At 40.6% G+C, this 57,671-nt stretch carries 53 protein-coding genes and 2 pseudogenes (1 of these 55 running past the window's edge); 30 read left to right on the plus strand and 25 right to left on the minus strand.

Features of this window, described 5'->3' with window-relative positions:
- Window positions 1-163: 163 nt before the first annotated feature.
- On the minus strand, window positions 164-2,026 hold the full coding sequence (locus ABMY35_RS19055) for a S8 family peptidase (RefSeq protein WP_349287664.1): 1,863 nt from the start codon (window positions 2,024-2,026) through the stop codon (window positions 164-166).
- 228 nt (window positions 2,027-2,254) lie between these two features.
- Window positions 2,255-2,485: pseudogene (locus ABMY35_RS19060) on the minus strand (hydrolase); the annotation flags it as partial.
- Between the two features lie 249 nt (window positions 2,486-2,734).
- Here ABMY35_RS19060 and ABMY35_RS19065 point away from each other — a divergent pair.
- Window positions 2,735-3,223 (plus strand): GNAT family N-acetyltransferase, encoded by a 489-nt coding sequence (locus ABMY35_RS19065; protein ID WP_349287665.1) that lies wholly within the window; start codon window positions 2,735-2,737, stop codon window positions 3,221-3,223.
- Between the two features lie 191 nt (window positions 3,224-3,414).
- Here ABMY35_RS19065 and ABMY35_RS19070 read toward each other — a convergent pair.
- Window positions 3,415-6,636, minus strand: a pseudogene (locus ABMY35_RS19070) (S41 family peptidase).
- Window positions 6,637-6,926: 290 nt separating this feature from the next.
- Between ABMY35_RS19070 and ABMY35_RS19075 the strand changes: the two are divergent.
- Complete coding sequence (locus ABMY35_RS19075; RefSeq protein ID WP_349287666.1) at window positions 6,927-7,907, plus strand: ABC transporter substrate-binding protein; 981 nt, start codon at window positions 6,927-6,929, stop codon at window positions 7,905-7,907.
- A 17-nt stretch (window positions 7,908-7,924) separates the two neighbouring features.
- Here the strand turns inward: ABMY35_RS19075 and rraA are convergent, their stop codons facing one another.
- From rraA to ABMY35_RS19090, 3 genes are all read right to left on the minus strand, one after another.
- Window positions 7,925-8,404 carry a ribonuclease E activity regulator RraA gene (rraA, locus tag ABMY35_RS19080; RefSeq protein ID WP_349287667.1) on the minus strand — a complete coding sequence of 160 codons (480 nt, stop codon included), beginning with the start codon at window positions 8,402-8,404 and terminating at the stop codon, window positions 7,925-7,927.
- Between the two features lie 102 nt (window positions 8,405-8,506).
- Window positions 8,507-9,310 (minus strand): transporter substrate-binding domain-containing protein, encoded by an 804-nt coding sequence (locus ABMY35_RS19085; RefSeq protein WP_349287668.1) that lies wholly within the window; start codon window positions 9,308-9,310, stop codon window positions 8,507-8,509.
- Between the two features lie 167 nt (window positions 9,311-9,477).
- Window positions 9,478-10,152 carry a TorF family putative porin gene (locus ABMY35_RS19090; RefSeq protein ID WP_349287669.1) on the minus strand — a complete coding sequence of 225 codons (675 nt, stop codon included), beginning with the start codon at window positions 10,150-10,152 and terminating at the stop codon, window positions 9,478-9,480.
- Between the two features lie 427 nt (window positions 10,153-10,579).
- On the opposite strand from ABMY35_RS19090, the gene ABMY35_RS19095 reads away from it, so the two are divergent.
- From ABMY35_RS19095 to ABMY35_RS19115, 5 genes are all read left to right on the plus strand, one after another.
- Window positions 10,580-11,530: a helix-turn-helix domain-containing protein gene (locus tag ABMY35_RS19095; protein ID WP_349287670.1), complete on the plus strand. Its 951-nt coding sequence runs from the start codon at window positions 10,580-10,582 to the stop codon at window positions 11,528-11,530.
- Entirely contained in the window at window positions 11,527-12,762 is a 1,236-nt protein-coding gene (locus tag ABMY35_RS19100) for a S41 family peptidase (RefSeq protein ID WP_349287671.1), read from the plus strand. Before ABMY35_RS19095 ends, ABMY35_RS19100 begins: the two co-directional genes overlap by 4 nt.
- Window positions 12,763-12,772: 10 nt before the next feature.
- A complete protein-coding gene (locus tag ABMY35_RS19105) occupies window positions 12,773-12,961 on the plus strand; it encodes a DUF1272 domain-containing protein (protein WP_138566358.1) in 189 nt (62 codons plus the stop codon).
- Between the two features lie 157 nt (window positions 12,962-13,118).
- The gene (locus ABMY35_RS19110; RefSeq protein WP_349287672.1) at window positions 13,119-14,423 is read left to right on the plus strand and encodes a DUF2252 family protein; all 1,305 of its coding nucleotides are present in this window, start codon (window positions 13,119-13,121) and stop codon (window positions 14,421-14,423) included.
- Window positions 14,424-14,602: 179 nt separating this feature from the next.
- Entirely contained in the window at window positions 14,603-15,028 is a 426-nt protein-coding gene (locus tag ABMY35_RS19115) for a BLUF domain-containing protein (RefSeq protein ID WP_349287673.1), read from the plus strand.
- Window positions 15,029-15,121: 93 nt separating this feature from the next.
- On the opposite strand, the gene ABMY35_RS19120 is transcribed toward ABMY35_RS19115, so the two are convergent.
- Complete coding sequence (locus ABMY35_RS19120) at window positions 15,122-15,895, minus strand: transporter substrate-binding domain-containing protein (protein WP_349287674.1); 774 nt, start codon at window positions 15,893-15,895, stop codon at window positions 15,122-15,124.
- Between the two features lie 576 nt (window positions 15,896-16,471).
- Between ABMY35_RS19120 and ABMY35_RS19125 the strand changes: the two genes are divergently transcribed.
- From ABMY35_RS19125 to ABMY35_RS19160, 8 genes are all read left to right on the plus strand, one after another.
- The gene (locus tag ABMY35_RS19125; RefSeq protein ID WP_349287675.1) at window positions 16,472-16,951 is read left to right on the plus strand and encodes a hypothetical protein; all 480 of its coding nucleotides are present in this window, start codon (window positions 16,472-16,474) and stop codon (window positions 16,949-16,951) included.
- A 224-nt stretch (window positions 16,952-17,175) separates the two neighbouring features.
- On the plus strand, window positions 17,176-18,303 hold the full coding sequence (locus ABMY35_RS19130; RefSeq protein ID WP_349287676.1) for a serine hydrolase domain-containing protein: 1,128 nt from the start codon (window positions 17,176-17,178) through the stop codon (window positions 18,301-18,303).
- A 333-nt stretch (window positions 18,304-18,636) separates the two neighbouring features.
- Window positions 18,637-19,221 (plus strand): DUF6151 family protein, encoded by a 585-nt coding sequence (locus tag ABMY35_RS19135; protein WP_349287677.1) that lies wholly within the window; start codon window positions 18,637-18,639, stop codon window positions 19,219-19,221.
- An 80-nt stretch (window positions 19,222-19,301) separates the two neighbouring features.
- Window positions 19,302-19,895: a Crp/Fnr family transcriptional regulator gene (locus ABMY35_RS19140; protein ID WP_349287678.1), complete on the plus strand. Its 594-nt coding sequence runs from the start codon at window positions 19,302-19,304 to the stop codon at window positions 19,893-19,895.
- Between the two features lie 171 nt (window positions 19,896-20,066).
- Complete coding sequence (locus tag ABMY35_RS19145) at window positions 20,067-20,504, plus strand: hydrogenase (RefSeq protein ID WP_349287679.1); 438 nt, start codon at window positions 20,067-20,069, stop codon at window positions 20,502-20,504.
- Window positions 20,505-21,093: 589 nt separating this feature from the next.
- Window positions 21,094-21,819 (plus strand): TetR/AcrR family transcriptional regulator, encoded by a 726-nt coding sequence (locus tag ABMY35_RS19150; RefSeq protein ID WP_349287680.1) that lies wholly within the window; start codon window positions 21,094-21,096, stop codon window positions 21,817-21,819.
- A 12-nt stretch (window positions 21,820-21,831) separates the two neighbouring features.
- Window positions 21,832-22,947, plus strand: a complete 1,116-nt coding sequence (locus tag ABMY35_RS19155) for an efflux RND transporter periplasmic adaptor subunit (protein ID WP_349287681.1) — start codon at window positions 21,832-21,834, stop codon at window positions 22,945-22,947.
- Window positions 22,947-26,045: an efflux RND transporter permease subunit gene (locus ABMY35_RS19160; RefSeq protein WP_349287682.1), complete on the plus strand. Its 3,099-nt coding sequence runs from the start codon at window positions 22,947-22,949 to the stop codon at window positions 26,043-26,045. The genes ABMY35_RS19155 and ABMY35_RS19160 overlap by 1 nt, the downstream gene beginning before the upstream one ends.
- A 521-nt stretch (window positions 26,046-26,566) precedes the next feature.
- Here the strand turns inward: ABMY35_RS19160 and ABMY35_RS19165 are convergent.
- From ABMY35_RS19165 to ABMY35_RS19185, 5 genes are all read right to left on the minus strand, one after another.
- A complete protein-coding gene (locus tag ABMY35_RS19165; RefSeq protein ID WP_349287683.1) occupies window positions 26,567-27,283 on the minus strand; it encodes an SIMPL domain-containing protein in 717 nt (238 codons plus the stop codon).
- A 103-nt stretch (window positions 27,284-27,386) separates the two neighbouring features.
- On the minus strand, window positions 27,387-28,256 hold the full coding sequence (locus ABMY35_RS19170; protein WP_349287684.1) for an NAD(P)-dependent oxidoreductase: 870 nt from the start codon (window positions 28,254-28,256) through the stop codon (window positions 27,387-27,389).
- Between the two features lie 26 nt (window positions 28,257-28,282).
- Window positions 28,283-28,852 (minus strand): hypothetical protein, encoded by a 570-nt coding sequence (locus ABMY35_RS19175; protein ID WP_349287685.1) that lies wholly within the window; start codon window positions 28,850-28,852, stop codon window positions 28,283-28,285.
- A 33-nt stretch (window positions 28,853-28,885) separates the two neighbouring features.
- Entirely contained in the window at window positions 28,886-29,581 is a 696-nt protein-coding gene (locus tag ABMY35_RS19180) for a LytTR family DNA-binding domain-containing protein (RefSeq protein WP_349287686.1), read from the minus strand.
- The gene (locus tag ABMY35_RS19185; protein WP_349287687.1) at window positions 29,578-31,206 is read right to left on the minus strand and encodes a histidine kinase; all 1,629 of its coding nucleotides are present in this window, start codon (window positions 31,204-31,206) and stop codon (window positions 29,578-29,580) included. The genes ABMY35_RS19180 and ABMY35_RS19185 overlap by 4 nt, the downstream gene beginning before the upstream one ends.
- A 171-nt stretch (window positions 31,207-31,377) precedes the next feature.
- Between ABMY35_RS19185 and ABMY35_RS19190 the strand changes: the two genes are divergently transcribed.
- Window positions 31,378-32,820 carry an alpha/beta fold hydrolase gene (locus tag ABMY35_RS19190; protein ID WP_349287688.1) on the plus strand — a complete coding sequence of 481 codons (1,443 nt, stop codon included), beginning with the start codon at window positions 31,378-31,380 and terminating at the stop codon, window positions 32,818-32,820.
- A 73-nt stretch (window positions 32,821-32,893) separates the two neighbouring features.
- On the opposite strand, the gene ABMY35_RS19195 is transcribed toward ABMY35_RS19190, so the two are convergent.
- The 7 genes from ABMY35_RS19195 to ABMY35_RS19225 all read right to left on the minus strand — a co-directional run bounded on the left by ABMY35_RS19195 (window position 32,894) and on the right by ABMY35_RS19225 (window position 38,400).
- Window positions 32,894-33,532, minus strand: coding sequence for an acyl-homoserine-lactone synthase (locus ABMY35_RS19195; protein ID WP_349287689.1), 639 nt, complete (start codon window positions 33,530-33,532; stop codon window positions 32,894-32,896).
- A 353-nt stretch (window positions 33,533-33,885) separates the two neighbouring features.
- Entirely contained in the window at window positions 33,886-35,598 is a 1,713-nt protein-coding gene (locus ABMY35_RS19200) for an amidohydrolase (protein ID WP_349287690.1), read from the minus strand.
- 94 nt (window positions 35,599-35,692) lie between these two features.
- On the minus strand, window positions 35,693-36,391 hold the full coding sequence (locus ABMY35_RS19205; protein ID WP_349287691.1) for an aspartate/glutamate racemase family protein: 699 nt from the start codon (window positions 36,389-36,391) through the stop codon (window positions 35,693-35,695).
- 123 nt (window positions 36,392-36,514) lie between these two features.
- Window positions 36,515-37,111, minus strand: a complete 597-nt coding sequence (locus ABMY35_RS19210; RefSeq protein WP_349287692.1) for a class I SAM-dependent methyltransferase — start codon at window positions 37,109-37,111, stop codon at window positions 36,515-36,517.
- A gap of 9 nt (window positions 37,112-37,120) precedes the next feature.
- On the minus strand, window positions 37,121-37,519 hold the full coding sequence (locus ABMY35_RS19215; RefSeq protein ID WP_349287693.1) for an ACT domain-containing protein: 399 nt from the start codon (window positions 37,517-37,519) through the stop codon (window positions 37,121-37,123).
- 61 nt (window positions 37,520-37,580) lie between these two features.
- A complete protein-coding gene (locus tag ABMY35_RS19220) occupies window positions 37,581-37,997 on the minus strand; it encodes a GNAT family N-acetyltransferase (protein WP_349287694.1) in 417 nt (138 codons plus the stop codon).
- A gap of 10 nt (window positions 37,998-38,007) precedes the next feature.
- A complete protein-coding gene (locus tag ABMY35_RS19225) occupies window positions 38,008-38,400 on the minus strand; it encodes an aldehyde-activating protein (protein WP_349287695.1) in 393 nt (130 codons plus the stop codon).
- Window positions 38,401-38,525: 125 nt separating this feature from the next.
- On the opposite strand from ABMY35_RS19225, the gene ABMY35_RS19230 reads away from it, so the two are divergent.
- The gene (locus ABMY35_RS19230) at window positions 38,526-39,203 is read left to right on the plus strand and encodes a tRNA (adenine(22)-N(1))-methyltransferase TrmK (protein ID WP_349287696.1); all 678 of its coding nucleotides are present in this window, start codon (window positions 38,526-38,528) and stop codon (window positions 39,201-39,203) included.
- A gap of 25 nt (window positions 39,204-39,228) precedes the next feature.
- Here the strand turns inward: ABMY35_RS19230 and ABMY35_RS19235 are convergent, their stop codons facing one another.
- Complete coding sequence (locus ABMY35_RS19235) at window positions 39,229-39,849, minus strand: hypothetical protein (protein WP_349287697.1); 621 nt, start codon at window positions 39,847-39,849, stop codon at window positions 39,229-39,231.
- Between the two features lie 12 nt (window positions 39,850-39,861).
- On the minus strand, window positions 39,862-41,262 hold the full coding sequence (locus ABMY35_RS19240; protein ID WP_349287698.1) for a DUF1566 domain-containing protein: 1,401 nt from the start codon (window positions 41,260-41,262) through the stop codon (window positions 39,862-39,864).
- Between the two features lie 202 nt (window positions 41,263-41,464).
- Between ABMY35_RS19240 and ABMY35_RS19245 the strand changes: the two genes are divergently transcribed.
- From ABMY35_RS19245 to ABMY35_RS19275, 7 genes are all read left to right on the plus strand, one after another.
- Window positions 41,465-42,190 (plus strand): DUF4956 domain-containing protein, encoded by a 726-nt coding sequence (locus ABMY35_RS19245; RefSeq protein ID WP_349287699.1) that lies wholly within the window; start codon window positions 41,465-41,467, stop codon window positions 42,188-42,190.
- Window positions 42,191-42,192: 2 nt separating this feature from the next.
- Window positions 42,193-44,829 carry a hypothetical protein gene (locus ABMY35_RS19250; protein WP_349287700.1) on the plus strand — a complete coding sequence of 879 codons (2,637 nt, stop codon included), beginning with the start codon at window positions 42,193-42,195 and terminating at the stop codon, window positions 44,827-44,829.
- The gene (locus tag ABMY35_RS19255; protein ID WP_349287701.1) at window positions 44,826-45,518 is read left to right on the plus strand and encodes a polyphosphate polymerase domain-containing protein; all 693 of its coding nucleotides are present in this window, start codon (window positions 44,826-44,828) and stop codon (window positions 45,516-45,518) included. Before ABMY35_RS19250 ends, ABMY35_RS19255 begins: the two co-directional genes overlap by 4 nt.
- Before the next feature lie 146 nt (window positions 45,519-45,664).
- Window positions 45,665-46,021: a hypothetical protein gene (locus ABMY35_RS19260; protein WP_349287702.1), complete on the plus strand. Its 357-nt coding sequence runs from the start codon at window positions 45,665-45,667 to the stop codon at window positions 46,019-46,021.
- 196 nt (window positions 46,022-46,217) lie between these two features.
- Window positions 46,218-46,475 (plus strand): hypothetical protein, encoded by a 258-nt coding sequence (locus ABMY35_RS19265; protein ID WP_349287703.1) that lies wholly within the window; start codon window positions 46,218-46,220, stop codon window positions 46,473-46,475.
- A 115-nt stretch (window positions 46,476-46,590) separates the two neighbouring features.
- Window positions 46,591-46,797 (plus strand): hypothetical protein, encoded by a 207-nt coding sequence (locus ABMY35_RS19270; RefSeq protein ID WP_349287704.1) that lies wholly within the window; start codon window positions 46,591-46,593, stop codon window positions 46,795-46,797.
- Between the two features lie 146 nt (window positions 46,798-46,943).
- Window positions 46,944-47,357 carry a Fis family transcriptional regulator gene (locus tag ABMY35_RS19275; protein ID WP_349287705.1) on the plus strand — a complete coding sequence of 138 codons (414 nt, stop codon included), beginning with the start codon at window positions 46,944-46,946 and terminating at the stop codon, window positions 47,355-47,357.
- A gap of 63 nt (window positions 47,358-47,420) precedes the next feature.
- Here ABMY35_RS19275 and ABMY35_RS19280 read toward each other — a convergent pair whose 3' ends face one another.
- Entirely contained in the window at window positions 47,421-48,104 is a 684-nt protein-coding gene (locus ABMY35_RS19280) for an NAD(P)H-dependent oxidoreductase (RefSeq protein WP_349287706.1), read from the minus strand.
- Window positions 48,105-48,234: 130 nt separating this feature from the next.
- Between ABMY35_RS19280 and ABMY35_RS19285 the strand changes: the two genes are divergently transcribed.
- The 6 genes from ABMY35_RS19285 (at window position 48,235) to ABMY35_RS19310 (ending at window position 53,555) form a co-directional block, all read left to right on the plus strand.
- Entirely contained in the window at window positions 48,235-49,083 is an 849-nt protein-coding gene (locus ABMY35_RS19285) for a LysR family transcriptional regulator (RefSeq protein WP_349287707.1), read from the plus strand.
- Window positions 49,084-49,130: 47 nt separating this feature from the next.
- Entirely contained in the window at window positions 49,131-49,739 is a 609-nt protein-coding gene (locus ABMY35_RS19290) for a DUF998 domain-containing protein (RefSeq protein ID WP_349287708.1), read from the plus strand.
- Window positions 49,740-49,748: 9 nt separating this feature from the next.
- Window positions 49,749-49,958: a hypothetical protein gene (locus ABMY35_RS19295; protein ID WP_349287709.1), complete on the plus strand. Its 210-nt coding sequence runs from the start codon at window positions 49,749-49,751 to the stop codon at window positions 49,956-49,958.
- 6 nt (window positions 49,959-49,964) lie between these two features.
- The gene (locus tag ABMY35_RS19300) at window positions 49,965-50,576 is read left to right on the plus strand and encodes an HAD-IB family hydrolase (protein WP_349287710.1); all 612 of its coding nucleotides are present in this window, start codon (window positions 49,965-49,967) and stop codon (window positions 50,574-50,576) included.
- Between the two features lie 82 nt (window positions 50,577-50,658).
- Window positions 50,659-51,666 (plus strand): prolyl oligopeptidase family serine peptidase, encoded by a 1,008-nt coding sequence (locus ABMY35_RS19305; protein ID WP_349287711.1) that lies wholly within the window; start codon window positions 50,659-50,661, stop codon window positions 51,664-51,666.
- 257 nt (window positions 51,667-51,923) lie between these two features.
- The gene (locus ABMY35_RS19310; protein WP_349287712.1) at window positions 51,924-53,555 is read left to right on the plus strand and encodes a methyl-accepting chemotaxis protein; all 1,632 of its coding nucleotides are present in this window, start codon (window positions 51,924-51,926) and stop codon (window positions 53,553-53,555) included.
- Between the two features lie 1,159 nt (window positions 53,556-54,714).
- On the opposite strand, the gene ABMY35_RS19315 is transcribed toward ABMY35_RS19310, so the two are convergent.
- The 3 genes in view from ABMY35_RS19315 to ABMY35_RS19325 are tightly spaced (each overlapping or abutting the next) and all read right to left on the minus strand, a layout consistent with a single transcriptional unit that may run on beyond the window.
- On the minus strand, window positions 54,715-55,950 hold the full coding sequence (locus tag ABMY35_RS19315; protein ID WP_138566325.1) for an ABC transporter permease: 1,236 nt from the start codon (window positions 55,948-55,950) through the stop codon (window positions 54,715-54,717).
- Complete coding sequence (locus ABMY35_RS19320) at window positions 55,947-57,137, minus strand: efflux RND transporter periplasmic adaptor subunit (protein WP_349287713.1); 1,191 nt, start codon at window positions 57,135-57,137, stop codon at window positions 55,947-55,949. Before ABMY35_RS19320 ends, ABMY35_RS19315 begins: the two co-directional genes overlap by 4 nt.
- Window positions 57,134-57,671, minus strand: the end of a protein-coding gene (locus tag ABMY35_RS19325) for an HlyD family efflux transporter periplasmic adaptor subunit (protein ID WP_138479115.1). It continues 644 nt past the right edge of the window; only the last 538 of its 1,182 coding nucleotides appear in the window; its start codon lies off the right edge, out of view; the stop codon is at window positions 57,134-57,136. Before ABMY35_RS19325 ends, ABMY35_RS19320 begins: the two co-directional genes overlap by 4 nt.

The raw sequence follows: 57,671 nt of genomic DNA on the forward strand, positions 1-57,671 counted from the left end.
AAACAATACATATTGTTAACATTTTAACTAAAACAGAGAAATAATTTGAGTTTTGCGCAGACTTTTATATGAAAGGATTATCAAAAATAAAAAGCGCATAAAGCAAACTGCTTAATGCGCTTTTACTTAACGACTTAATTAATTGGATTTAAAACGTTCAGACTTAGTAGCTAGCTTGTAGCGTCAAACCATTATAAGCGCTATAGCCACGAAGCATGATGTAGTAAGTACCGCCAGTGCCAGAACTCAAGCTGCAGCTCTCATTGTTACCACTTCGGTAAGGACGACAATCATACGTACCTGTTGTTGGTGCAGCTCCTTTACGAACATAAAGGTCTGCATCACCAGAGCCGCCTGATGTATTTACATTTAGTGTTACACCCGCTGGTACATCAATAGTGTAAACAACCTCAGAATTACGTGTTCCAGAAAGGCTCGTTACTGGTACACCATTATCTAGGCAATTCGCACCGCAACCGCCACCTGATGATGTTTGGGCTTTCAGTGACACACCTGAATAAGCACTGTAGCCTCGAACCATTACATGCCAAGTGCCAGCAGTTGGGTTATTGAAAGTACAGGTTTCTTCATTGCCATTTTTGTATGGGCGACAGCTATATGAAGATTGTGTTGGTTTAGTACCTTGTTGAACATAGATATCAGCATCACCAGAACCACCAGTCATACTGAAAGCCACATTTGAAGTACCAGCAGGTACTTCAAATGTGAAGAAACTTTCAGAGCCTCTAGCACCAGAGATGTTCACAGCAACACCATCTTCAAGTGCTGGATCCGGGTCAACTGGGTCAACTGGACCACCATCACCAACTAGGCTATATAAAAGTTCATTTGGTGAACCCGATTTCGCATCATTAATTTTGTTTTTAGAACTGCGGTTACTTAAAAGTGAATCAATTTGAGCTGGAGAGCGCGAGCTGTCTTCATCTAGATAAAGCGCAGCAACACCTGCAACATGAGGAGCAGCCATTGATGTACCACTGATCGTATTCGTAGATGTATTAGAGTTATACCAAGCTGACTTGATGCTTGAACCCGGTGCGTAAATATCTAAACAGCTACCATAGTTAGAGAAGCTTGAACGGCTATCACTGCTCGTTGTAGAGCCTACCGTGATTGCATCTGCCGCACGTGCTGGTGAGTAGTTACACGCATTTGAGTTGTCATTACCCGCAGCAACAACAAACGTGACACCAGAAGCAACCGCTGCGTTAACGGCGTCATCAAGTGCTTGTGATCTTCCACCACCCAAACTCATGTTTGCAACAGAAGGGCCAGATGCATTGTTCTTAACCCAATCGACGCCTGCAATAACACCAGAGTTAGTACCTGAGCCAGAACAACCTAGTACTTTAATACCTACAATATTAACGTTTTTTGCGACACCGTACTGGCTACCGCCAATTGTACCCGCTACGTGAGTACCATGACCATTACAGTCTGTTGCATCTGCATCGTTATCTACGAAATCGTAACCATGTGAAGCTCGGCCACCGAACTCGTTGTGCGAAATAAGTACACCAGTATCGATAACGTAGGCCGTTACGCCTGCACCATCATAGTCATAGTGGTAGTTAGAATTTAGCGGACGATCACGTTGGTCAATACGGTCTAGACCCCAAATTGCATTGCTTTGATCAGCATTTGTAGCTGCTAGAGGAGACACACTCACAATCTGATCTTGCTCGATATAGTCAACATCAGGGTTGTTTAGTAAGTCTTGAACTTGGTTTGCAGATGCATTCACAACCACACCATTTAAAGAACCAGCAAACTTGCGTGATACATCTACGTTATAGCTATTTACGAGTTTTTGGCTGGCCTGCTCAGCATAACTTGCTACTGCATCAGCGCTTTGAATATTTAAAACTGAAGGGGTTTTAAATACTACAATGTATTGATTTGGAATGGCTTTGCTTTCAGAAACTTGTTTTAGTTCCGCTTGAGCTAAAGCTTGACCTGATACAATTGCACCGATAGCAAATGCTAGAGTCGATAATTTACGCATAATGATTCCTTTTACTTTGTTGTTTGATTAAAAATCACTCAAACCATAGCGCAAGGAACCATAAAGATCACATTTTATTTACATAAATTTAAACTTTTTCATCTTTAAATTTGTACCTTTAACTTTACAATTAAACTATTTTCTATTTTAAATCAGTTGCTTAATTTAATAAATTTGACACAATTTAACTTTGTTAAATTTTAGTTACGAGTTAGATGAAAGAGACTTTCACCAAAGTGTTTGCATAAATTGCTTCTCTGAATTGAAAATTTCTCCAATTATTGGTGTTCTAATCACAGCATTATGCTCATCTGCCGCTTTTGACACTCGCTCTAACGGCTCAAACCATGCATGAAATGATAAATCAAAGGTACCGTTATGTACTGGCACCATCACTTTCCCTTGTAAATCAAGGTGTGCTTGTAAGCTTTGCTCTGGTGTCATATGGATATCGGCCCAGCCTTTATAATATGTGTCTTGTATATACTATAACCATCTTAAAATGAATGTTTCATAACCCTAAGTAAAAGAACGCATAGTATTAAAAATGCACTTTCCTAGATCCTTGACGCTGAAATGGAACTAAAGACACTTACTCATTTTTAAAGAAATAAAGCTCATTCCAAACCATTTACTAATTTCCATAATCTATCAGAGAGAATAAACTTAGCTTAATCGCAGGACTAAACAGCAATACAAGGACAAAACATGATCAGAGCAATGAGGCATGACGACTTTATGAACTTTTGGCCGACTTTTCGGTATATTATTCAAGCACAAGAGACTTATGCATTTGATCCAGACATGAACGAGTCGAGCGCATATGCTCTATGGTGTGAAGCGCCGTTAAAATCTTTCGTTTACGAAGAAAATGGACAAGTGCTGGCCAGTTATTACTTAAAAGCCAATGCCATGGGACCAAGCTCACACATTTGTAACTGCGGCTATATGGTCTCGCCTTTAGCAGCAGGAAAAGGTATTGCCAGACAACTTTGTGAGCACTCTCAGCTTATCGCCCTAGAGCTTGGTTTTAAGGCCATGCAGTTTAATTCTGTGGTCTCGAGTAATACCGTTGCTGTATCGCTTTGGCAAAAGCTTGGATATGAAATTATCGGCAAAATTCCAAAAGCCTATAACCACCCGAAGTTAGGTTATGTTGATAGTCTCATTATGTATAAATGGCTCTGCGACGAATAAACCGCGTGTTTTTTTTAAGTAATAAATTTATTTAACAAGCTTTGTTGCGACTTCACATCACTTAGCAGTCGTTCATTTGCAATTACCTGTAAACGCACAAAGCCTGTCAGCTAGTTTGCTGTATGGTACCTTTATTCGCTTAGTTCTAAGATTAAAAAGGGGCTACTCGCCCCTTACAAGCATAATGATTTTTAGTCTCTAAAGTTACTCGGCGCAGGTGGCACAACAAGCGGCTTTTTAGGGTTAGCTTCTAATTCTTCAAGAAGCTCTTTAACTGCGCGCTCGACCGATGGGTCCTTTCCTGCATGAATAAGCTCTGGACGATCAACCACTTCGATATCTGGTGTTACACCTTCATTCTCTATGATCCAGTTGCCATCATTATCAAGAATACGGAAAGTCGCAGCTATTACTTGCCCGCCATCAACAAGGTATGGGTTGCCAGAAATACCAATCAAGCCACCCCAAGTTCGTGTGCCAATTAACTTACCAAGACCAGCTTGACGGAAATAGTAAGGTAATGCATCACCACCAGAACTCGAATAACCGTTAATTAGCATAGCTTTAGGGCCATCATGAGCAAACGCTGGCGTTTTAGTTGGCTCAACACCACGACGTTTCCAGTAATTTAATGGCTTGCGAGATAACCAAGTAATTAGATGTTCAGGAATAAAACCACCACCGTTGTAACGATCGTCTATGATCATGGCCTCTTTTGTCGTCTGTGGCATAAAGTTCTTGAATAAAGAACGATTACCTTCGTAGTGTGTATTTGGTAAATGCACATAGCCAATCTTGCCATTTGACAACTTGTTGACGTATTCAGCTCGGCTGTTCACCTACTCTAAGTAACGCAGACCCTGCTCACTGGCTACGGGTTTAACTGTCACCTTCCAAGCTGCTTCAAAACTAGGCGAATCAGACAGCATTAGCTCTACAGGCTCGCCCTGAGTATTTTCAAGCAACTCAAAGAAGTTACTCACTTGATCTACGGCTTGGCCATTCACCGATAGAATGAAGTTACCTACTGAGGCATTAATGCCAGTTTGACCCAATGGCGAACGGAAATCTTCATGCCAATCTTCGCCTTGATAAATCTTGTTTATCTTCACAAAGCCAGACGGGTGACTTTCTACTTCAGCACCTAATAAACCATGCTTTTTACGTTCAGCGGTTGGCGCATCGCCCGATTGAACATAAATATGACCCGCATTAATTTCACCCGCGATTTCACTGAGCACATAATCTAAATCAGTTCTGTGTGCTACTGCATCTGCCATTGGTTGATAACGTTTTAAAATTGCATCCCAATCTTGGCCATGGTGATTTTCATCATAGAACCAATCACGCAATGTACGCCACCCCTCAACATACATTTGTTGCCACTCGACCTTAGGATCAATTTTTAAATTCATCTTCGAGAGATCGAGCTGATTCGCTTTAAGGTCTTGTTTTGCTTTAGGCTTAATAACACTGATGTTTTTACCTAAGCGAGCAATGATGTGTTTACCATTCGTAGACACTTTATACTGACTCACGCCAGAAGCGACTGTAGCCATTTTGCCATCAGGCTTGTTCGAAATAAGCTTAAGGGCACCACCAGATAGCGTTAAAACCCCACCTTCTACACCCGTTAAGCCACGATAATTTCCTGCTGGTGCATTTGTAGCGACGACACGCTTCATAAAACCTTGAGGCTCAAGCGCATTCGTGTTTTCTTGTTTAGATTTATCTTCAGTCTTTTCAGTAACAATGCCCGCTTCATCAGAGCTTAATGCGTTAATGGGTGTGATTTGATTATTCACAGCAACCGCATAAACTCGCGTGGCACGATTAAACATATAATCAAACTCATACGAGCTGAACGTTAAGTTGTAATCACGTTCAGAGCTGAAATACAGATACTCACCGTCAGGAGAAAAAGTCGGGTTACTTTCAGATGTCATCTCATCTGTTAAGCGTGTTACCTTCTGTGACTCAATATTGAAATGAAATAACGATGAGTAGCGGTTTTCGTTATTTTTTACATACACAATATCGTTTGAATTTGGCGACCAAACATATTGAGTAAGACCATTTTCATCAAACTTTGCCACATCTATTTTTGTTTGTTTGCCAGATGCAGTATCAAGTAACCAAAGCGTATGGTTTTTATCTGCAAAAAGTAGTTTGCTGTTATCAGGTGACCACTTAGGCGTAAAACGCCAAATTGTGCCATTACTTGTTAACTGCTTAACTTCATTATTGTTAGCGCGATCTTTAATATAAATCTCGTACTCGCCTGTCACATCGCTCATATAAGCGATATATCGACCATTTGGCGACCAACTTGCCTCTATCTCACGGCCTTCAGGCGTGTAGCTTAAGTTACGAGTCGGACCTTGTTTTACAGGTACTGTGAAAATTTCACCTCGGGCTGTAAACACCGCGCGATTACCATCATGAGAGATGTCCATTGAGTCAATAAAGTCACTCACATTTTTGCTATAAGGCAATGTGTGCTCTCTGATCCCCTCTACATTTATCGTTAGTTTCTCAGAAGACTTTGTAGCTTCATCGAAACGGTATAGATACCCCCCGTTTTCATAAACAATCGCATCAGGACCCGCAGAAGGCCACAATACATCGAAGTCATCATGCGTTGTCATTCGAACAGGCGCTTTACCTTCACGGTATTTATATAAATTAAGTGTGTAATCTCTATCTGAAACAAAATAAATACTGTCATTTATCCAGGTAGGCTGTTGATCTGTAGCGCGATGAGACGTTAACTGTTTTGAAGTATTATTTTCTAAATCATACACCCACACATCTTGAGCACGACCACCACGTGAACGCTTCCACGTTCTAAACTCTCTGTCTATTGGGGTATAAACGTACTTGCTACCATCTGGAGAAAGCATACCGCCGCCCGTTTCAGGTATTGCCATCGGTTGCTCTAAGCCCCCTTCTGCTGGCACCATGTATGGACGACCCATTCGCTTGCCCCAAGGCGTTCTGTTTGCTCTAAATACGATATTTTTTCCGTCTGGCGTCCAGTCCAGAACACGATAATCATAGCCGCCACGAGGTGGCATAGGACCAACGTCATTGTAGTAAGTTAATTGTTTCAAACCTGAGCCATCGCGGTTTATGACATAAACTTGTCGACTACCGTTGTACTGTGCTGAGAATGCAATTTGACTTCCGTCTGGAGAAAACTTAGGAAAAGTTTCGAACCCCTCATGATGTGTCAAACGCTGGCTTTTTCCAGTCTTAGTGTTAGCAACGTAAATGTCACCCGCATAAACAAATGTGACATGCTCTTTATGAATATCAGGGAATCGTAAGATACGGGTATCTTGCGTTTGAAACGCAGAAGCCAAAGGCGCAACGACAGCAGCCATGGCCAAAACAAGATTTTTAATTTTCATTCTTCGCTCGTTTTTATAATGACTAATGTTACATAATAACATTTAAGTCTGCTGTGAAAGCTTTTTGAGATAAGTTGGTTGTGACAAAATGTAACGACTAAAAATGAGTTGATGCCCCATACTTTTTGCTCATGTAAAAAACTCAACAGTAAAATTTGCTTAACTGACTATGATTAGTAATATGGCAAAAAAGATATATCTTGTGAGTAATCATGATTCGGTTTTTTGTTTTTTTCATTCTATTTTGTTTTTTGCCCAGTTTCTTCGTTCAGGCAAATCAACTTAATGTTATGTTTTTGAACCCGGGTCACCCATCAAATAATCCAACCGGGCATTTTTGGCCGAATGTAAATTACTTCATGCAAGAAGCTGCTGATGACTTAAACATCAACCTCACTACCATTTATGCCAACCGTAATCATATTCTCATGAAATCTTTTGCCAAAGATGTCATCGAAAATAAACCTGACTTTGCAGTTATCGTAAACGAAAAAGGGGTGGCGACTAGCCTAGTCAATAAAATTACAGCACAAAAAATCAAAGTATTCATGTTGCTAAATGATCTCACTAATGAAGAGCTTAACGCACTAACTCCTGAGCAAAGAGAATATTATGCAGGTAGTCTTATCCCAAATAACTTTGATGCTGGTTTTACACTTGCCGAGCAACTTCATCAATCGATTAATTTTAGTAACTCAGACTCTCAGTCAAAAGTGAATATATTGGCCTTGCATGGTGATGAAACCTCCCCTGCCTCCATAGCCAGAGCCGAGGGATTACAAAGCTTTATCACTGATAACCGCAACATCAATTTAATTGATAGTACGGTTGCTAATTGGTCAAAACAACAGGCCTACGAAAAAGTCTCTGGTATTTTAAAGCATCAAAAAATAGATATTATCTGGGCAGCCAATGATGCGATGGCATGTGGTGCGACATCTGCAGTCATCAATGCAGGTAAAGCTGACTCAATGCTAATTGGCGGTATTAATTGGGATGATGATATACCGCTAGGTAGATTATCAGTATCAGTCGGAGGTCATGTGACACTCGGTGCATACGCGATGGTATTACTGAAAGAGCAATGGCTTGGGGTTAGTAAAGCTAAAAGGGTTAAACACTCTATTTTCCAACATAGTAATGTTGAAGCTTATGAGACTTTTATGACTGCCTTAAAGCAAAAGCGCTTTCACCGATGTGACTTTACTCAATTTCTTAGTAATCATACAAAAGCACAGACATTCTCTATCGAAAACCTTATTTGTCATTAAACTGCTTGCAGCTCAATTTATAATTTGACAGAGCTAATAACAATGCCATTTTCATCTGCATATAGCCAATCATTCTTAGAAATCTTTGCGCCTAGTAAGTTTATCTGCTCTAAATATTGCCCTTTTCCTTGCTTCTGTGTTTTTCGTGGAGTGTGGCCTAATGCCATCACACAAAATGGTAACCCTTTTAAAATTTCAACATCTCTAACACAGCCATTTATCACTACACCAGCCCACTGATTTTCAATACCAAAAAAAGCTAAGTTATCACCTAAAAAAGCAAACGTTTTAGAATCAAGCGCATCGACAACCAATATTTTGTTATCTCCTTCCTGCTTTAAAGACTCTGCTACAAGACTGTTATCATCTGGGCACTGAACAATCACAACTTGCCCTTTCATATGCTTTTTTAGACCGAAATGCATTAATCCATGATGCATCACTTGTAATGCTTCGCCATGCTCATCATATAAATCGGGTGTAGAAAAATCAGACATAAGTTACTCTCAGTAAGCTTAAATTATTAAACCTTAGTTAAGCGTCTAAATCTGATATATGACAATCTTTTCGAGAAATGTCAGTCATTCATAAAAAGCATATTATTGATGCAAACAACGAGTTTCTAGAGTGAGATCTTGCTCTAATATTTGCTCTGTCGTGTCTAAATACAGTTGCTTAATTGGAATGTGTTTGGCCTTAGCATAAATCTTATCTACCGCGTTTTGCAGCTTTTGAACAACTTCTGGATTTATCGTTTTATTTAAGGCCAAGTAATTTCCTCCTAGTCGAGGATCATCTATAAAATAAGCTGGCACAACTTGCTCTGGTCGAAGTCGGTAATTCTGAATATGGAATTTCAAACTATTTGCAGAGGCAATAAATAAATCAAGTTTACCTTCGGTAAAGGCTCTTATTTCGGCAAATTTTTCAGAGAATGGAATGTAGTTGATATGCTCTTTAAATCCCCAGTGCCTTAAAATCTGCTCATAAACATCACCTTTATGCAAACCAACAGTGTAATTCGCCAATTCCTCTTTATTGGAAATGTGAATATCATCTCGTTCAATAAGTTTATAAAAACATGCCGGGCTAGAAATAAGTGGCCCTACCCATTGATACTTTTGCTCTCGACTTGGCAAACGAGAGGTTGAAACCAAGCCCCCTTTTGGATCTTTAAGACTTAATGTCATTGCTCGCTTCCAAGGGTAAAGGGCAAAAGTACATTTTATTTTTGCCATCTCACAAGCCATAGCAACTATGTCTGCGTTGACACCAACAACTTTGCCTTTTTGTAGAAAGTTATAGGGAGGGAACTCTTCTGTATATATGGTCAGTGCCGTTTCTGATGAGAAGCAACTTGCTGAAAAGATCAATATCACAAACAACAAACTTCTTATTCTCATCAAACAACACCTTAAAAAGCGCTTATTGTAAAAACCATATATTTCAAAAACATGTCTAACTTCATGTTTATTGAATACATACTTAAGCATAGGAAGGAAACAAAGAATTGCCATTTTCAAAACTAATTTTGAAAATGGCTTAGCAAGTTAGATAAGATATATTGAGTTTAAAAGCTGAAGGTTCTAGCGGCCGTGAATAAAATTGTTGAATCTCCGTAAGTATCTAGGTTGGTGTCTTCATATCCCAATGATAAATCCCACCCACTGATAGAATAGTTTCCAGTAATGCGCCAATGCATATAGCCATCATCTCCTTCTTCCCACGTCCATTTATCATCATCCATACTCATTGAATAATCGACCCCTACATCAACCGAAAATGCCTCATTAATTGGGAAGTTATGAGTCAGCATCACTATGCTGTGGCCCGCACCTGTGCCAAAATAGTCCCATGCATACCAAAAATTAAGGTTAGTGTTACCGTAATTAAACTTTGCATAGGCTTCTGCGTAGTTATAACTGGAGCTCACATCAGCGCCGTGATAGGTGTACTGCGCAATACCAACATCTAAATTAACAACATCATTCAGAGCTGTGTAGTAACCTACATAACCATCAAACTCGATGTTGGTATCTTCGCCAAAATCGACATTTGAGCCCCAGACTCCTGCATACAACCCGTTATCTCCCGCCCAATCAAAGCTTGCCTGAATGGCAGGGTCTTCTTGAGTTTGACTTACCCCATTAAATAAATAATCAGACACACCCGTCACTGTAATTGAGGTATCAGCCAAAGTCGGAAAAGCGCATAAACACAGTGTATATAAAATCGATTTTTTCATTATTGAACTCTGAAATAATTTTCCTTTATGAAATGAGAGTAGTACAAAAATGACTTCTGTAAACAAATGAACAGACTATTTCTAAAACAGAAATACTTTACCTTTAAGTAACATTAAGCAATTCCTTGTTGCTAATACCAAAATATCTAAACTTTTATTATTAGCCATACTTAACCCTGTTTTTAAGGTATTTAACATAACAGCACCTGAAAATTTAGGGTTATAGACTAATATAAACTTATAACTTCCCCAATAGCCCCGCTCGTCGGGGCACTTTTTTGAGCTAAGAAATATTTCACCCAGACTTATCATCTTTGTATATAAAAAATAAATATGTCTCTTTATGTCGTTTTTATGTTTTATCCGACACCCCTCGTCGCGTTAATATAGGTTTATTCACAGAGTAAAATCTCAAAGAACAACTCATATGACCATCAAACAAGTCTATTTCATCGCTGATGGCTTTCAAGCCCTTGACCTATTTGGTCCACTTGATGCCTTTATGGAAACTAACAGCATTCAAAACAATGCCTACCAGTGCAAACTGTTAGGGATCAGCAAACAGCCTGTACAAACCGCTTATGGACAAAGTGTGTCTGTCGATTACTGTCTGAGTGATAAGTTTGACTATGACGATTTGATCATTTGCGGGGGCACAGGCATGCGTACTCTGCAACTAACTACTAAGCAGCTCAATGCGCTTTCTGACATAGCTAAAAAAGCAAAACGTGTCTTTAGTATTTGCACAGGGGCGTTTATTCTGGCCAAACTCTTTGATGATAAAGCCCTTACGATTACAACACATTGGCGCCATTGTGAGAGCCTAGCTAAGCAGAACCCAAATAAAACCGTCACGCCTGATCCACTCTTTATTCGTGATGAAAACATATGGTCATCAGCCGGTGTGCTGTCGGGTGTTGATTTAGCTCTGGCAATTATTCGCGAAGACTATGGTAATAGCGTGGCAGCAAAAGTAGCTAAAGAGTTGGTAGTGTACCTACAACGAGCAGGAAAGCAGCGGCAATATTCTGATATTTTAGAGCTTCAATCCGGTGAAAGTTTGAAGCTCTCGCCACTGATTGATTGGTTAAGTACGCAATTAGACAAATCAGTTACAGTCACCAGCATGGCTGAATTTTGTCACTTGAGCGAGCGACAACTCACACGGTTATTTAAACAGCACCTTAACTGTACACCTAGTCATTATTTTCGAGTACTCAAGCTTAATCATGCCAGAGATTTACTATGTGAGGAAAACATCAGTCTACAGCTTATCTCGAAAAAATTTGGCTTTAATAATTACGACAGTTTTCGTCGTGCTTTTATTAAGCAATTTGGCCTATCACCTTCACACTATGCTAAGGGCACAGACCTATGAAATTAACGTTTAAATTACTCGTTCTCGCTTTGTTTAGCTTTATCTCATATGCAGACACGCTATCAGTAAAACAACAGCAGGCTTGGCTAGAGGACATTAACTTTTATGAAAACCAAATCAGAACCAAGCATATTGAACCATTTCATACGCTTGCTGAAAATGACTTTGCCAGACTCTTGAAAGAACTAAAACAAGACTTACCGCTACTCAGTGAGCCTCAAGTAGAAGCGCGACTAATGGCAATAACTGGTACCATTGGCGACGGACACACTAACTATTTTATGATGTCTGGGCCTCACCAACACTTTCCGCTCAGGTATAAGTTCTTTAACAATAAATTACGCGTCATTGATACAACTAAGCAATATCAGCACCTTATCGGCGCTGAGCTAAAAACCATCAATGGCTTAACCGTTGAAGCACTGTTTGAGTTAATCACACCTATGCTGCCTGGGGTAGACAACCAATTTAGCGCCAAAGCGCGTTTTGAGTTTTATTTAACCCTGCACAAGTTGTTATTAGGTCTGGGCCATGTAAAAGAGAGTGCTGCGGCACAGTTTGAGTTTGAACTTGGTGGTAATACGCTTAACGAACAAATAGCGCCTATTGAGATGAGCGAATTTGCCAAACTCAGTTCCGCTTTTAAAAGTCACTCAGATAAATTAAATATGCTTGATATTGGCATGCCAGGTATAAGCCTAGGCTTGTTAAAAGATAAAAAAATCGCTTACTTTAATTTTAACGCCTACCCCAGTTTTGAGCAGGTAATTTCAGAGTGCCAAGCACTGCAAAAGCAATTAAAAACGGTTAAATCAAAGTATCTGATTATCGATTTCAGAGGCAATGGCGGCGGCAGTTTTTACACAGGTTTAGCTTTTTCATCTTGTCTGTTACCTCTAGACCAATTTGATTGGAAAACAGGTGTATTTGCTCTCACTGATGAACACACTTTCTCTGCGGCAATGAGTAACACCGTACAGTTCAAACAAATTCTCAATGCGCGTATTTTCGGCACACCAACAGGTGGTGATCCCAACCAGTTCTCCGAAAGCTATCGCTTTGCTTTACCTAACTCGAAAAGAAAGTTAAGTGTATCAAAACGCTATTACCCGTTTCTTTTTGACAATACAGATGCTGTCTACCCTGATGAGTTGATTGAAACTTCATGGCTAGATTATCAACAAGGAAACGACCCTGTGCTATCAGCGGTACTGGCTGAAATTGAAAAATAGAGAACAACACATGCTCCAATTAAAACCCAATTGCGAATGCTGTAATAAGGCTTTACCTTCAAATTCTCATGAGGCAATGATCTGCAGTTATGAATGCACTTTTTGTAGACACTGCGTAGAAAAAGAATTACTTAATGTGTGCCCAAACTGCGGTGGTAATTTTGAAACAAGGCCTATACGTCCTTTAGAAGTTCGCTAAGAAAACAAAATTAGCACGAGCACAATGTTATATTTTCACTGCAACACGCTGAGCTGATTTCTAATATTGCGAGCTATGTATTTATAGTTACAATGACAATAAATACATTGCTCGCAAAGTCATGAACTGTGAGTAAAAGTTTATCAAAGGATTACTCGTGGAAAGACAAGAAACGCTGGTTCAATATTTCAAAGAGCATGATGGGTGCGAACCATCACTTGATTTAACAAAACACAAAAAAATGGTGAACAGCCCATTTCAGTTTTTGCGCGGCTCAGCGCCGCTTATGTATCGAGACTTGGCAAGCCACTTAATCACTTTGCCTGAGTCTTTACTGAATATTCCTCTTACTACAATTATGGGTGACTGCCACACGAGTAACTTTGGCTTTTTAAGTGAAGAAGGCTCTCATGGTGAAACCGTGGTTTTTTCGCCTAATGACTTTGATGATGCCTGTTTTGGTCATGCCAGTTGGGATCTATTCAGGTTTTTAGTCAGTCTACCACTTGCACATACCGAGGCTGCTCAAATTCAGGCAGAGTCTGAATGTGAAAAACTCAAAGCAAAACCCCTTGCAAATGAACAGCAAATACATTCAGCGCAACAAGCTTTTCTAAAAGCCTATATAGAAACTTGTGAGCGCTCATTACAAAAGAAAAACGACAGTCAAACCGCACTCACTGAGTTCTCAAAAGGTCATATTTTGTATAAGCGCTGGCAGAAGGCACTCACTAGAGTAGTCGGTGGCGAAGCCTTTATGACTAAAAGCACCTTGGCTAAAGAGGTCGATTTAGTGCAATGGCGATTTAAACAAAACCCTGACAAGTTTATTCCTCTGCCTGATGACATCTATGAAAACCTGTACATGCAATTCAGGCCTTTTATGGACGATGAAATTCTCGATATCGTCATGCGCCATAACGCTGGTACAGGCTCAAATAATTTAGGTCGCTATTACGTTTTAGTAGGCCCGAGCCAGCCTTATGATGCTGCTAAAACACATATCGTAGAAATAAAACAGCAAAGAGAAGCGGCCCCCATAAAATACTTTCCTAAGTTGTCTGTAAACAACAGTCTCTCTGCGGCGCATTTAACGGTAAATTGTCAAAGAAAAATGCAGCGCCGACCCGACTTAATTCTCGATGATGCCATTTGGCAAGATCAACATTGGTTACTTCGCTCTCGCCATCATGCTCGTGTTGGCATTGACTCTGAGCATTTTATGTTAGGAAGAAGAGCGGCCGAAAAAGGCGGCGTTATTCAATATGCACTGAGTTGTGGAGAAGCATTGGCACTTGCGCATATGCGAGGCGACCGCCGCTCAGTAGATTTTCAAAAAGCCATTGTTGCTATTTTGCCGCAACAGCAAAGAGGGTTAATAAACGCAGCCAACAAGTATGTGCGACAAGTTAAAAGCGACTGCTTAACAACAAAAAGTCTTATTGAAAGTCCTCTAAAGTAATCGTGATGCAGATGAAGCACCTTTGCTTTGTCTGCCCTCTGTAAAAGAGGTTTGTAATCATTTCTTGTTCCTTGAGTATAAGCTCACACTCTTATCTTATGCTCACTTAAATTGAGCTTCAATATTTTTACTTTTACTGTTTTAGCACTATGCTTTTTGTAAAGTTTCTTGATTTTAATATGAGCATGTTAGTTGAATTTATTTATACAAGTACGGCGACAGCGCCCTTACAATGGACTGAGTTAGAAGTGCTAAGACACGAATGTGAACGTCGTAATCAGCTTGAAAAAATCACAGGCATGTTGCTGTATGATGGCAAACACTTCATGCAGGTACTCGAAGGTGAAGAGAAAAAAATATTAGCACTTTTTAATTGGATAAAATCAGATCCTAGGCACAAAAATGTAGAAGCTATCATAAACAACCCTATCGATAAGCGTAACTTTACTGACTGGGCTATGGGTCTTATTACCTGTGATGAAAAAACTCAGTTGCAAACGGTGACAGAACTTAAAGGCAAACGAAAAAAGCCGCTCAGTTATGAATTACTTTATGCTTTTGCTCATCATGAAATCGAAATTGATGATATGTTAGACGCCGATTAGTGCTCGAAGAATATATTCTTATATGAGCTGTAAAGCCACTTTACAGCTTGGTATTTGACTTTAGATTACTACTGGTAGCTACTCTAATAATAGTTACTTCAAAAAAATATGCTCAGCAGACGGTGATTTAACCGCGCCGACTGAGTTTAATATTGTTTGATACTTACCTGACTCTTTAATGGCTGTTAAGCCCAAATTAAAAGTCTCAAGTAACTGCTTAGACTCTTTGGATTGTTTTAAAAATAGTAAATGACTGCTTTCAATCATTAAAGGTTTTGGGTGGAAATCAATTTGCTCAATTTCTTGCGCTGAAAAATGCTCTTTCAGAAGATGCTTAGCAGGAATAGTTGCCATAGGAAATAAATCGATCCTATCTTTGAGTAACTTCTTAAAGTTTTGCAAATCTGTCGTGACAGTATCAACGTTTAAAACGCCACGTTGAGCAAGCTGCCAAAACTCTTCGCTATAGCTATAACCCGTCGTTGCACCTATATTAAAATTACTCAGCTCTAACAAACTTTGCCAATCGTGTAATGGCTTTCTCTTATGAAAATAGAAATGAATCGCTTCGTAATGAAGAGGGTCTGAACAATAAAAATCTTTCTGCCTTTCAGGCGCACAAAACCAAAAAGCCGCTGCGTCATAGTTGCCTTTTAAAGAAGATGCAAAACTTCTTCCCCATGGCATAAATTCAAATTGAACAGTGTGTCCTTGTGTTTCAAAAGCTGCGCGAATAACTTGCGGCACAATACCTTGTTGTTGCGCATCTTGACTAGCAAAAGGGGGATATTCTCCTATTGAGATTTTCAGTTGCTTGGATTGAGCAAAAGTACTCAGTAGCAAACAGAGCAATAAAGCAACACGCACACTTTCTTCCTTAAAATGATTACCAAATAAGTTTAGAACAAAAAAACAGACTATGAACATAGCAAAAAAAGGTGAAATTAATTACCGACACCAATAATTTGCAAATTACTAATGCAATAACCAAATAATAAGAAGTACTTTCGCGTCTTTTTACTCACCTCGCTATTACCGAAATACCTTATCTATATGCTTGGTTTTCTGCATGTCAGATGATAAGTACAAAGTTTCGTTTTTTTGTTCTGGATTTTTGCGTGTAATTAAAAAAATCTATAAGCATCTCCTATATTGACGCTCTCAAGGGGCGGAGATAAATCATCAGGAAAGATCAATACATACACTATCAGGCAGCACTTGCTCGATAACATCGACCTATAAAATGATTAAAAAATTAAAAAACATTAAGTGTTCTAAAACAACAAGCTTTAGTTGATAGCTAAAACGCTCACTGCACACCAAAGTCTGCTAGATGCTGACTTTATCATCGATTTAACCTGTCACGTCACTTTGCATAAGATGCTAGACAATTTAGCTAGAACAACTAAAAATAATATGCATAACTTTATAAGGTACCTCACTATGCATCTGTTAAAAAAAATCGCTGTTCTATCTACTCTTTTACTGACATTTGCCGTCTCTGCGAACGTTAAAGTGTTATCTGTTGGTGATAGCATTAAACTCCCAGCCCTGAATGACCAATTCGATAAACCACATTCATTTAAACCAAGTACCCAATGGCTGGTACTTGCCCATGATATGGACAGCAGCCGTGTAACGCGCGATGCGTTTGCAGGTCAAACTAACGAAACGCTTCAACAAGCCAATATTCAATACTACGCAGACATCAGTGGAATGCCGGGGCTAATTAGCAGCTACATAGCTATTCCTAAGATGCAAAAGCAAAAGTACAACATCGTACTAGCCAAAGAAGATGATGAACTGGCATTTTTGCCAAGCGAAGACGACAAAGTGAGTATTTTCAAAATCGAAAATGGCAAAATCGTTGAGTTTATTACTACTGATAGTGCTGAAGTGTTAAAGAAAACCGTACTTAAATAATCGAATAAGAACACTCTACTCGCTCTTAATCGATACCTAATGCAATAAGGCAAATCTGCTCAGCCTTATTGCATACTTTTCGTATAATATCTATCTAGCATTCTTTGAACGCAAACCCTAGCCCTGCGCTGGCTTTCTTAAGCATCTAAATTAATTCAACATTTAAACCTTTTACTCATTCTTATCGTCTAATGAGTGATTATAATGATTGTAAAAGGAAAACAATGAACCACTTACTAACCCGCACAATACCGTCTATATTGGTGGCTTTATTATTCTCAGTGTTGGCTGCGTGTAAAAGTCATGATGCAATAAATTTTGAAGCAAACACGAAAGAGGAGCTTGGTGAATTTATTGATGGAAATGCTGGGCAGGTCGTCTCTATTTCTGTTGTAGATGCAGACAAAACGTACCAATATCACTTAGGAACCTTAAGTAATGGTGATACGCCTAACAACCAAACACTTTACGAAATTGGCTCAATCACCAAAACGTATACAGGATTAGTTGTTGCGAAAGCCATTCAGGACGGCAAAGTTGAGCTTGATAAAGATATCCGCCAATACCTTAAAAATTTCGAATACAAAAATTTAGAACTTTCCAACCAATATATTACTTTGCGACACCTTTTAACCCACACCAGTGGGCTACCATATAGTTTTGCTGTCAGTCGCGAAGATATAGAGCAAGGCAGATATTTTGACAAAATATCAAAATACACCAGAGCCGATTACTTTAACGACCTTAAAGCAGTGACGCTTAGCTCTATACCTGGCGAGGACTATGTCTATTCAAGCGTGGGGACTAATTTAGCGGCTTATATTGTTGAATCAGTATATCAAAAACCCTTTGAAACACTTCTTACTGACATAATCACCAGCAAATCTGGAGAGCTGAATACTAAATTCAGACGCGCACACTCTGAGGTGAGTAAAGTTACAATCGGTTCAGATGGAAACGGTAATCAGATGCCCTTGGCGAGTGCATATTGGTATGCAGGCGGCGGGTTAACTTCAGACCTTGAGTCCATGACACATTATATGCGCCATCAATTATCTTCAGAGCCTGAAGTAGCTATTTCTCATCAACTTTTGGAACAAAATTGGATGGGTCATGGCTCAGCGTTTTATTGGAACACAACTCAAGACAATTCAAATGACATCATGCTATATCAAAGTGGCGGATCAATGGGCACGTCTAGTTGGCTAGCTATTTATCCGAAGCAAAATATTGGTATTTTCATCGTCACAAACTTAGCAAAAGGCGATACTCAAGAAGCGCTAGAAGCCATTTCAGAGCAGGTTTTTGACCATTTAATCGCGTACAAAGAAGCCATAGAGCCAAATTCATAAATTTGGCTTTTTCCTTCTCTCTACGAATATTAACTTGCAACAATGCCGCAATCTTTTATATCACTGTAAACTACGTGGATTTAGTTGAAGAATATCCTCTTATACTTAGCGTTAGCAGACGTTAATCTGCGCCAAGATACATGATGCAACCTTCAATAATTGTAAGAGTAGGCTTGGGATAAGGCTAAAGTATTCAATGACAGTTCAATTCGTTTGAAGTGCTCGAATACTTTTCAAAAGGTACATAATATATTGATTTTAAATAACTAAAAATATAATGTTAATTGCTTATTAGGAGTAATGTCATTCAGTCCTGCATAAAAAGGAGTTCAAGTGGAAGATTTAAAATTAGAGTGTAAATGTGGGGAAGTAACAGGTGTCGTTAGTAATGTAAAACCAGGGTGCGGTAATCGATTGGTTTGCTACTGCGAGGATTGCCGAAACTTTGCCAAACAGTTCAATAAGACTGACGATATTTTAAATGAATTTGGTGGTACAGAGATATTCCAAATCGACCCTTCTCGGATAACAATTAATCATGATTTAGAAAATATTTCCTGCCTTAAGCTTAGTGACAAAGGTTTATATCGTTGGTATGCATCATGCTGCCAAACGCCAATAGGAAATACCGTTGGGTTAAATTTACCTTTTGTGGGGTTGATACATTCTTTTATCGCATCAGATCAAAATATCGACTTGAAAATAGGCCCTATCATTGGCTCTGTATATACAGAGCATGCCACAGGAAACCCGTCAGACGAACTTAAAGCTGGTAAATCAAAGACTCGCCTTTTGTTTACGATCTTGAGAAAGCTATTTGTCTGGAAAATCTTTGGAAAAGGCAACCCTAATCCATTTTTTCATAAAGACGGTAAACCAATTGTCGAACCTAGCTTAGTTAGTCGAAATAAAATCTAAAATACCGATGCATTTAAACGACAAGATGCCTTCCCCACTTTAGTGGCAGCTTTATATTAAAAACCAACAGATGTAATTCTATGAAATATTTTAGAAAGCTGATTGAGCACTATATTCCTATCAATGATGATGAGTGGGCTGATGCTTGCGAAATATTTGACATAAGATATGTAGAAAAAGGAACAATAGTACATCATGCAGGTGACGTATTTAGTGAAATATGGTTTATTAAAAGTGGCTTAGCTCGATCATATTTTATTGATATAAATGGCAAAGAGCATACTTGGCAGCTATATTTTCGCGGAAAAAGTAAGCATGGCTTAAATCACTTTATGGACGACAGTGTAAGCTTTTCTGAAAAAACTGGGTCAATGCTGAATTTTGAAATTATAGAAGATTCGGTTTTTTATGTTGCGTCTCTAGAAGCGATTAACAAGCTCATATCACAAGATAAAAAATGGGAGCGCTTAGCGAGAATATGGATACATGACACCTACTATTCTGCTACATACAAACGTGTTCTTTCTCTTATGTCAGAGACTGCTGCCCAGAGGTATGCCCGTTTACTTGACGAGTATCCTTTTATATTTAAACAAGTTAAGTCGTATCATATAGCCTCATATCTTGGTATTGCGCCACAGACACTAAGTAAATTAAAAAATGAATCTAGGTGAATGAATTTTAGTATTCCGTTTTTTACCATGTATTTTTTTATGGAGATTAACAATGAATGCCTTTCAAAAATTTAAAAACCAATACCAGCAAAGTCCTCCGCTAAACACTGATCACGTCAGCAATGTAAATATTACTTCTTAACCTAGTTTTATGCATATATAAGGAACGTCATGATAGAACTTACACAAATAGGTACACAACTAATCTTTATTGGAATTGTTTTTTTCCTTATCGGTTTAATACAAGGTGCCTTGATACCAGCGGTAAAAAACTCCCGTATGGCTCTTTCTGGTCACTTGACTGCGGTTCAGTGCGCAATGGCTTTAGCGATCTTTGGAGTTATCTGGTCTTTGGTTGAGCTGCCTTTGTTTTGGGAAACTGTAGCAGCTTATGGTTCTGTATTTGGATTCATACTTATTTGGTTAGGAATAACCATTGCATCTATAACTGGTGCAAGTAAAGCGCTCCCAATTGCTGGCGCGGGGTTTTCAGCAAACTTTAATGCCGAATTTACAGTTAAAGTGATGGTACGAACTGGGTCTCTATTATCACTGTTCGCCTGTACTTTGCTGGCTTTTGGATTATTACCAATATTGGGGCAATCGTAAGCAATATATAACAAACACTTCAAAAGTGTCTTGGTTTAGGTCAAAAGCTTTAAAAAGCAGTAAGTAGTCAGCTTGCTTAAAGATACTGGCTTTTCATATGGGGTGAAATGAATCCAGCGGTTTCAATGAGCATCTCGGTTTCAAGAAGGTTGGGCTTTTTTATCGTCGAATTTGTAATTACAACGACAGATAATAATGTGTGCCAATCAGTGCACATATAAAGCCTAAGCCTCACCTCACACTGAACCGGTATAAAAAGGTGAAAAAGCAAGACCAGCTCTCGCGAACGCCTTTTTATACCTCCATTTATTACAAGAACCCATATAGCTATTCCTTAAAGCAGCATTTTTAAAGCATTCTTAAAAACTTTCAAATAAGTCCTTGACCTTAGCCTTACTCGAGGTTTTAAAGTGCGTCACTCAATCGCTTTAAGCTAACTCTCTGAGTTTATTTAATAAGCAATTTTTAAAATCAAATAAGTGGGTTTTCTAACCTGTCATTGGTTGACAAAACCTCAAAGAAAACTAGAATAACCACATTCGAATACCATTCGAATGTGGTTATTCTAAATATTTATGAGATAAAAAGTATGGCGCCAGCACCAAAATTCAGCCCCGAACAGCAACAAGAAATGATCCTTGATGCGGCTGTTCAGTGTATTCAAGAGTCCTCAATTACCGATTTTACTATGGCAAAAATTGCCCGCCTTGCAGGCTTGTCGATGGGTTCTGTGTATAAGTTTGTTCAAAGTAAAGAGGACATCGTACTCGCGCTTGCTTTTCAATCATTTAGACATGCCTCATCGGTATTCGAACGTGTTTTAAAACTTCCTCTTTCTACCCCAGAGAAAATGTTGGCAGTTACCCTGATTGCCCCTAAAAAGCTGCAGTGTTTTGAGTTTGATTATGAGTTGCAGTCCTACGCAACCAACGAAGCGGTGATCAAACGTGCCTCGTCATTATGGTCCAGCAAAACAATTGAAGCCTGCAACCTTTGCGAGCAAGGGTTCAAGCTCGCCATCATGGATGGGATCAACGCCGGCGAGCTCAAAGAAGTGCCCAATTTAAGTGAAGTCATTGAAGAAATTATCGTCAGCGGCTGGGCACTAACTGTGGGTTACGAGCAAGTTTTACGCGTTAAACAACAGCAACAAATTATTGAGGGTACAGCTTCTCTACTAGAGCCTTTAGCCTTCAACGCACCAATTATTCGCAGCACAATTCGCCTTCTCAATAGTTACCCTTGGCAGTCTCCAATCACGCCAGATTCTCTTGAGCGAATTGAGCAAGCACTTATTAATTTAGAATTACGTTAAGGGAGCAACACTATGAATATTAAACGCTGGATTGTCAGCATTGTCATTATCTTTACGGTTATAGGCGGTCTAGGACTTACTAAATTTAACCAAATTCAGGCTATGATCGCCTTTGGCGAATCTTTCCCAGAGCCTTCTGCATCAGTGACTAGCGTTTACGCTGAAACGATTGAGTATACGCAAACGAGCAAGGTGATCGGCCAGTTAAAAGCACCGAGCATTATTGATATTAGTAATGAGTATCCGGGCCCTATCACTTATGTTGGCTTTAAACCTGGTGACATTGTTGAAAAAGACCAAGTGTTACTGCGCTTAGATACCAGTGTCGAAAAAGCTAAGCTTGCTGCTGCAAAAGCGCGTGTTACTTTGGCTGAATCAACCTATGCACGAGTAACTAAACTTCTACAACAAAAGCGTATTAGCCCAGATGAAGTCGACAAAGCCCGCGCTGACGTAGCCGTTGCTAAAGCCGAAGTAGAAAACCTCAATGCCGTTATTAACAAAAAAACCGTTACCGCTCCTTTCAAAGGCCAAGTTGGCCTAAGCCAATATCAAGTTGGTCAACTTATCGATGCAAATATTCAAATCACCACGTTAGTAGGCCTGAACGACACTATTTGGGTCGATTTCTCAGTGCCGCAAACACTTAGCCAGCCTAAAATCGGTGAAGAAATGAAAGTCGCACTGGTTAATCAAAAAACATCAGAAGTTGCAGCAAAAGTCATCGCTAAAATGCCGATGCTAGATGCCAACTCTCGACAGCAAAGCTATAGAGCCGAAATCGCGAATCTAGATGGCGCGCTCAGTCACAACCAAATTGTCAGTGTGCGTGTGCCGTTATACACAACCAATGCGGTTGTCGTGCCAACCGCTGCCATCACTCGCAGTCACTTTGGTGAGTTTGTCTATGCACTTGAAAAAGATGAGCAACAAAACTGGCGCGCTAAACCGATTAAAGTGACATTAGGTGAAAAGTTGGGTGACCAACAAGTGGTGTTATCTGGTCTAAATGGCGGTGAGTTTATTGCTGGCGAAGGCGCATTTAAATTAAGAGAAGGTATTTTGGTTTATACCGCGCCATTCGATGAGCAATTAGCCTCGACGGACGACAACACCGGAGGTCATTAATGAGTGCATTACATGAAAACAAACCTTCTTTTATGGACATTTTTGTCAATCGCCCCGTACTTGCGATTGTATTATCGGTATTGATCATCTTGGCAGGCTTAAACGCCGCGCAAAAGATTTCAGTACAGCAATACCCTAAGATTGAAAGTGCGTCACTGGTTATCAATACGGTGTATACCGGTGCATCTGCTGATGTCGTCAAAGGCTATGTGACAGAGCCGATTGAACGCGTAACCTCAACCGTACCCGGCGTTGATTATGTTGATTCAGTCACCACTGCCGGCTTTAGTAAAGTCACAGCTTGGCTTGAGCTAAACCATAGCACCACAGATGCACTTGCCGAGTTAACCACTAAGCTCAACCAAATTAAGTTTGAGTTACCAACTGGAGCTGAAGACCCAGCTATCCAAATTGTGCGTGCCGATAGCCCCTATGCTGTGTTCTATTTAGATGTGGAGTCGCAAGGCTTACCGCGTAGCGAAGTCAGTGATTATCTTATTCGCAATGTTGTGCCAAGCATGAGCGACATTGAGGGCGTGCAAAAAGTCACTCTTGAAGGTGGCCGCGACCCTGCAATGCGTATTTGGTTAGACGCAGATAAACTCGCTATTTATAACTTAAGCGCCAGTGATGTGTTTGCTGCACTTCAAGCAAACAACACCATTGCGACATTAGGTTACAGTGAAAACAACCGTCAACGCATCGATTTAATGGCCAATACCAGCCTGAAAAGTGTGCCTGAATTTGAAAACCTAATCATCAAAGAGCAAGACGGCTCGCAACTTCGCCTTGGTACGGTTGCCGACATCGAAATCGGCGAAGCCGAAGGTATGGTTACTGCGCGTTTAGATTCTCATGATTCAATTTTTCTGGCTATCTGGGCGCTGCCTGGTGCGAATGAAATCGACATTGGTGACGCGCTTTATGCGAAGTTACCACAGATCAACGAGGGTCTACCGAATGGTATGAATATCGAAATTGGTTACGATGGTACGCTATACATGCGTGATTCAATTAAAGAGATCTTCACGACGCTTGCCGAAACAGTGCTACTTGTAGGTATTGTGATCGTTGCCATGATGGGCTCTATCAGAACGGCGCTTGTGCCATTGGTGACCATTCCAATCTCGATTTTAGGTGCCATCGCAGTCATTTCGATGATGGGCTTTTCTTTGAACCTATTAACCATTCTAGCTATTGTATTATCGGTTGGTTTAGTGGTTGATGATGCCATCGTGGTGGTTGAAAACGTAGCGCGCCACATGCGTGAAGGCAAACCTAGATTGCAAGCTGCGCTTATCAGCTCACGTCAGTTATTAGTGCCCGTGATTGCCATGACCTTAACCCTTGCTGCGGTATACGCCCCAATTGGCTTCTTAACTGGTTTAACTGGTTTCTTATTCCGTGAGTTTGCGTTTACTTTGGCTATCGCGGTCCTGATTTCAGGTCTTGTGGCTATTACACTGTCTCCTATCATGAGTGCTTATGTGAACCCTGAAGGGGGTAAAGAAGGCAAACTAACACGCAAAGTGAATTGCTATTTCGACAAGCTACAAAACTTATACTCCAAGTCATTAGATAAGTTGTTTGCATGGCGTCCACAAGTGTTCTTTATTGCAATTGTGTTCGCTTTGTTGTCTGCACCTTTTTATTTACTGTCGCAAAAAGAACTTGCGCCAGTTGAAGATCAAAGCAGTATTCAAGTCGTGGTTGAAGCGCCACCTGAGTCTTCTCAGGCTTATACTTCAAGTCGAATGAATGACACAGCAAAGGTCATGAATGAAACTGAAGGTGCAAAATTCACTTGGCAAATTATCACTGCAGCCGCAGGTTTCGGAGGGGTTCAGTTAGCACCTTATGAAGAACGTGAAAACTCGGTTCACGACTTATACTTCGACCTATTTGCGCGCCTTGGTAGTGTAAATGGCTTGAGTTTGTTCCCTATTTTGCCAGCTTCTTTACCGACTGCGGGCCAGTTCGATATCGAAATGGTAGTCAGAGCCAATGACGACCCTGTAGCAATGAAGAAATATGCTGACGAGATCATCGCGAAAGCGAATGCCAGTGGTAACTTCTTGTTCGTGAATACCGATTTAAAAATCGATTTACCACAAGCAGAACTAGAAATTGACCGCGAATTGATAGCTGATTTAGGTCTAAACCTTCAATCAGTGAACGAGCAGCTTAGCATTTTAATGTCGAACAATTTTGTGAATTACTTCAACAAAGACGGTAAAGCGTATCGTGTTATTCCAGCTGTTGATAACGGTGACCGTTACAACCCTGAAAATATCTTAGATATGAAGATCCGCACAGACTCTGGTGAGCTTATTCCTGTATCAGCATTTGCGAGCTTAAGAACCTTCACAAGCCCGCGCGTATTGGGGTCTTTTAATCAGCAAAGTTCATTTAGGATCTTAGCGGGTGTTTTGCCACACGTAACCAAAGAGCAAGGTTTAACGGCCGTTGAAGAGATTGCAGCAGAAGTATTGCCTGCAAGCTACTCAATCGATCATGCCGGTGAATCGCGCCAGTTACGTAAAGAAGGCAATACCATGGTCGGCGTACTGTTAGTGTCTATGATTGTGGTGTATTTCTTACTGACGATTCAGTTTAACAGCTTCCGCGACCCACTTGTGGTGTTACTTGGCTGTGCGCCATTAGCGCTTGCAGGTGCTCTGATGCTACCGTTTTTACAGCTAACGACGATTAATATTTATAGCCAAATTGGTCTTATTACTTTAATTGGTCTGATTGCTAAGAATGGTATTTTAATCGTAGAGTTTGCCAACCACCTTCAACTTGAAGGTAAATCGAAACTTGAAGCGGTTAAAGGCGCTGCAGCGACACGTTTACGTCCAATATTAATGACAACAGGTGCAACGGTACTTGGTCACTTCCCACTAGTATTAGTAACCGGCGCTGGCGCAGAAGCACGAAACAGTATTGGTATTATCTTAGTAGCAGGCATGTTGATTGGTACCTTCTTCACGCTGATTGTATTACCGCTACTTTACCAAATGTTGGCAAAAGACCACCGTGGTGAAATGGAAACTGAAGCCTCATTAACTGAGACTAAGTTTGCTAATTCATTGTGATCATGGTGTTGCGTGGGTTTAACCCACGCAACACCATTCAAAAAACGCGATGTAAAATCGCGCCTACAGCAATCACCTGCCTAGTTTTAGGATGTAGGCTGTCGTTTACAGCGACAAAATTTTAAGCTCCGGTAGCACCGGCTTTATGTCGGGTATTTTATTTGGCCATGGTTTGAATATTTTGTCGGGCTGAAGCCCGACCTACAACATGAATAGTTTTACTTATGTAGGTTGTCGTTTACTGCGACAAAGTATTTATGCTTCGGTAGCACCGACTTTATGTCGGGTAATTTATATCGGCTTGGTTTAAACATTTTGTCGGGCTAAAGCCAGACCTACAGCATGAGTAGTTTTACTTATGTAGGTCGTCGTTTACGGCGGCAAAGTATCTATGCTCCGGTAGCACCGACTTTATGTCGGGTATTTTATTTCGACATGGTTTAAACATTTTGTCGGGCTGAAGCCCGACCTACAACATGGATTTACCCCACGCAACCACATTCAAAAAAGCGCGTATAAAATCAATCGGACAAATAATACTCAACCGTTGATACAACCCGAACTTTCTTAATATGCGGGTTGTTTCTGTCTCGTGCCGAAATACTAAATTGACCTTGTGAAGCACGTTTAATCTTACCTAACTTACTACCTGAATCTTCGGCAAATTTAGTCGCCACTTTACGGGCGTTTTTTGTCGCTTCTTCGATCATATCAGGCTTGAGTTCATTCAAGCTTGAGTAAATATATTCAGTTTGAAACTGATAGCTACCCGAGGTAAACACGATACCTTGTTTACCCAATTCAGACAGCTTGCCCATAACATTTCTTACCGCATCTAAATCTTGCGAATAGACGGTAACGTTTTGCTGCGCCGTGTAACGAAACTCAGCGCGAGCATTATCACCCCATTGCTGCGCCGATTTGTCAGTCACAGAAGGAGAGGTAAAAGAAATATCTTCAGACTTGATGCCATTCTTTTCTAAAAAGTCTTTGATATGCGCAGTTTTCTCATCAAGTGATTCATACAAAGCTTTTAAATCATTTTCAGCAGCACTAAATTGAATTGGCCATATCACCACATCAGACAGTACTTCACGCTCAGACAAGCCTTTTACGGTCACGGTGCGCTCATATTCTTTAATTGAAATGGCCGCATTCGATGCAATAACCGCAAATAATGTCAAGCCTAAAAAGATCCCCGCAGCCAATAGCAGATTGTTGTTTGCTTTAGATTGCATCACACATCCTTAAATTTTTGTTATTTCTATTTCAACAGGCTAAATCATAGCTCAGCTAACTTAACCAAATATGAGCAATGAAGACTAAGTACTTAAAAATAAATTAAATAGGTAAAACTTCAGCCAGCTCTGCATCCAACATATCGATTACCGACTCGAAGCCATATTTTGGCAGCCATCCCAATTTTTGCTGTGCAGCAGAAGAATCATAAACTCGGTCTAGTTGATTGGGTAACTTCCACCCCCGCTCTATAAACATCTCAGCCAGTTCTGGGGCTTGTTCTTTTATTAAACCTGCGGCGTCATTGAATAAACGCGGGCAATCTGATGCTTTAAACGGGGTTTTTCCTGAGACAATAAAACGATTAAACCCAGTAAGGCGCGTGTCTAACGCGGCTAAATGCGCACTTGCCACATCACGTGCATCAATGCCGCGAGTGAGTCGATATACTGCCATTAAGTCGGCTGGCTCAGGAAAACAGCGAGACATTTGTAATACGGTCACAGGCAGTTTAAATACATCAGAAATTGATTTCAGCTTGTCTTCAGCTGCGATTTTACTGCGGTGATACACTGTTTTTGGCTGTGGGGTAATTTGCTCATTCACCCAGCCTGTAGTGTGTTCGGGAGTCGATGCATAACCATACAGTGCTGTTGTACTGGTGAAAATAAACTGCTTTACTCCTAGCTTGATGCCCTCAAGAGCTAATTGCTCTGTGGCATCCACATTAATAGATTGAAACTCATCGTCAGATAATAATCCAACATGGGGCGCATGTAAGGCTGCGGTATGAATAATGACATCAACCCCTTCTAGAGCTTGCTGGATCAGCGTTTTATCGCGAATATCACCAATGTAATCGGCGGTAGAGCAAGGTATTTTATCTAAGCCTACAACTTGATGGGTGCGCATTAACTTAATATAAATTGCACGCCCGACTCTGCCCGCAGAGCCCGTCACTAACACTTTCATGGCTATCTCTTATTTTAAAATGACGATCACTTGCCGTTGTCATGCAACCAATCGCTTATTGTGCTTTGTATGGACGCAATTGTACCAACATTTGTGATGATAAGGTCACTCGATTGACGAACATGATTGGCTGCGGCTATATAAACATCTCGCAAATGGTCGTCATATTTTCGCAAATAGTTACTTAGGGTTGTAGACGGGTCATTGCTGTGTTTGAGATGGCGCTTGACCACTCTTGATAAACACACTTCAATAGGCATATCGAGCATGATCACATAATCAATTAAATGAGCGATTTCAGCCCTCTCTCGCCCAAAGGGTTCTTCAATGAAAATCATCTGCGAATCACTATGTACCTTTAATTCACTGAGCGTTTTTAATTCACTGAGCGCTTTGGTAAATCTGGGTGACTGTATTTGCGAAACATTTGCACCTTGATGCAGCCATGCCTTCATATCTATAGGGTAAGTGTTCGGCTCAACAAAATCGTCGAACAATAAGGTTGGGCTATTAAACTCTTCAGAAAGACGTTTAATGACTGAGGTCTTCCCTGCCCCCGATACTCCGCTTAGAGCGATAACACGTGTTCGTTGCATTCCTTTCATCCATTGATTGCTTGTTTTGTTTATTCATTTTACCAAGCGCGCTTTTAAATCGCTGTACTTTGACCGACTCACAGGCACCGCCTCACCATTTTGCATATCTAGATGATATTGCCCGCCACCAGCCACTCTGAGGCCTTTCACAAAAGTCAGGTTAACAATAAACGAGCGGTGCACGCGAACAAATTGCTCTGATAATAACTGACTGAGTTTGTCTAGGTTCTTATCGTGCAACTTTTTCTCATCGAGTAAATGTATTTGACTATAATGCCCATCAGCTTGAATAAACTGAATATCGTTGATTTCAATATACGACAGTAAACCCGCAGACTTGATCACGAGCTTTTTTAATTGCTCATGTCCAACATGCTTTTGTTGATAACGCGCCAGTGCTTTGAATAGTCTTTCTTCACTGAATGGCTTTGCGACAAAATCTAAAACGCCATATTCAAATGCATTAATTGCTTTGTCACTATAGGCCGAAATAATAATGGTATGAAAGCTCTCAGCACTCATGGTTTTAAGTACCTCAAAGCCATCTTCACCATGTAAGTTGAGATCTAGCAATAATAAGTCGATTTGGTTGTCGCTGAGATAGTCGAGCGCATCATCTATGTCTTCGACCCATTTTATTCTACAGGGTGAATGCTCAAAGTAGGTGCTCACTTGGCGTGATATACGCTGAGCTATGACAGGCTCATCTTCGACGATCAATATCTTCATGCGGGGATCTGCTTCTGCAAAGGGATTAAAAAAGTACTCAACCAAATCGTGTCTTGTTGAACTGACTCAAACTCATAGTCATCATCAAAACATTGCTGTAAACGAGAATGAATGTAAGCGCTGCCAGTACCTTGCCCTTGATGTTTACGTTGCCTGTAAGGGGTTTTAACACATAGCTTAAGGCGATTATTTTGCTCACTTGCGGTTACTTCAAAGTTGTCTCCGGCTTTGATGCGATTATGAGAAAAGGCGTTTTCAATCACAGTATGAATAATGGCTGGCGGTAAGTAATAACGTGTTGCAGGCACATCAATGTTCAACGAAAGCGCTTTTTGTTGACGCTTTTGCATAATGGCGAAATGCATCTGGCATAGTGCAACTTCGTCCTCAAGTGACACCCAAGTTTGCGCCGACATTTTATTGAGTATTCTAAATTCTTCGGATAACTGCTCAACCAACTCTATGGCTTGCTTAGGCGATGTTTCGATCCACTCACAAATAAGTGTCAAGCTATTCATTAAAAAGTGCGGCTGTAAGTTTCTTCGCAGCAACTCGGCTTCTAATTGAGACTTCTTTAAAGCGGCTTGTCGTTGCAAATTGAAGTGCCCGATTAACGCATACAGATTTACTAAAGCTATCACCGAAAATAACGCAGCAAACCAAGTATCGATAAAGCTCATCGGTATTACTAACATAGCCGCGATGCCTGACACCAGCATAAGTAAATGTGCTTTGGCTTGGGCTTGCTTTTTCAGCGCCAGCAAGCTTATAAGTGCACTATTTAACAGTGATGAAATGAACACCACATAATTACTCATATCGAAACTTTTAACCGTCAACACGGTTAATAGGTTTAATGCCAATGTGCCTGCTAACCAATATTTTAAATACTTTGATTGGAAGAAACTGGCGTAAAAGCTCACTAAGCACACACCCGCTAAGATCACGCTGGCTAGAATAATTCGTAAGCGCCAAAGGTGTAAATTCCATGGGTATGACCAATAAAACTTAATCAATTCCAGTGCGATGATAAATGCCGACATCAAGCACAAACAACTAAATGCCAAATAACTCAATGCGCGCTGATAGCGGAAGAATAAAAAAGCAAAACACGTTGCGAGCAGTATCATGGCACCAATCAGCATAAGCGGCACAATATGATTGGTTTTAAGTCCAAGCTGATTATTTGATAAGGAAGCACGGTAAAATAAAGTATGGAAATCACTCTCATGGTGCTGAGTAGATAAATCTAGTGTGAGCCAATGCAAGCCTGCAGATATTTGCTCAGGAGACAAGAGTAACGAACGACTAATAGGACCGACTTGCTCTTGTAAACGGTTATGTCCAGGTAAACCTTTATTCGCTAGCCATTCACCATCCCAATAAACCTTTGCTGAGCCCAAAAAGATTAAGTCTAGCCTAGTACCGAGCGGTGCATTATCATTCAGCTCTACAGGTATATAGACACAATAGCGCTGCCATTCTTGCAAAGTACGCAGATGGGTTTGCGCACTGAGATTTTCATTGCTTGGCAATGGCGCACACTCGCCCGTTGTAATTGGCTGCACCACAGATGCTTTATGCAAACTGAGATAAAACGACTGCTCGCTTGCCTGTGTGCTCATGCTTAAACACATGAGAAATATATAGAAAATTATTTTTAGCATTCTTCTAGTATATCTGATGAAATTTGCTTTTGGGTGCTCTTTATGCAGCTCAAGTGCAACTGATGAAATATTCCCGCACTAAGGCTCATACACATGGCTAAATGGCCTCACAACGTTAAGGAGTCAATTATGAAAACAGTGATAAAAAACCTATTAACCTTGTCTATTGTCAGTATTATTACCAGCCAAACCGCACATGCTTCTATACCTTTAAGCGACTATGAGTACGTAGGATATCAAGGGCAAACAGTGGCAGCTCAAAAAGGTTTTTTTACTGTGCCAGAAAACAGAGCAAAGCCCAATAGCAAACAACTTGAATTAACCTTTGTAAAATTCCCAACCACCAGCAAAAATCCTGGCAATCCGATTGTTTACTTATCAGGTGGCCCCGGAGGCAGTGCAACCGGCACAGCAAAAAGAAAACGTTTTGAAATGTTCAAACAGTTAACGCAGGTCTCCGATGTCATTTTATTTGATCAACGTGGTACCGGGCTCTCTAATCAAAACAGAGGGTGTGTAGGTAGTAAGCCTGATTTGGCTTCTCCAACTATTTGGCAAGAGGCCATCACACAAGTAAGAAAAGATATCAAAGATTGTGTGACGCTTTGGCAAGATATGGGCATTGATCTGTCAGGCTACAATACCAAAGAAAGCGCCGCTGATTTAGTTGCTTTAACAAACGCGCTAGGTTCAAAAAAGATAAACTTATGGGGCATTAGCTATGGCAGTCACTTGGCATTTACCACAGCGAAATACCATCCACAAATTATCGATAAAATGGTGCTTGCTTCACTCGAAGGACTCAGCCATACCATCAAATCTCCTCAACGAGTTGACAACCTGATTACTCAAATCAGTGACTTATTAGCAAGTCGTGAAGACACTAAAAAGAAGTATCCAAATCTAAAAGCGGACTTAAGCCAAGTGATGCAACAACTTAAAACCGAACCTCAAATTGTCACTACACGTATTATGGGCAGCAAAGAGCTTGTAAAAGTCGGCATCAGTGATGTAGATATACAGTTTGCGCTTAGCTATGTGTTTTTAGTTGACCCGCAACACCTAGCAAAACTTCCTCGCATTGTGGCTGATATGAAAGCGGGTAACTTCGCCGAAATTGGCAGTTATGTCGGCACAATAAAATCAAGAGCAGGTAGCTATAATCCAATGTCAGTGGCTATGGACTCGGCATCTGGTATCGACAAGATGCGTTGGCAGCAAGTACAACAAGAAGCAAAAACTTCATTAGTAGGCAGAACCACCAATTTCCCCTATCCAGACATTAACGACCTAGTGCCTGTCGCTGATTTAGGTGATAACTTCAGACAAGAAATCACAAACAGCGCTATTCCAAGTTTATTTGTGGCGGGCACTTTTGATGGCAGAACCCTTTATCAAAGCCAAGTTGAACTAGCGAAAGGCTTCAAAAACAGCAGTGTATTAACTGTAGAAGGTGGCGGTCATAATGTTTATATGACAAGTCCAAAGATAGGTGAAAAGATTGTGCAGTTTTTACAAGGGAAATCAGTACCAAGCCAAACCATTGAATTAGCTGCCCTAGATTTTGAATAAAAATTTACTAAGCAGTTGGTTTAATATTTAAATCAACTGCTTAACTCGATATATTTTCAGCAACGCCTAAAGACTAGCAAGCCTGCAACAGTATATCTTGCTTACCATAACACAGTACTTTTTCGGAAATACCCGTTTGATTTTTTACGTTTTCTAACAGCTCTGGATTAATTTCTAATTTACCCGCTCTAACTTTTTTTCCATCTCCAGCGAGACCTGTTTCACCTAACCACTCTATCTCACAGCCATTATTTATAAACACACTCTTCCAATATGGGGGAACCATTAAACCAATGATTGAAGAAATTTTATGAGCAAGGCAATATTCTATGTAAGCAATAACTAACTCTTTAATTACCCGGCTCCTAAGTTCGACAGGTAAATTTTTGTCTATACAAAACCGGCTACCTTCCCAAGTGCTCTGCTCCGAAGGCAAATCAGTAAAAGAAACAAGGTGTGGAAAAACATCTTTGAGCATGTATGGCTTAGTGGTTGGGTATAGCCTAGCGACTGCTTTTACCTCACCTTTATCTCGCCAAACAAAATAAATCGTTGCAGGGTTATCGTACTGGTCATATTCCATATTATTGAAGTATGGGACATCCCAAGACTGTCTTTCTATTAAACTTTTGTATCTCAAACGGTGTTGACTTGCGATAGGGTTGCCATCAAACCTATGCGCGCTAGCGATGGTTACGCATTCAATTGTCATTCTAATCCTTTATATTTTTGATTATATTTTTACATAGCCAGTTGAGTAGGAAAGTGAAGTTTCCTTATCAGTTATGGAATGTATTTTACAATCATTGAAAAATACACCAATGCATCAGCAAAAAGCTTTATTTTTAATGAAATTAATCTCATTAATCAATCTACAAGAGAATAAAGACAGCTTAAGTTGAATGTCGCAGTAAGTAACTTACCAGGACATTTACGTAATACTTCTAAAACTAACTAAATTAACTATAAGATTGCCTGTAGAATCTTGCCTACTCTTTTTTGCTGCTAAGCATTTTTCAGATTTATGCGTAATCAAAATAACCATCGATTATAAATACCCCAGATTTAATGAGTTTTTTTAAATATTACTTTGTCATCGTTTATGGTCATTAGCACTTTGATGTCTTTTATTTTTAGAGGCGAAATAAGCGTCGGATCATTATCTAAAACCACAAAATCTGCTTGCTTACCTGGCTCTATCGAGCCCTTTATATCTTCTTCAAAGTGCTGATATGCGGCCCAAATAGTCATAGCTTTGATGGCCTCGACAGGGGAAAGTTTATGGTTTTCACCTAGTACCTTCCCTGTGCGAGTGACACGGTTTACAGCACTGTCAATTAATCGCATCGAATTGGGAAAAGTAACAGGGGCGTCAGAATGAATAGTAAAGGGCATATTTGCAGCTTTCATCCAACCTGTAGGCGAAATATTCTTTGCACGCTCAGGACCTGCAACTGAATCTCTGTGCCAATCACCCCAGTAGAATGTATGCATAGGATATAAGGCAGGAAAAATTCCCAAAGCTTGTAACTTCGCTACTTGATCGTAACGTGTAAATTGACCATGGATCATGACAGTACGATGATCGCTCAAAGGTGTCTGCTTATTTATTTGGCCAACAAGGTTGATTAACTGATCTATCGCGGCATCGCCATTGGTATGAACAAGTATCTGCCACTCATTTTTATAAGCCAATTGTAGTAATGCTAAAGCGGCTTCATCAGTAAATGCAGGGTAACCAGCATAATCGTGCTCTTGCCCTGCAGGAGGAATTAAATAAGGTTGAGTAAACCAAGCTGTTTTGCCTTGAGGAGAACCATCGAATGTTAATTTTACCCCACCGATCCGAAAGCGATTTTGATAAGTTTTAGACATTAAATCACTTTTCAAAACAGGTGCATCTTTTAGCTCTTTAAGATCAGCATAAGAAATAATATCAATATCAAATCCCTCTTTAGCGGCAATTTCCGGCAATAATTTCAATGTTGATAAATCTGACTTACCATCTTGAACAGTCGTGAAACCATTAGATGCATAACTACGCTCACCAGCTTTATACAAACGGATTAAGTCTTCCGCTGTAAACTGGGGGATCATCTTAAAAAAGACCATAAAATGTGCATTTTCTTGCAGCACGCCATTGGGTGTTTTGCCATCGGCTTCTCTTTCTATAACACCACCAGCCGGATCCACCGTTTCGGATGATATACCCATTAATTCGAGGGCTTTACTGTTATAAACACCAATATGCCCTGACTGATGCATTATCACTACAGGCAACTCAGTGCTTACCGCATCCAGATCATGACGAGTTGGATGACGCTTTTCTGCCAATTGAGAGTCGTCATAATTAAAACCAAGTACCACTTGATAGTCTTTTACGATAGACGAGGTGTCTCGAAATCGGATCAGAGCATTTTGTAGTTCGGCAATGTTATTTACGGGACCATCTGGTGCAGGCAGAAGATTAGCAACTATTGATTGTGTACCTACACCAGCAAAATGACTATGGGCATCAATAAATCCTGGCGTTAATGTCTGCCCTGTTAAGTCAATTACTTTTGTGTTCTGACCTTTAAGCGCCAAAACTTTTTCATTGTCACCTACTGCTAATATTAAGCCATTTTGAGTTGCCACAGCCTCAGCACTTGGCTGCCTATCGTTTGCAGTGATAATGGTGCCATTGATGTAAATGGTATCGGCAATAGAAAGTTTAGACTTATGCGTACATGAAACAATGCAAAGTACACTGATTAATAATAAAAATATATGCCTCATAACATTCTCTAGAAAAAGTTTGGGTTAAATTTATGCTAGTTGAGCCTGAGGTTATACGCCAATTTCTGTGAATAAATACACAAACTTGCCAAGTTTATAACCCTTGCAAGGCAAGCTCTACGCCTTTTTGAGCATGAATCTCAGTCGTGTCATACAAAGGAATACAAGTGCTATTTTGGTTTACGAGCAATGCAATTTCAGTACACCCTAAGATCACCGCTTGTGCCCCTTGTTCATGAAGGTGGGCAATAACTTTAAGGTATTGCTCTTTGGAATCTGCTTTGATGATCCCGCGACATAGCTCATCATAGATAACATGATGAATCGTTTCTCTATCACGCTTGTCAGGCACGATAACTTCAATGCCAAACTTATCACTCAGACGGCCTTTGTAAAAGTCTTGCTCCATGGTGAATTGAGTGCCTAGTAGACCCACTTTTGTAACACTATCTTGAACTAAACGCTGTGCTGTGGCATCGGCAATATGAAGAATGGGAATGTTAATTTGTGCTTCTATTTCTGGCACTACTTTATGCATGGTGTTAGTACAAATCATCAAAAAGTCTGCACCAGCACGCTCTACTGATTTTGCAGCATCGACGAGAATCACTGCGGTATCGGTCCATTTACCTTGATGTTGTAACTGTTCAATCTCGTCGAAGTTAACACTATACAAGCAAATTTTTGCCGAGTTTAAGCCGCCAAGCTTCGCTTTAATGCCTTCATTCAAAGCTTTGTAATAACTTGCTGTAGACTCCCAACTCATTCCACCTAAAAGGCCTATTGTTTTCATGGTGAGCACTCCTATTGATATATTTTTATATACTCACTTTTTCAGAAAATATCTAAAGCAGCAACCCTACTTGTCCATTTAACTTTTTGCCAACTTGTTTCTGTCTCTTTGCTTTTTGCCACTTTATTTCTGGGCAACGATAAAAGTGTGCAACTCAGGATATTGGTCAAACTCCAGATGCTTAATGGTACAGCCCAACTCAATTAACAACGCCACAAAACCATTAGTGCCCAAAGAAGAGTAATAAACCTCAGGGCCCATAGCACAGTTAGTATGTGCGCCTTCTGACTCTGTGCCACCGAACGAAAAAATAAACACGCCACCCGCATTTAAACTGTCGACGATTTTAGCGATAACATTGCGCTGCTCATTTAAAGGAATATGCCAAATACTATCCCACGCAGTAATAAAGTCATATTTATGGGGTAAGTCATAACTGCAGATATCAGCGTGCACAAAAGCGATTTGCGGTTGTCGCTCTTTTGCAAGCGAGAGCATCTTTTCAGAGACATCAAGCCCTGAAACATCAAAACCAGCCTGAGACAATAATGTAATAAAACGCCCAGTTCGCCCACAGCCAATATCGAGCGCTTTTCCTCTGTTGTTGGAAAAAGCGATTGCTTTTTCATGCTGCGCGATACCGTTAGACATGTTGAAAGTGTCTTCGGCCCATCGCTCGGTTATTTGATCATAGGCTTTGCCTATTTCTTCAGGTTTCATGGCAAAGCCTTACTTGCTGGCAAATTCTTCTAGTGCAGTCATAGCATGCTCTGCCTTTTCGGTTTGCACAAAAATATGGTCGTGATAGAAGGCTGCAACTACATTCGCACTAATACCATGTTTAGCCAGTTTAGTAGAAACAGCAGCGGTTAACCCCACAGCATCTAAGCTTGAGTGCACAGTTAAGGTGATGAGTTTAAATACACCATCGAATTCTAGGTTTGCTCGCTGTGCTTGTTGCTTTTCAACAATTACAGTGAGCCCCTCTTGCTCCATAAAGGTTGCAATTGGTTGCAGCGAAGCAACCTCTAAAAGTGATTGTTTTACCGTACAAAACACAAACTCACCTGCGTGTAATTCAGGTGACATACTTTGCAAAAGTGTCTCTAATTCTTTAATACCAGACATGTTTGTCCTTTATTTATCAATATTACTACAATGTTGACCTTATCAATGACATTGGCACAAATCATATGCCATTAAACTCACCTTCTTGCTCGGTTATTTCAAAACCATGTTTTAAATAAAAGTCGACGGCATTAACTGCTGAACGAAGCTTTATCTCTTGCGCATCAGTTGAATTAAGTAAGTGTTGCAGTAACGTTTGACCAATACCTCGCCTTTGCACTTGATGCGAAACAAATAAATGTGTGAGGTAATTTCCGGCTCTCATTGCAGCAAAACCTAATAAGGTGTCGTTTGATATTGCTTTTACAGTAACAAAGTCATCATTGTCGAAAGTCGTTTTTATATCGGGTAACACCCGTGCAATATACGCTTGCTTACCTTGCTCATTAAAATGCGGTAGTACAGCAACTTTAGAGACGGCTTCGACTAGATTTGTAATAGCGGTTAAGTCTTCGTTGTTAACCCTCTGAATTTCCATATCTTTACTCCTAAACTGAAGAAATGAGTGCCTTTAGGGTAGGATTTGGTTCATAAAAAGCCCATGAGTCTGCACCATCAAAATAGCGAATATTGACTTGCTCTAATATATCTCGTTTAAACATTCTTAGATTTACAGCCATTCGGTCAGCATTGCCTAACTCAGTCGGGGTGTAATGGGTTATACACCCACAACCGACACAATGATGAAAGTCGATTAACTTATCACCATGGCTGTAGGTTTTTGTCTCGCTTTTTACCGAACTAATTTTGACGTTTTGAGGTAAGAAATAGGCCCAAATTGCTCCATACTTATAACAAATTGAGCAATTACAACTCGTAACTAAATCAATGGGTTGTAACAGCTCTACGTTGACATCACCACAATGACAGCTCGCTTGCATAATACTTCCTTATTATCACTTTATTAGAGCACCTTAACATTAAATCATTGAGATGCTCGCCAAAATTTTTAAACGCCTTACAATAATGCGTTTTTATACTTATACCTTAAGGTCAGGGCTAAATTTTGAAACTCAGTAAACGCTTAAAATTAATCGAGTCGATGGTGTCACCTCACTATGATCATATTTGGGACTGCTGCTGTGATCATGGATATTTAGGTGCTGCACTTTTAGATAAGCAAAACGATGAAACCGTACATTTTGTCGATATTGTCCCTGAACTGATGCAAAGCCTCGAAAGTAAGCTGCAAGCGTTTTATGACCAGCATAACTGGCAAGTTCACTGTTTAGATGTGTCTCATCTGCCTTTGAAAAATCATGAAGGCAGACATTTAGTCATTATTGCTGGCGTGGGTGGCGATTTAACCGCGCAATTTATCTCAAGCATTAATGCGCAACATCCGAACTTAGATATTGATTACTTAATTTGCCCAGTACATCACCTATTCACGCTAAGAGCCAAGCTTAATGAACTGAAATTAGGTTTAGTGCAAGAGGCTTTAGTTGAAGATAACAAACGTTATTATGAAGTCATGTTACTTACATCTAAGCAAAATCAACAACCCGTCTCAGCGGTCGGTGAGCAGATTTGGCAAGCTGACAATGATGTACAACTCGACGCAGCCGAACGATATTTAAAACAAACACTCAACCACTACCAACGCATTGCTAAAGGCAAAAGTGACGACGTTACACACATTATTTCTGCTTATGAGCAAATCGTGCCGTCGATAAAGCCTTAACACTTGAACTTTGTGCCTAAGACTTCTACAAAGACATAAAACTAATATGCAGACCAATGCTACTATCAAACCCTTCATCGTTAAGGTAGTGGCTGTAGCCAAGCTGCACATGAATACGTTTGGTAATTTGATACTCAATAAATGGCTTTATATAACTCGAGCTTTTGAAATTATCGAGCTCTTGCTCTTCACAGCTGCTACAGCGGAAAATGGAGCGACTGATGTTGTTATAACGATAGCCGCCAAGTACACCTATGGTGAGGTTCTCGACTAAGTGATCTTTTAAAATCAAACCCAATTCGCCATAAATTGAGGTGCCCGTCACACTCGACTCTCGACTAAGCTTCTCACCGGTAACGGCGTTTTTTACATCCTCACTAAACGGGTTGTCGTCTTCAATGTAGACATAGTCTAAGCCAATAGCGAACTGGTAAAAGCTGCGCGGCTCACCTTTGTAATAAATACCAATGGAATGGGCCATATCGTCTACTTGCATATCAAGCTCAGTGCCTTGGTTAATATCATTGACACTCAGAGCTTGATAACTCACACCATAAGAATAATTATAAAAATTGACGTTTTCAGCTTTACTTACACCACTTAACAACAGGGCACCAGCAAATAAAGCATATTTAGCGTATTTCATACTGCTCTCCTTCTATTTGGTATTCGCGGCACAGCTTTTTACGGCATGCACAAAGTGCTTAACGGTGCGAGCGCTATAAAAAATAATGCTATTTCTGTATTCGTAATAGTAACTACTGTCTTCAAACTTATTATGCGGTGTGCCACTCCAAACTTGCCCCATGGGCACATTGGGAAATACAAAAGGGTTCAGTGCTGGCTCTTCGCAAGCTAACTCATTATTGGCCTGTAACTCTTTAATACTAGGTAAACGCCAATTCGCTCCAGTATCTTCGTCATTGAGTTTAGCAACATATTCATAGGCTTGCTGCCAATCTAGCCGTTCAGCACTGCCCTCTTTACACTCCTCACCTGAGAGACCAGCCGCACATCGTTTCCATATCAGACCTGTTTGTTTGTCTAAAATATGGCCTTTTTCGTCTTGAAGGTATCTTGTGGAAGGGGCCGAAAAACTCACACGTTGGCTGCAACGTTGATTATTAGCAAACACTTGTCTGTTAGAGATCAGGCTTTCTAATTCACTGACAGCCTGATTGTTCTCATATAGATTTTGCTTACCTCTAACTGCTCTGATAAATCTAGGTTCAGAACTCAACCCTCCAGCCACGCGACCATTACCAAAGTCCACCGACCAAATACTATTTTTATCATCAGCATCTATGTTGCTTGTCCAATAAAACCCACCCTTTGTATTAGGAAAAAGCTGCCTATCTATACTCGGCTGTGACTGGCTATAGTTGACTAGATCTTGAAGCTCTATCTTATTCGGCAAGCGCCAATCATCGAAACCACATAGCTTTTTTCGATTAAGTTTTTCTATATAAGAATCTGTATCGCAATTGCTATCACATTCACCTAAATCTTCACTTGAATAGCTAGTAAAAATTTCTGAATACCAAGAATAAGTAAAGCCACTGTCTTGAGACAAGCCAGACCCTTCAGGGCTTTTCACTTCCCAAATTAGCCCCGTAACATTATCAAGAACACACTTCCACTGCTCTGCATCATTAGGCAAAGAACGGCCTTGCTCATTAATTTTTGTGTAATCAAAACCATGAGAGCCAAACCCTAACTTTGACAAGCCCTCGACACTATCTCGACCAGTTGTACAATCTTGGTTGAATCCCGACTGTAAATCGCATTGAGGTAAATTTGTATCAGGATAATCCCCTGCGTAAGTCACGCCTGTATCGTTGTAAGGCGAAACAATCTCATCACAGGTGCATTCGCCGTCGCATTTTGCAATTTCAACTCGCGATAACAGTGCGCTTGAATTCGCATTTTGCGAATTTTCTATTGAGCTTGTTGAGTTATTATTGCTTTGAACTTGGTTATTTTCACTTACAGGCTCGTATTTACAAGCAGGCATCAAAGCTAGCAACAACAGTATTAATAAGGGTTTCAGCATAGTCATATAAAACATCCTAATTAAATCGTTTATATGAACCAATGCTCAATTTTCATACCAAAAGAACCTAGCACGTTAATTGCTAATGTATTTATACCTAAAGCAAGGCTTTTCCAGTTTAATTAACATATTTAAAAAAGGAGTTTTATTCATAGTAGACGACATTTTAATTTCATTGTTAAAGTCTTATGTGTAACTAGGACTAATTATGGAAACTGTCGACCCCCTCTTAATTGCGTTTTTACCTAAAGACATCCGCTCGATGTTTTTTCCTTATGCCAGCGTGCAACTTGGCGCTTTGATTTTGAACTTGCTGATGGGCTTTATTATGGCGAGTTTAATTGGCTACCACTTTAGGAAGTACGCCAGTGCATTTTGTAATCGCCAAGACTTTTCTCGTCTTTTCCCGCTGCTTATGCTCACGGTTATTTTGATCATTACTGTGGTCAAAGCGTCGCTTGCTTTAGCGCTTGGTTTAGTTGGTGCATTATCGATTGTGCGTTTCAGAACGCCTATCAAAGAGCCTGAAGAGCTTGTTTATTTATTCTTAAATATAGGTGTCGCCGTTGCTCTGGGTGCCGGACAAACCCTTGCAGCCATTGTGGCTTGTGTTGTGACTCTATTGTTAGTGACTTGGGTTAAGAAGCGTCACAGTAAAGATGTGCAAGAGAACGGCTTATTTCTATCGCTCAACTACCGCAGCGATGACCCCGATGTGAGCATTGCTATTTCGGATGTAAAAAACATTTTAGAGCAATATGTTGATCGCCTTGAATTGCGCCGCTTTGATACTGGCGAGCAACACTTCGATGCCGCTTTCTTTATCTCAATCAAAGAAGCCAAACAAATCGATGAATTCATGCATGCATTGAAGCAAAAGTACCAAGGGATCAACATTTCACTGCTTGAGCAACACAATATTGCGGGAGTGTAGTTATGAGACTCGATACGCCTAAAGCCGCCTACACCCCACCCGAACGCAAGGCGTTTATGCTGGGCGTGTTAATTCTTATATTACTGTTAATACCCTCAGTAAATGCAGTAAAAATAGCCCTGATCCATAACGGCTATGTTGCCCACTACGAAGATGGTAAAAGCAAACTCATGCAGTTAGTGCAAGACATCAGCCATGCACCTAAGCGCCTGCTGACTGCCGATAAAGACTTGTCTGTTATCAAAGTCGATATTAAATATCAGGACTGGCTCAAACTTGAACAAGATAGAAACAACGCGCTTAAAAACGGCATCATTGCCGAGCAGCGCAATCAAGTGAATGCCACCCTCTATTTAAACCAACAAAAGTACTTTGCCAAAGTGCGTCTTCAAGGTGACATGCTTGATCATGTTAGCAACGACATCCGTTGGTCATTGCGCTTTGAACTGAAAAAGGAAAAAGCCTTATTTGAATCTAGAAAATTTGCTTTAGTGGCACCCAATGTGCGCATTCATCAAGGTCCTAGCTTATTCAGTAAAACGATGGAGTTGGCTGACTTTGATATTATTGCGCCTAAAAACATGCCAGTTCGCGTCGTGCTAAACGGCGTCGATTGGGGCACCATGTTTGTAGAGCAAGCCTTTAGCCAATCATTACTTGCAGTGAATGATCGTACCGAAGGATTAATAGCTCGACTCGATATACATGAACAAACTCAAAATAGTGCCGGTGAGATCACGCGCGTGCTTAAACCTCGAGAGCTGCAACGCGGCACCATTCTCGGCAACCCAGCTCTGAGCCAACAAAGACAAATTGCACTTGCGCTGCTGTACGATTTTTTAAATAAAAGACGCCCTGCCAGTGATGTATTTGATGCTAAAAAAATGGGCCAATACTTGGCTACCGTTGACCTATGGGGCGCATGGCATGCACTCACATGGAATAACTGGCGCTGGTATTACAATCCGCATTTAGCCAAATTTGAACCTATCCAAAGTGATGTGGCGGTTACACCAGCTAAACACAATTGGTTAATGACACCACCTAGCCACGACTTTGTATTGTCAAAAGCCATGTTAAATGACCCTATTATTCGCTCTCATTATGATGTGGCTAAACAAACCTTAATTGAACGTATTAATCAAAACTTAATCCCTGAATTACAAGCCTATGAGCAAACATTACTGAACAAATTACATGACGACAGCCCGTTATTGGCGCCCTTTGATTTAACCGTTATGAAAACTCAAGTCATGTGTTGGCAAAGTGATTACCAAGGTGCTGGTTGCCAAAGTATTGGACAGTTTGACTCGAGCTTACACCAACATATGCAAGATTACGCAGGCCACGCCAATTGGGATATCTTAGCGCGCTTTAATTCTAGATCTGGAACTGGCGTATTAAAACTCGTCAACAACGATAAAGAACCACTGCACTTAAAGAGTATCATCGGTCTTAATCGCTATGAAGATCGCTCTGAGCTTGAAGAGGTTAACGCGGACTTTCCTCGGGTGTTGAACCCTGGTGAGACTCTCGACATTAACTTACCTGCTGACATTGTTGCTGTTGATTTACGTGCAGCTTTAGCGAGTAAGAAAATTGCTACTTTTCAGTTTAAAAAAGACATCGCGCCACTGCACTTTATTCCTCGTCCACAACCTTTAAACACTTCATTAATGAGTCAATACCCGTTTATTGAAATCAATACAGGACATTGGTTTGTAAAACCGGGAACTTGGCAAATAAACGACTTTTTAGTCACCCCAGATAACACTGAGTTGGTTTTGCCTGCTGGCGCTCACTTAGAGTTTGCAACCAAGGCAGGCTTGATGGTGTTCGGTCACCTAACAGTGAAAGGCACTGCTGATAATCCGGCGTCATTAACTAAGCAAGTCAGTAGCCGAAAATGGTCGGGGCTCAGCGTGTTCTCAAACGAGTACAGTCCTAAATCGGTTGTTAGACACCTCAATATCAGCTATTCAAGCAACCCGAAGTTAGGCTTATGGCAACCACGCGGCGCAACCTATTTTGTAAAAACACCTGTGCTCCTTGAAGACATTCACATTAGAGAAAACCAGTCAGAAGATGGTTTAAACATCATTAATGGCGATATCGAAATTAATCGCATGTTGATCACCAATGCGTTGTCTGATGCCTTTGACTGTGACTTTTGCGTGGGCACCGTCAATGACAGTGAGTTTAGAAGCATAGGTTTTCGCTCTGGCGGAGACGGTATTGATGTCAGTGGTTCAAAACTTACCCTCAATAATGTGTTATTCAATAATGTACGAGACAAAGCCATATCAGGTGGTGAACGCAGTCATTTAACGGTGAATACCGCGCGTTTTAATAACGTTAATTTCGGCCTAGTTGCCAAAGATGATACCAAGATAACAGCAACCAATATCACGGCTGAAAACGTTAAACATCATGCCCTCATGAGCTATTCGAAAAAGCCAATTTTTGGTGGCGCAATTTTAGATGTCAGTGAATTTAACTGCTTAGACGCACAATGTGAAAATAAAATCACCGTCGAAACGGGCAGCGTCCTTACCATTAATGGCACTGCAATAGATAGCCAAGACCTCGATGTAAAGGGCCTTTACAGAACAATTATGAAATCGGATAAACCAAGATGAATACAGATAACACACCAAATTATCGTTTCGAGGTTAAGATCCCTATTCCGCTTAACCGTTTAGAAGAAGTTAGAATATGGCTAATGACCCATGCTTTATGGTTTAAGCCACATTTTCCTGACAGGGATGTAAACAGCTTATATTTGGACACCCCTCATTTAAAGCGCTATGAAGAAAACCTCAGTGGGATCAGTGTCCGCAAGAAAGTACGCATTCGTTGGTACAATCAGCTAGATAATGCCAATAAAGCCAGACTGGAGTTTAAACATCGTCAGGGGGGGAAAGGTTACAAGGTCACTTTCGATACTCAATTTGATTTTGATGACCCTGAATTTAGCTGGACCAAAGCACTAAAACTCAGCTTTGATAAACTGCCTGAGCAAGGTCAATTACTTTGGGGCGTTGAGCACACGCCTGTGCTTATTTGCCGCTATACGCGCCAGTATTTTATTTCGAACTGCCAGAAAATTAGGGCGACATTTGATAGAGACATTTGTGTGTATGACCAAAGGTATAAAGCCGATGCAAACCTGCACAGCAGTGTGCCGCTCGGAGATTATGTGTTGCTTGAACTCAAAGCCGATGCAGAATTTGAGAAAGAGCTAAGCCGTTTACTAGCTACTTGCCCGCTTCGTCAGTCCCGTCATTCAAAGTATGTGAATGGTATTCGACAACTGATGTGGCAATAACTATGTTGTGTGTGGGGTAAACCCACGCCTACAGCCACAGTTGAGACCGCGCTAGTTCACTCCCTGTAGGCGCGGTTTCATATCACGCTTTGCAATACATTTAAATTACGTCATAGTATTTAACAACTTAAAACAGCGATATCAACATGATGAAATACACTTTTTTAGCCACGCTGCTCATCGTTAGCACATCGAGCTTTGCGGCCACCAAAGCAAAAAAAGAAATCTTACTCGACAACGCCGACGTTGAAGTTATCAGGGCCACTTATCCTGCTGGCAGTGAATCAGGCGTGCACACACATATTTATGCAAACCGCGTTGTGTATTTTGTCAAAGGTGGCAAGCTTGCCATCACACCTGAAGACACCAGTAAGCCTGATCGTATTATCACTGTAAAAGATGGCCAAACTCTGTATATGCCTGGCGGCACACACAATGTTAAAAACATCGGCGACACTGAAGTCATCATCGTTGAAACTGAAGTCAAAAACAGCAAGCTGTAATTTTCATATTTTAAAAAGTAAAGCTGTGGCGATCTCAAAATTAAGACCCTTTCTTCTACTGCCTTTTGTAGGCCTAGCAAGCGCCTGTTTGTTAGGCTGTGTAACCAAAAGTAAAGTGCATGTCATTGCCCCTTCGTGTTCATCAGATGAACTCACAAGGATTTACTCTGCCTTAAAGGAGGTTAAACAGATAGTTGTGATCAAATCTGACGCTAAGCTGCCAAATGGCATGCTTCATAATTCGATTCTTACCCCAAAGCTAGTGAAAGATTTCGAAGTAATTGAAGATTTAGCAAGTGCTCTGACTTTGCATGGGTTCGAAACACATATTAGCTATATCAACAAATTTAACCATCGCTATAAAGATGAACACATTGGTGTGTATATTACTCACTGTAATCTTGCTACCGCACTTCAAAAAAACTCTCAAATTAATTCGCAAATTGCAAAATAAGTTTCAAAACGAAACTTAAAAGTTTCGTTTAACTAATAATCAATAAGTTACAATTGGCACACACTCTGCTTTACCTATAGTGTGTAAATTAAAGATGAAGTAAAGAGGAAGCGCCATGTATACGTTAACTACTTATCAAAACCTTAAAGAACTATTTCCTGAATTAAATGCACAACTTTTTAATAGCTCACACGATTATCGCAAACAAGTGCTTGAGATGGTGGCTAAACAAGAGTGTAAATTGCATGATTTAAACGAACAATTCATGGGTGAAAAACATGAAGCGTCTCGCGAAGAGGCCTGTGTATTAGGGTACAACTGATGCAAAACTATTTAATAACCTAATAGCCAGAGTAATGTTATTTATATGTGCACACCCTGGCTTTGCCATTTTTCACAACCACAGGATGAGATTACAACAATGATATAACTCCTATGATTAGCTTTGCCTATATAATTTGATTTCAAATGGCTTTTAGCCCTGTATACTTCCCGCCTAAATCAATCAATGTGGTAGAGCAGTTCAGGTATTTTTCTATGCGTAAATCCGACAAAAAAATAGACAATCAACTCAGAGAATCTCTCACGCAAGTATGCGATGTAGCGCTCAAAGATATTGAAGGGTTTCAGTGGCTTACTCATCAAGCTAACTACTCAGATTTTCCAAATAGCTTAAAGATCACCTGTGTATTTGATACAAACGAACAATTGAATGACTACTTAAACTCGTCACAGAATGCATATTTACTCGATCTTATCAGTAAAGAGTTAAATATGATGAAGTTAAAAATAAAGTCAGTGGCTAAAGTGGTAAGTTACGACTCGGAAGAAAACTGCCTAGCTGAACATAACAGTAATTGGGCTAGAAGACTAGGTAATTAGGAAGCTAGGTAACTAGGAAGCTAGGAAGCTAGGTAACTAAAAACTAGTTACCAAAAGCTGAAATCAATTTAAATTCACACTTTTCTTTTCAGATAAAACGCAGGCAATAGCACTTAATTTCTGCAGTGCCATGTTCATTGAATTTGTATGTCGTTCGTCTGCAAATTCTTGATATTCAGAAGCGACTTCGAAAACCTGATCAACCCCCAAATATTTGCTCAATGTGCGAAGATGCGGCACTAAATGACTATGCGCTTCGTTGATACCACCTTTTTCAAAGCCAAATTCACCACTTGAAGTAATAATAATCAAAGCCTTCCCCGACATTAACGGCGCTAAAGGCTTATCGCCACGGGCTAAGTCAAAATCAAAAGTCTCATTAATACGAATGATTTGATCAAACCACGCCTTGAGCTGTGCAGGCATACCATAGTTGTACATAGGCGATGACATTACGATCACATCCGCTTTTGCAAGCTCAGCAATATACGTATCAGACTGAGCCAAGATTTTCTGTTGCTGTGCCGTTCTGCTAGCCTTTGGCGTAAACACCGCACCAATCCAATCTTGCGTAATAAACTGCGGTGGGTTCACTCCTACATCTCGATACATATACTCATCTATGTGAGTTTGCTTTTTCAGCTCTGAGATAAATCTTCTTGCCAGCTTTTTAGAAATAGAATCATGATCAGGGTTGTCATTAGAAACCGCTCTTACGCTTGCATCTATATGTAATACAACACACATCTTTTTGTCCTCATTGGTTTGATTTGAGTGCCATTTTTGTCACTTTTTGATACTTAAACAAACGAGTAAAAAACATTTACAGATGAGTTAAACTTATCTATTTTACTTTTTTAAGTTAACAATAAGCGCTATGCACGTTTCATTACCCGCACTAAAAGCATTTGAGTCGGCAGCAAGACTGGGGAGCTTTAAATCGGCAGCCACAGAGCTGGCAATTTCACCCACAGCTGTTTCTCACCACATAAATAACCTTGAGAAACGACTCAATGTGAACTTGTTTACTCGTGAAACAAGAAAAGTCACGCTCACAGCTGCAGGAAGACAATTGGCAGAAGCCACAAACCAAGGCTTTAACATCATACAAGCTGGTATTGATAAAGTGACGGCGAAAGACAAATTGATCAATGTCGCAACCACCTCATCCTTCGCCGCTTTAGTCCTTATTCCAGCGCTACACCACTTTTATCAGCAATTCCCTGAGATAACTGTCAACATCACCAGTGGTGAGCAACTCACAACCGATAACTTCACCTTACCCGTTCGATTTGGAATACGTGAACAACAAAACAAAGCAGATATCATCAAGAGCGAGCAATTTAATTTGTTTAGTGCGCCGCATATCACAGAGAAATTCAGCAACAATGAAAGCGTGACCATTTACACCACCAAGTGGAAAAACAACGCTTTTCCAAAAGCCCCATTTGAAGACTGGCTTACCCTTAATGCATTGCAAGACAAACACGTTGTCGTTAAGTATTTCGATCAAGAACTGTTTGGCATTCAACAAGCCATGCTCGAAAGCGCCTATGTGTTTTGTTCAAAAACACTCACTCAAGGATACCTGCAAGCCGGACTACTTAAAGAATTGAACACCCAAGCTATCGATTCTGCCTTTTGTTACTACATCGAAAACAAACAAAAAAATACCACTAGACACACCCATATGTTCATCGAATGGTTAGACAATCTCATGCTGTAATGGAACAATAAGCACCGAGTAAACGATGAATTAAGGAGAGTTATCAGATGCTTGAACAAGTCATGTCTTTAATGGGTTTAATCGCGTCAATTTGGTTAGTTTTAGGTGTGTTTTATGCTGCAAAGCTTTACCCAAACTACAATCATAGTGAGCAGTTTTGTAGCGAACTTGGTGCCGTTGGTAGCCCAACACAAAGGTTTTCTCCGCTTATTAATAACTACCCGCTCGGTGTGCTGTTTTGCCTCTTTGGTGCGTATGTATTTAACTTAGAACCTAATATATGGCTTCAGCTTACTGGAGTATGTATTGTCGTGCATGGTCTAGGCACTTGGGTTGCAGGCTTTTTCCCTATGGATGCAGATCCTTATACCAAAGCGCCGAGTCGTGACTGTAACATCCATTCGTGGGCGGGCTTATTTATGTTGCTTTCACTGTTGCTAGCCCCCATATTCATGCTCATCGCGCCGCTCTCTGCCATTAACAGCATCGCTTTTAAAGCTTTTTCACTAATCAGTCTTATTGCCACCATATATACTCTCATGTTGATGAAAAAAGCCTATGTTCAGAAACAAAAAGTCGGGCTATATCAGCGTATTTCTTATGGCACGCAGTTAGTTTGGTTGAGCATGTTCTCTTTAGCCATCTCTTTTAGTTAATAATCAATAATGAAGCAATCTTTCGAAATTAGCCGTATACATACGCCGTTAGGTATATTTAGAGTGTCAGGAAAAGTGTCTGATCGAAACGATTTAGCAATATCGCAACTAGAGATCATGGGTACTGATGGCTGGCTGTTTTTAGATATTCAATCTAAAAAGGTCGTCAACCTAATTAAGCAACTGGAGCCGCACTTGCTGGCTCATTTACAGGGTTAAGCCCTTATGACTGAAAAATTGAGTAATAAGAACTTAGCCCTTTTTGATTTTGATGGCACCTTAACCGATGCCGATATGTTCACTAAATTCTTAAAGTTTTCCGCGACAAAAAAGCGCGCTTGGTTAATTAGGCTGACATTACTTCCTCTTTATGGATTTTATAAACTGGGCCTTTTCCCAGCGCCAACTTTGCGAAAATTAGCAAGCTTTGTTGCTTATAAAAACAAGCCCATTAGCTTCCTGTGCCCTATTGGAGAAGAATTCGCGCTTACGGTGATCCCCAAACACCTTCGCAAACAAGCCATTGAGCGTTTGCAGTGGCACTTACAACAAGGTGATACCGTTGTTGTGGTTTCAGCCTCTCTAAACCTGTACTTAGAGCCTTGGTGTAAGTCACTTAGTATTGGGCTAATTTGCAGTGAGCTTGCGATTAAGAATGATAAATTTACAGGGCTTTATCTAAACGGAGATGTGAGCAATCACATTAAGGCTGAGAGAGTAAAATCAATGTTTAACTTAAAGGAATTTAAACGTATTTACGCCTATGGCGACACCCCAGAAGACCATGCACTTTTATCTCTCGCCGACGAACAATATATGAATTGGGTGAAGCAATAATCTAAACTAAACCATGTTTTTCATTGACTTAAGTCGTCATCAAAAGATATTTTAGGTACAAACAAGAATAAATGGATGTTCAATGCTAAAACCTCTTATTTTAACTGCAGCCCTATTTTCTTCTATTAGCGCACTTGCAGCCTCAACAATTAACAACCAACAAGTGGAACAACAAAAAAGTTGCTTTAGCGGTCGCTTTGAAACTTATGCTATTTGGCGTGGCATGATTGAAAATAAAATCAAAAGAAGGGTGACTGAACCTCAGAAAATCGCTCAACGCATGAAAGTGTTTGATGACCGCTTTGGTGAAGAACAATTTAATGCTTTCAAAGATAAGCTCGATTGCACAAACTTTAAATACAAGGTCGACGGTAATGATGTCTGGGGTTATGTCATCAAGCCGAAAGGTTCTGTGCAACTTTTACCAACCTTAATTTATAACCGAGGGGGTAATGGTAACTTTGGGAGTGTGGTGTTTGGCGCCATGATAGCGAACCTATTTCCAATTGCCGAACAAGGGTTTGTGATCATTGGCTCACAATATCGAGGCACATTCAGCAAAGATGATAACCTCGACCAATTTGGCGGAGAAGACGTTAACGATGTATTAGCTCTGCTTGATTTGATACCTCATGTAAACGGGGCAGATACCAATAGAATTGGTATGTTTGGCGCGAGTCGAGGCGGTATGCAAACACATTTGGCCGCTAAGCAAACTTCAAAAATCAAAGCCATTGCGACCATTGCCGGTAGCGCCGATTTAAAAGCGGGTCTTGAGATACGCGCCAATATGGAAAAAGTCTATAAAAACCGAATTCCAAATTATGCACAAAATAAAGACCAAGAACTGGCAAGGCGCTCGGTATTAAATTGGGTAGATACTCTGCCAAAAGACAGGCCAATTTTGCTGATCCATGGTGAAAAAGATAAGCGCGTATCAGCTACTCACTCTGAGAATTTAGCAGCCGCACTCAAAAAACATAAAGTACCGCACAAGTTAGTGTTATACCCTGAAGACAATCACTTTTTAGAACGCTCTAAATCACAAGCCGATGCTGAGATTGTCAGCTGGTTTAAAGCCCATTTATAAGATAAAAAGAGGCATAGATCAGAACTTAGTTTATGCCTCTCTTACCTTTCTAATCTAAAACCATTACTAATTTTCACTTTCATTTACATTAACTGAATAATAAAAAACTGATGTTTAATCAGGTTTTTGCATATAAAGATCCAAAAAGTAATAACTCATTAATAAAAATAAATCTCATTATTGCACCCTTTTAGGGTAAAATCCTCACTCACAGCCATTTCATTAACAATATACATACAAAATGTGAGGTCATTGTTTTGAACATCAACCGCCTGCTTGGCAAAGTAAAAGTTGCCAATAAGCTGCGAATCTCTATTGCTATCTCTATCGCAATTATAGTGGGGATCCAACTCTCTGCTGCAAACAAACTGAAAGACACAATGACAGCTGAAAGACAAACAAAGGCGATTAGCCTTGTGGAATCTGTCAGCTCTCAATTGAATGCCATTGCCAAATCAGCCAACCTAACCGCTGAGCAAAAACAGACACAAGCAAAGTATTTGATCAATAACACCCGTTTCGGTGAGTCAGGCTACTTTTTTGTATTCGACAACCGAGGTGACATGGTTGCTCACCCGATTAAACCCGCACTCAACAACCAATCAATGACAACCCATGTAAAACCATTTATTCGTAATGCTTTTACACAATTTGTTGATACTGCAGAACAATATGGTCAGGGCTTTGTCACCTACCAATGGCCAAAACCAGGGTCAACTGAACAAGAAGAAAAGGTGTCGTATGTACAAAAACAGACACATTGGAATTGGGTAATTGGTACTGGCATTTACCTAACAGATATTCAAGAGACCTACTACCAAACCTTACGCAGCATTCTTATTGAAATGTTGGTTTACATCGCAATATTACTGATTGTTTCACAATATGTAGCACGTAACATCACAAAGCCATTGAATAAACTAACTCGCACCATGACTCAAGTGGCGAATGAAAAAGATCTGACAATTCAGCTAAAGCATCAGGGTAATGATGAACTATCTGAAATGGGACGCGCCTTTAATGAAAGTAACGTCCAGTTTAGACATGTGCTAGACAATATTAACGAGAATACCATGTCGTTAGCGTCTCAAGCCGAAGAACTATCTGTAGTAACTCAACAAATTAAAACCGGCATTGTTGAACAGCATCAAGAAACTGCGTCAATACAAGACAAAGTCAGCCACCTAAACGAATCGGCCCAAGAAGTCTTTCAACAAACACAAAGTGCGCTTGATAACGTGGAGCATGCTGGTCAGTTAACAGCTCAGAGTTTAAAACACATTAATGACAACGCTGTCTCAATCAATGAAGTGGCTGAACGAGTAGATAGTGCAGAGCATGCGGTGAAGGAGCTACAAAATAGCTCTGATAAAATCACCGAAGTACTCGATGTTATTCAAAAAGTAGCTGAGCAAACCAATCTACTGGCACTCAACGCCGCGATTGAAGCTGCTCGCGCGGGTGAACAAGGCCGAGGCTTTGCCGTTGTAGCTGATGAAGTTAGAACGCTTGCAATGCGTACCCAGCAATCAACAGAGGATATTCAGGCCATTATTAACCAACTTCACACAGGGGTAAAAGCCACTGTTGATGAAATGGTAATGTGTAAACAGTCTGCTAATGAAGGCTTATTAATAAGTAAGCAATGTAATGAGACGTTACAGCAAGTAGATGGCGCGATGCAGGCTATCCAGCTTTCAAACGCCGAAATTGCCGCGGCCGCACAGTTGCAGTCTGACAACATCGCTGTCATTGCAGATAACATGGCCAGCATCGCAGCAGTTTCAGAGCAAACCGAAACCGGTGCTGAACACACCCATGCAGCCAGCCAGCAGCTCAGTGTTATGTCGCAAGAGTTAAGTGATTTAGTAAGAGAGTTTAAGGTTTAAAAATGTGAAAGTCAGAGCGCGATATATGTGAAGTACCGCCACTGACTGCAAAACAATTTTAACTTGAAATGTAAGCGCGATTTTATATCGCGCTTTTTTTGCGCAGGGTAAACCAGCGCCTACAGGATTAGTTAGCTCTGGGACTTTAGGTAAGTTCGTGTTGTAGGTCGGGCTTCAGTCCGACAAAATATTCAAACCATGGCGACATAAAATACCCGACATAAAGTCGGTGCTACCGGAGCATAAAACTTTGTCGCCGTAAACGAAAACTACATTCAAAAAACTAAACAGGTGATTTCTGTAGGGGGCGATTTTATATCGCGCTTTTATGCGCAGGATAAACCAGCGCCTACAGGATTGGTTAGTTCTGGGATTTTAGGTAAGTTCGTGTTGTAGGTCGGGCTTCAGTCCGACAAAATATTCAAACCATGGCGACATAAAATACCCGACATAAAGTCGGTGCTACCGGAGCATAAAAACTTTGTCGCCGTAAACGAAAACTACATTCAAAAAACTAAATAGGTGATTGCTGTAGGGGCGATTTTATATTGCGCTTTTATGCGCAGGGTAAACCAGCGCCTAAAGGATTGGTTAGTTCTGGGATTTTAGGTAAGTTCATGTTGTAGGTCGGGCTTTAACCCGACAAAATATTCAAACCATGGCGACATAAAATATCCGACATAAAGTCGGCGCTACCGGAGCATAAAAACTTTGTCGCCGTAAACGACGACCTACATTCAAAAAACTAAATAGGTGATTGCTGTAAGGGCGATTTTATATCGCGCTTTTTTACGCAGAATAAACCAGCGCCTCAAGGATTGGTTAGTTCTGGGATTTTAGGTAAGTTCATGTTGTAGGTCGGGCTTTAGCCCAACAAAATATTCAAACCATGGCGACATAAAATACCCGACATAAAGTCGGTGCCACTGGAGCATAAAAACCTTGTAGGCGCGATTTTACATCGCGTTATTTTGTGCAGTATAAACCTGTGCCTACAATAATTAGCGTGTTTTAAAGTATTAAAATAATTCCGATAAGTTATGAATAAGCTTAAAAAACGCAGGCACATTTCTGCACCTGCGTTTTGTGTCTTTAACTTTAAGCTTGTTGCTTTGAGTTCGCTAACCCACCCTATCGAACTAGCTAACTTCACTTAAAATCAATCACTTTGCAGTGCTTCTATCGGATCAAGTTTTGACGCTTTAATCGCTGGGTAAACACCAAATGTCAAACCCACCAATGCACAGATGCTGAACGATAAAACGATGGCGCTGAGCGACCAAGACACAGCCCACTCTGAATAGAAGGCAATCAACTCAGATAAAGCGATACCGAAAAACACCCCAAGCAAACCACCTAAGATTGAGATAGTAAAACTCTCAGTAATAAATTGAACTTGAATGTCTTTTTGCGTGGCACCAATGGCGCGCAGTAAGCCGATTTCTTTGGTGCGCTCTAGCACTGTTGCCAGCATGATATTCATAATACCGATACCGCCCACCAGCAGTGAAATGCCTGCCACACACGACATTACGATATTAAAAATTTGCTGGGTTTGTTTTTGCTGTGCTAATAACGCTGCAGGCACAATCAGCTTGTAATCATCAATGTCATTATGACGGCCCTTGACCAGTGCATCAATGGCTTGTGCGGCCATCACTGGACTAAAGCCCGGCTCAGTTGCTAGCTTAATACGCGATATTTCTGGGTCGAGTAATTCACTTTTAAAGCGGTGAATGGCTGTTTTTAACGGGATAAAAATCTGGTTTTGTTCGTCACCTAGCTTCACCCCTTGAAACTCTTTCTTTTTCAAAAAAGGCGCTTCTAAAATACCTACGACTTCAAACCACAGATGGTTAATTTTGACTGACTTGCCTACCGCATCACCAAGTGGAAACAAGGTTTTAGCGGTATTGGCACCGAGCAGCGCCACTTGTGAAAAGTGTTGTCCGTCTTGCTCGTTTAGCAAACGACCTGCACTTAAATCGAAATGTGCCAGCTTAAAGTAGTTTTCACTGACTCCCACGGCTTGGCCTTCAAACTTAGCGTATTCACTGAATACATGGTAGGTTTCGACCACTTTCTCTGCGGCAAAATCAGTGATAAAAGGCAAGGCCTCAACGGCGACTTTACCATCATTGAGCGACAGACCATCTGAATGTTTACGTTGCTCTCTGAGCTCTTCTTCTTCAAAATCTTTCGCTTCAACAATGACATTGTTAAGGCCCATAGAGTCAATCATTTTCAACGCTTCACGCTGAGCGCCCTCGCCAATATTTAGCATGGCGATTACGGCACCTACACCGAAGATCATGCCAAGGAGTGTCAAAAAGGTGCGTAGTTTATGTTGCTGTAGCTGCACTACAGCATCTTTAAATAAGCCCACTAGATTCATAATTTGCCCTCCTTATCGACCAACGCAATCACATCTCCCTCTGAGAGGCCTTGGGTAATTTCAACATGGCTTAAGTTACTTTGCCCCAAACTCACAGGGGTTTTGCTATAACCCGACGCCGTTTTAAGTTGCACATACGCACCGTCTTCATCGGCAAATACACTAAACTTAGGCACAACCAGTTTTTCGGCTGCTTGGTTGGCAATAATATTGGCTGTGACTTTTAGACCAGGTCGTAAATGTGCACCTTGTTCATCAATACTGGCAGTCAACTCATAGTACTTTTGCGGGTCTTGGCGTTTGATTGACTTTGGAAAGGGCGCAAGCTTGGTCACTTTGCCAGTGAATGTTTTGCTCGGATCTGAGATCAAAGAAAACTCCAGCGTTTGGTCTTGCTGCAAGTTAATAGCTTCGCGCTCTTTCACGAATAGTTTAATTTGCATCACTGAGATATCCGGTAAACCCGCAATTTTCTGGCCCGGCCAAAGTGTTTGTCCAGCTCTTGGTTTTTCGCCGCGCCAGTTCACACTGTGCGTTAACAAACCATCGTGAGGGGCAACCACTTCTAGTGATGACAAGTTACCATTGAGCATATCGATTTTGCTTTGGTGCTGTTGACTTTGCATATTTAAGAGATCTAATTCACCTTGGGCACTGCTATTAAATTGCTCTGATTGCCAATTAAAATAATCTGTTTTGGCATTTAGGTAATCAACCTTTTGCGCCTGCTCTAAAATATCGAGTTTGGAGATGATGCGTACATCATCAATTGAAAAGGTTTCAGCAAATTGCTTTTCTTCTTCAACAATATCAATGTCATACCCTAGATGCTTTCTTCTTGTGTCAATCTCAGTATTTTTTCCAGACAAGTCTTGTGAGACCTTGTCGTTTGAAAATTCACTTTCACGTTTTTGCTTACTCATGACACGACCGTCGAATCTCGCTACCACTTCACCCTTTTTCACTTGCGAATATTCAGGCATTAACCATGCGAGCGTTTGTGGACCACGAGACGAAGCGGGCGTACTGATCACAGTTTCTGTTGCTGCGATTAATTCACCCTTTGCCTCAACATAGTTCTTAAATGGCGCTGTTTTAACCGCATAGGTTAATTGCGCATCAACTTCTGCCGGTTCTGAGCAAGCCGTTAGTAATAATGCACTGATCACTATCGCTAAATATTTCATAGACGTACCTCATCTCCTTGTTTTACTCCCTCTGTGATCACAGCAAAGCCATTACTGATATTACCGACTTGAACAGACAGTTTATCGCCGCCTTTTTCTATCACGTAAGCGCTGGCTCGCTCGCCACTTGACTGCTCATTGTGCAAGGCCGAGATAGGCACAACTAACACATTTTCAATTTTATCTGTGGCGATTTCTACCCGAGCAGTTAAGCCTGGACGCATGATCGCAGCATCAATGTCATCTAAGGTGATCAGGGTATCAACTATGCGGCGTTTGTCTTGTGGTGACTTCTCGCGAAAAGCACTGCCAATGGTAGTAATTTTACCTGAAGTAATGAGCGGCTCGGGGCCATCTATGGTGACTTTAACATGTTGATTAAGGGCAATACGGCCAAAGTCTGCTTCATCTATTTGTGCTTTTACTTGCATGTCTTCTATTACTGCCATTTCAATAACTGGCTGGCCAAATTGCACACTTTCACCCACAGTCGGCTTTTCACCACTCGAATTACTGTAATACATTACAATACCA

This window comes from Pseudoalteromonas sp. BZB3, from assembly GCF_040104455.1.
Classification (GTDB): Bacteria; Pseudomonadota; Gammaproteobacteria; order Enterobacterales; family Alteromonadaceae; genus Pseudoalteromonas.

What these genes read in the sequence shown, in the direction of transcription:
- ABMY35_RS19300 (WP_349287710.1), top strand. Translation starts at nt 49,965, where the DNA reads ATGACTGAAAAATTGAGTAATAAGAACTTAGCCCTTTTTGATTTTGAT.
- ABMY35_RS19305 (WP_349287711.1), top strand. Translation starts at nt 50,659, where the DNA reads ATGCTAAAACCTCTTATTTTAACTGCAGCCCTATTTTCTTCTATTAGC.
- ABMY35_RS19280 (WP_349287706.1), bottom strand. Translation starts at nt 48,104, where the DNA reads ATGTGTGTTGTATTACATATAGATGCAAGCGTAAGAGCGGTTTCTAAT.
- ABMY35_RS19275 (WP_349287705.1), top strand. Translation starts at nt 46,944, where the DNA reads ATGGCTTTTAGCCCTGTATACTTCCCGCCTAAATCAATCAATGTGGTA.
- ABMY35_RS19245 (WP_349287699.1), top strand. Translation starts at nt 41,465, where the DNA reads ATGGAAACTGTCGACCCCCTCTTAATTGCGTTTTTACCTAAAGACATC.
- ABMY35_RS19255 (WP_349287701.1), top strand. Translation starts at nt 44,826, where the DNA reads ATGAATACAGATAACACACCAAATTATCGTTTCGAGGTTAAGATCCCT.
- ABMY35_RS19055 (WP_349287664.1), bottom strand. Translation starts at nt 2,026, where the DNA reads ATGCGTAAATTATCGACTCTAGCATTTGCTATCGGTGCAATTGTATCA.
- ABMY35_RS19065 (WP_349287665.1), top strand. Translation starts at nt 2,735, where the DNA reads ATGATCAGAGCAATGAGGCATGACGACTTTATGAACTTTTGGCCGACT.
- ABMY35_RS19235 (WP_349287697.1), bottom strand. Translation starts at nt 39,849, where the DNA reads ATGAAATACGCTAAATATGCTTTATTTGCTGGTGCCCTGTTGTTAAGT.
- ABMY35_RS19295 (WP_349287709.1), top strand. Translation starts at nt 49,749, where the DNA reads ATGAAGCAATCTTTCGAAATTAGCCGTATACATACGCCGTTAGGTATA.
- ABMY35_RS19160 (WP_349287682.1), top strand. Translation starts at nt 22,947, where the DNA reads ATGAGTGCATTACATGAAAACAAACCTTCTTTTATGGACATTTTTGTC.
- ABMY35_RS19240 (WP_349287698.1), bottom strand. Translation starts at nt 41,262, where the DNA reads ATGACTATGCTGAAACCCTTATTAATACTGTTGTTGCTAGCTTTGATG.
- ABMY35_RS19250 (WP_349287700.1), top strand. Translation starts at nt 42,193, where the DNA reads ATGAGACTCGATACGCCTAAAGCCGCCTACACCCCACCCGAACGCAAG.
- ABMY35_RS19225 (WP_349287695.1), bottom strand. Translation starts at nt 38,400, where the DNA reads ATGCAAGCGAGCTGTCATTGTGGTGATGTCAACGTAGAGCTGTTACAA.
- ABMY35_RS19105 (WP_138566358.1), top strand. Translation starts at nt 12,773, where the DNA reads ATGCTCCAATTAAAACCCAATTGCGAATGCTGTAATAAGGCTTTACCT.
- ABMY35_RS19210 (WP_349287692.1), bottom strand. Translation starts at nt 37,111, where the DNA reads ATGAAACCTGAAGAAATAGGCAAAGCCTATGATCAAATAACCGAGCGA.
- ABMY35_RS19095 (WP_349287670.1), top strand. Translation starts at nt 10,580, where the DNA reads ATGACCATCAAACAAGTCTATTTCATCGCTGATGGCTTTCAAGCCCTT.
- ABMY35_RS19320 (WP_349287713.1), bottom strand. Translation starts at nt 57,137, where the DNA reads ATGAAATATTTAGCGATAGTGATCAGTGCATTATTACTAACGGCTTGC.
- ABMY35_RS19195 (WP_349287689.1), bottom strand. Translation starts at nt 33,532, where the DNA reads ATGACAATTGAATGCGTAACCATCGCTAGCGCGCATAGGTTTGATGGC.
- rraA (WP_349287667.1), bottom strand. Translation starts at nt 8,404, where the DNA reads ATGTCTGATTTTTCTACACCCGATTTATATGATGAGCATGGCGAAGCA.
- ABMY35_RS19220 (WP_349287694.1), bottom strand. Translation starts at nt 37,997, where the DNA reads ATGGAAATTCAGAGGGTTAACAACGAAGACTTAACCGCTATTACAAAT.
- ABMY35_RS19140 (WP_349287678.1), top strand. Translation starts at nt 19,302, where the DNA reads ATGAAATATTTTAGAAAGCTGATTGAGCACTATATTCCTATCAATGAT.
- ABMY35_RS19185 (WP_349287687.1), bottom strand. Translation starts at nt 31,206, where the DNA reads ATGAGCACACAGGCAAGCGAGCAGTCGTTTTATCTCAGTTTGCATAAA.
- ABMY35_RS19165 (WP_349287683.1), bottom strand. Translation starts at nt 27,283, where the DNA reads ATGCAATCTAAAGCAAACAACAATCTGCTATTGGCTGCGGGGATCTTT.
- ABMY35_RS19270 (WP_349287704.1), top strand. Translation starts at nt 46,591, where the DNA reads ATGTATACGTTAACTACTTATCAAAACCTTAAAGAACTATTTCCTGAA.
- ABMY35_RS19155 (WP_349287681.1), top strand. Translation starts at nt 21,832, where the DNA reads ATGAATATTAAACGCTGGATTGTCAGCATTGTCATTATCTTTACGGTT.
- ABMY35_RS19090 (WP_349287669.1), bottom strand. Translation starts at nt 10,152, where the DNA reads ATGAAAAAATCGATTTTATATACACTGTGTTTATGCGCTTTTCCGACT.
- ABMY35_RS19145 (WP_349287679.1), top strand. Translation starts at nt 20,067, where the DNA reads ATGATAGAACTTACACAAATAGGTACACAACTAATCTTTATTGGAATT.
- ABMY35_RS19315 (WP_138566325.1), bottom strand. Translation starts at nt 55,950, where the DNA reads ATGAATCTAGTGGGCTTATTTAAAGATGCTGTAGTGCAGCTACAGCAA.
- ABMY35_RS19100 (WP_349287671.1), top strand. Translation starts at nt 11,527, where the DNA reads ATGAAATTAACGTTTAAATTACTCGTTCTCGCTTTGTTTAGCTTTATC.
- ABMY35_RS19190 (WP_349287688.1), top strand. Translation starts at nt 31,378, where the DNA reads ATGAAAACAGTGATAAAAAACCTATTAACCTTGTCTATTGTCAGTATT.
- ABMY35_RS19290 (WP_349287708.1), top strand. Translation starts at nt 49,131, where the DNA reads ATGCTTGAACAAGTCATGTCTTTAATGGGTTTAATCGCGTCAATTTGG.
- ABMY35_RS19180 (WP_349287686.1), bottom strand. Translation starts at nt 29,581, where the DNA reads ATGAAGATATTGATCGTCGAAGATGAGCCTGTCATAGCTCAGCGTATA.
- ABMY35_RS19285 (WP_349287707.1), top strand. Translation starts at nt 48,235, where the DNA reads ATGCACGTTTCATTACCCGCACTAAAAGCATTTGAGTCGGCAGCAAGA.
- ABMY35_RS19200 (WP_349287690.1), bottom strand. Translation starts at nt 35,598, where the DNA reads ATGAGGCATATATTTTTATTATTAATCAGTGTACTTTGCATTGTTTCA.
- ABMY35_RS19115 (WP_349287673.1), top strand. Translation starts at nt 14,603, where the DNA reads ATGAGCATGTTAGTTGAATTTATTTATACAAGTACGGCGACAGCGCCC.
- ABMY35_RS19215 (WP_349287693.1), bottom strand. Translation starts at nt 37,519, where the DNA reads ATGTCTGGTATTAAAGAATTAGAGACACTTTTGCAAAGTATGTCACCT.
- ABMY35_RS19260 (WP_349287702.1), top strand. Translation starts at nt 45,665, where the DNA reads ATGATGAAATACACTTTTTTAGCCACGCTGCTCATCGTTAGCACATCG.
- ABMY35_RS19085 (WP_349287668.1), bottom strand. Translation starts at nt 9,310, where the DNA reads ATGAGAATAAGAAGTTTGTTGTTTGTGATATTGATCTTTTCAGCAAGT.
- ABMY35_RS19130 (WP_349287676.1), top strand. Translation starts at nt 17,176, where the DNA reads ATGAACCACTTACTAACCCGCACAATACCGTCTATATTGGTGGCTTTA.
- ABMY35_RS19205 (WP_349287691.1), bottom strand. Translation starts at nt 36,391, where the DNA reads ATGAAAACAATAGGCCTTTTAGGTGGAATGAGTTGGGAGTCTACAGCA.
- ABMY35_RS19170 (WP_349287684.1), bottom strand. Translation starts at nt 28,256, where the DNA reads ATGAAAGTGTTAGTGACGGGCTCTGCGGGCAGAGTCGGGCGTGCAATT.
- ABMY35_RS19125 (WP_349287675.1), top strand. Translation starts at nt 16,472, where the DNA reads ATGCATCTGTTAAAAAAAATCGCTGTTCTATCTACTCTTTTACTGACA.
- ABMY35_RS19075 (WP_349287666.1), top strand. Translation starts at nt 6,927, where the DNA reads ATGTTTTTGAACCCGGGTCACCCATCAAATAATCCAACCGGGCATTTT.
- ABMY35_RS19175 (WP_349287685.1), bottom strand. Translation starts at nt 28,852, where the DNA reads ATGCAACGAACACGTGTTATCGCTCTAAGCGGAGTATCGGGGGCAGGG.
- ABMY35_RS19150 (WP_349287680.1), top strand. Translation starts at nt 21,094, where the DNA reads ATGGCGCCAGCACCAAAATTCAGCCCCGAACAGCAACAAGAAATGATC.